Raw genomic sequence first — 54,323 nt, forward strand, 5'->3', positions numbered from 1 at the left:
ATGGCGGAACTGTACGAACCGCGAGCGGATGGTGAAGTAACCGCCGAGACCGACGATCAGCACGATGAGAAGCTTCCCCGAAAGGAAATCGTTGAGTGCTTCGAGCATTGGAAAATGACCTCGATTCTTATTCTTCGCGTGAAAAGACCAGCGGACGGCAGGCGCACCGCTATCGTTGGGGCGCATGGTTGGCCATGACAAGAGTGGTTACAATTTCGCGGGTTGCTCTGAATTGATGCGACTTGATGCTACACTTGCGCCATTCGCGTCACCCTGGATTCAGAACATGAGCGATCATTTCGCTACCAACCTCAAATTGGCCTGCAGCCACTACCGCTCTATCTCCGAAGTTTGCCGCCAGCTGTCGATCAACCGTGCGCAGTTCAACAAGTACCTGAGCGGGCAGAGCCGCCCGACGGCGTTCAACCTCAAGCGCATCGGTGATTTCTTCGGTGTCGAGGACTACGAGCTGAACTTGCCTCCCGAGCAGTTCGCCCGCCTGATCGGCGCCCGGGTATCGGCCGTGGCCGATCAGCCCAGCGACCCGATCAGCGAGCTGTTCCGCCCGTTGCACGAGCACGCCGGCAACCTGTCGCGCTACTGCGGCTATTACTTCGAGTACTCCAACTGCATGTCGGTACCTGGCACGATCCTGGTGTCACTGGTGCACCTGCGCGAGGAGCGCGGCCGCTTCCTGTTCGAACGCCAGGAGCGTCAGGAGCGCTCCACCGCCACCGACCTGCATGCCGAGGTGCGTTGCCGCTACCTGGGCGCGGCGTTCCAGTTGCAGGACCGGATGTTTCTCATCGACTACGAGTCGCTGACCCTGAACGAGATGAGCCAGACCATCCTCATCCCCAGCTTCAAGAGCCGCATCACCCGCTTGAATGGCCTGAAGACCGGTGTTTCCAGCGGCGACCGGCGCAACCCGGCCTGCACACGGGTGGTGTGGGAGTACCTGGGTGAGGAGATCAACCGCATCAACGCCTACCGGCAGGTGAAGCTGTATCAGCCGGACGATCCGCGAATCGATGACGACGTGCGTGAGCGGCTGAGTGTGGGGCCACTCAGTAACGGCTTGTTCGAAATCGAATAGATTGAGCGTCTGTATGGGTATCGCTGCGGGTGACCATCTGATAGGTAAATGGCCAGCCAACAACGCGTCAAAGCTGTCGCAACCACTCCCCAGCCGGATGTCCCTCATTGAGTAACAGCTTCAACGACATCAGGCAGCAAACAGTGATTAGCAATGGCTTGATCAGCCGTGGCCCGAAGTAGATAGCACAACGTGCGCCAAGTTGTGCGCCAACAATGGCGCAAAGTGCCATTGCCAGGGCTAAAGGCCAGATGATTGCGCCGCTAAAGGCAAAGACCGAAAGGGCGCCGAGGTTGCAGGATGCATTGAGCAGTTTGCTGCTGCAGATCGCCTGCATAAGATGCTGCCCCAAGAGTAAGGTGAAGGCGACCATGAAAAATGAACCCGTGCCTGGTCCAAAGATACCGTCGTAGAACCCAATGGCTGGAGCAACTACCAGCGTGAAGCCCAGATACGACATCCTCTGCCTGCGATCCTTGGTACCAAGCTTGGGGCTGAACGCAAAATAGAGGGCTACTGTAATTAGCAAGATGGGGGCAATTGATTCCAGGAGGGCTTTGTCGAGCATGCTGATCGACAATGCACCCGTAACGCCACCCGCGAACGACAAAGCGGCCATCGGCCCGCCCGTTCGCCACTGGATCATTCGCTTGCGGGCGAACGCCCACACTGCTGAAACACTGGCTGAAGACGCCTGAAATTTGTTGGTAGCCATTGCAGCCAACGGATCGACACCTGCAATGAAAAAGGCCGGCAACGTAAGTAATCCTCCGCCTCCTGCTATCGCATCAAAGAAGCCGGCGAGCAATGCGACAGCGGCCAGCGTCAAGAGTATTGAAACTTCAGTCTCCATTTTTCTCTACCCCGCCTTAGCCGCGTACGATCAGTGGATCTTGTTGTAATGTCACCGGCCGTGCATCAGGTGAGTACCCGAATAGACGAACCAGTAGTCTTCGGTTGTCCTTGACGATGTCGCGAGCGTGAAGTGCCTGGCTGTTATTAATCAATATTGCGGAGTCAGGGCTTGGTAGAAAGTCGTAGGGTTGCTCGTTTTCTAGTAAGGCTTGCAATGTTTGATAAGCCTGTCGTGTTGAATGGCTGGCTTCATGGTGCAATGAGTGTCTATAGCTATTATAGCGGAGGGTAAAATCACCTCTAGAATCGAACTGAAGTATTGAACTTGCGTTCATCCCCTGATGCTCATCGTTAACGAAGCAGTCGCTGCGGGTAAAGCAAAATGACTTGGAAGATAACGCCAGCCCCTCAAGGGCGTTGAGTTTTGAAATTGCATTGCGTACGGGTATCACTTGCGTCGGTTCCCGTAATGGATTCCATCTTGCACTCAGGATCAATGCGCTTGGGGCTGGGGAATGCTCACCTTCGCACTGAACCGAGCAGGTATAGGGAGGTTCAGTGTGCGGACCTAGCTGAACGCCTGCATGGGAACTCAGTTCCGCGTGATGGTGGCTAAATTCATTCGGCAGCGATCGTTCTCCACCGCCTTTGAAATTACCAACAATCCGTACTTGCATGCCGCCATTGTCGATATCGAAAGCGAATGAGCGGTAGTCGACAAGGTTCAAAAGAATCTGGTTTCGTGATGCCATATAGAGGATTGCGGGGTCGGTTTTCAGAGTTTCAATGTCTGCCAGGCACTTTGGTACAGGGTCGGCATGGGGGGCTTCCATTGCCGCGAATTCAAGTGCTGCCGCTTTTCCGGAGGCAAATATTTCAAGCGATTCGAGTTGTACATCGTCCAGTGAGCTTTTCAATATTTGTGCCTGGCAGGCAGATAGTGCAGCAGCGCCTGCGGCATCTGGGCCGCCGATGGCGGCAGTTTGTCTGGAGCCGTGATCAAGTATGCTGGCTTGAAGTTTACTGAATGTGAGATGGAGGATCTCGGGTCTGGCTTTAGCGTTTACCCCTGGCATTGTTGTTCTCCTTGTATGTAGGGAAAGGTAAAACTTATTGTTAGGGCGCCGACTATTTAGCCAGATATTTTTTACCGCTGATGTAAGGTCGAGGTCTTGCGAGCTGTGGGGGATGTCCATGGGGCTGGTAGGAATCGTCTTAGGTAGGTAGTGCTGTCAGCCTCAGGGTTGGACTTCCCCGTCTGGAAACCGCAAAATGAACCCTTTCCCTCATCAACCTGTTCGGATCTGCTGACTCTATGCGTATGCGCCTGATGCTGTTGGGTGGTGGCAATGCCCTCGGGCAAGCGCTGATTCGTCTCGGGGCCGAGGAGGACATCGCATTTCTGGCGCCGCGCCCGCCGGAAGACGGCTGGACGCCAGCAAGCCTGACCCAGCTGCTTGACGATCATCGCCCCGATGCGCTGGTCAACCTGGCTTACTACTTCGACTGGTTCCAGGCCGAGTCGGTCAGCGAGCCGCGCCTGGCTCAGCAGGAGCGGGCGGTGGAGCGCTTGGCGGAGCTGTGCCAGCATCACCAGATCACCCTGGTGCAGCCTTCCAGCTACCGGGTGTTCGATGGTTCGCGTGCCACGGCCTATAGCGAAAAAGATGAGCCCGTGCCGTTGGGCCTGCGTGGCCAGGCCTTGTGGCGCATCGAACAGAGCGTGCGTGCGGCCTGCCCGCAGCATGTGCTGCTGCGCTTCGGCTGGTTGCTGGACGAGAGCATCGACGGTGCCCTGGGCCGCTTCCTGACCCGCGCCGAGCAACCGCAGGAGCTGTTGCTGGCCGATGACCGCCGCGGCAACCCGACGCCGGTCGACGATGCCGCGCGGGTGATCCTGTCGGTGCTCAAGCAGCTCGATTGCACCGCGCCGCTGTGGGGCACTTACCACTACGCCGGTAACGAGGCGACCACGCCGCTGGCGCTGGGCCAGGCGATCCTCACCGAGGCCGGGCAGCATCGCCAGCTGGCCGTGCAGGCACCGACCGCGCAGGCGCATGCCGCCCGCCCGGATGCCAGTGAAGAGCCGCAGAACGCGGTGCTGGCCTGCAAGAAAATCCTTCATACCTTCGGCATCAAGCCGCGTGCCTGGCGCGCCGGCCTGCCGCCTCTACTGGACCGTTTCTACCGCCATGGCTGACGCCCCCATCCTGATCACCGGCGGCGCCGGCTTCATTGGCTCCCACCTGTGCGATGCGTTGCTGGCTAAAGGCTACGCGGTGCGTGTGCTGGACGACCTTTCCACTGGCAAGCGCGACAACCTGCAACTGGGCAACCCGCGCCTTGAGCTGGTCGAGGGTGATGTTGCCGATGCCGCATTGGTGCAGCGCGCCGCGGCAGGTTGCAGCGCTGTGGTTCATTTGGCCGCGGTGGCTTCGGTGCAGGCTTCGGTCGAAGACCCGGTAAAGACCCACCAGAGCAATTTCATCGGCACCCTCAATGTCTGTGAGGCCATGCGCCTGCAGGGTGTGCGCCGGGTGCTGTTCGCCTCCAGCGCGGCGGTGTACGGCAATAACGGCGAAGGCCAGTCGATTGCCGAGGAGACGCCCAAGGCACCGCTGACCCCCTATGCGGTGGACAAGCTGGCCAGCGAGCAATACCTGGACTTCTACCGCCGCCAGCATGGGCTGGAGCCGGTGGTGTTCCGCTTCTTCAACATCTTCGGGCCGCGCCAGGACCCTTCGTCCCCGTACTCCGGGGTGATCAGCATTTTCAGTGAGCGGGCCACCCAAGGGTTGCCGATCACGGTGTTCGGCGACGGCGAGCAAACTCGGGATTTCCTGTATGTGGGCGACCTGGTGCAGGTGATGGTGCAGGCGCTCGAGCAGCCGCAGGTGGAAGAGGGCGCGGTGAATATCGGCCTGAACCAAGCGACTTCGCTGAACCAGTTGCTCAAGGCGCTGGAAACCGTGGTCGGCAGCTTGCCGCCTGTCAGTTATGGCGAGGCTCGTTCGGGTGACATTCGCCACTCGCGGGCGGATAACCAGCGTTTGCTGGCACGATTCGATTTTCCGCAGCCGACTTCGATGGTCGAAGGGCTGGCGCACTTGCTCGGCAAGGCCTGACTTAGGCCGCTTTGCGGCCCATCGCCGGCAAGCCGGCTCCCACGCTGATTGATGTACTCCGCACCTTGTGGGAGCTGGCTTGCCGGCGATGGGCTGCGTAGCAGCCCTAATGAGACTAACTGACTGGCATCAGGCCTTGGCCGCCCTGCATCGCAGTGGTCAGAACTTGTAGCCAAGGCCGACCATGTAGACCCACGGGTCGACTTCCACGTTGACCTTGGTCTTGCTGTAGCCCAGCGCGCTCGGGCCGTCGACGGTGGCCTTGGTGTCGATATCGACGTACCAGACCGAAGCGTTGACCAACAGGTTGTCGGTGAGCATGTAGTCCATCCCCAACTGCCCGGCGATACCGACCGAGTCCTGCAGCTTGAGGTTGCTGAAGCCTTGTTGCTTGCGCGCGCTGCTCAGGTCTTCGTCGAAGAACAGGGTGTAGTTGATGCCGATGCCCGCGTACGGCTGGAAGCGCGAGTTCGGTGCCATCGGGTAGTACTGCAGCGACAGGGTCGGTGGCAGTTGCTTGATGTCGGCCAGCTTGCCGTCCAGGCCGCCACCCAGGCCCTTCACGCCCACGGTGTGCTGGAACGGCGTGGCCGCCAGCAGTTCAAGGCCGACGTGGTCGGTGAGCATGTAGGCGAAAGTCAGGCCCAGTTGGGTGTCGCTGTCCAGGGTCGCCTTGGTGCCCGACACCTTGTTGCCGTCGAACTTCAGGTCGCCGCTGCTTTCGTTCGGGGCGGTGGTGATCGCGCCTGCGCGCAGGATCATGTCTCCCGCCTGGTAGGCGTGGGCGGCAGGGGCGGCGAGCGCAAGGGCCACAAGTGAGGCGCCGAGCAAGGACTTGTTCATGGAAGCTCCGAAAGGACGTGAGTAATCAAGTTGTCCAATGGTACGGAGCCGTCTAAACCGAATGTTTGACCCAGCTCAAAGAACTGCGTTCACGAATTAGAAACAGTTCTCACTTCAGCTCATAAACGTATATTTTCTCGGCTTCCATCTGGTAGCCGGCGTCGGCCAGTTCGCTGCTGGAGGCTCTGACGTGCAGCTTTCCTTCAATCCAGTAGGGCTGGTACAGGTCTTCGACGCGTACGCCCATTTCGCTGAAAATATGCACGATCTGGTTGGAGGGCGGTGGCGGTACATGGATACAGGCGCCGTAGTAGGGCACTAACAGGAACTCGGTAGTGCGACCTTCTTCGCTGACTTCCAGTGGCACGATATAGCCGGGAAGTTTGATTTGCTGGCCGTCCAGGTCCTTGACCACCGGCGCATCGGGCGCTTGCTGGCGCGCCGCTGGGGCTGACTCAGCGGACAGGGCGCTGCTCAGTTGCGACATGTCGTGCAGTGGGGCGAGTTGCGGCGGGATGATCGGCGCGCCTTCCGGGATCAGTGCAGGCCAGTCGAGTTCGCGGGGTTCGGCCGCCCAGGTGGGGGCGGCGAGCATCAGCAGGGACAAAAACAGCGCGCGGAACATGGCGTTTTCTCAGAGGTGAATCGACAACCCATCGGCCAGCGACTGCCGGTAAGCGCGCCAGGCCGGCACGCTGCCCATCAGCAGCGCTGCGCCGAGGATGATAGCAAGCAGCGTCCACTCGTGCGTGCTGGGCCAGGCCAGCGGCAGGTACAGGCCGTAGTTGGCCTGAACGTAGCCTTGGGCGAGGGCGATGCCGGCATACAGCAGGCCAAGCCCGGCAACGATACCGGCACTTGCCAGTGCCAGCGCTTCAAGCACCAGCAACCCGGCAATGTGCCAAGGCCGGGCCCCCACCGAGCGCAGAATCGCCATTTCCCGGCGACGTTCGTTGAGGCTGGTGAGAATGGCCGTGAGCATGCCGATCAAACCGGTCAACACGACGAACAGCGAGACCACGAACAACGCCTGTTCGGCCGTACCCATCAGGCTCCACAACTCCTGCAGCGCTACCCCGGGCAAGATCGCCAGCAGCGGCTCGCTGCGGTATTCATTGATCTCGCGCTGCAGGCTGAAGGTGGCGATCTTGCTGTTCAGGCCCAGCATGAACGCGGTGATCGCGGCGGGCTGCAGGTCCATGCTGCGAGCCTGTTCGGCGCTGATGCGCCCGGCACCACGGGCAGGCACGCCGTTATGCCAGTCGATATGGATCGCCTCCATGCCCGCCAGGCTGATGTGCAGCGTGCGGTCGACAGGTGTGCCGGTGCGTTTGAGCACGCCGACCACGGTGAACGGCTTGTCGTCGTGCTTGACCAGGCTGATTGCCGCCACGCCATGGGCAAGCACCAGCTTGTCGCCAAGCCTGTAGTGCAGCGCCTCGGCCACCTCGGCCCCCAGCACCACCTCGAACGGGTCGCTGGCGAACTCACGGCCTTGGCTCAGCTCCAGGTGCTGCCGGCGACCGTACTGGTAATGGCTGAAGTATTCACCGGTGGTGCCCATTACCCGGTAGCCGCGGTGCGAGTCGCCGAGCGAGATGGGAATCGCCCACTTCACCCGTGGGTCCTGGGCGTAATGCTGGTAACTGTCCCAACGGATATTGTTGGTGGCGTTGCCGATGCGGAACACCGAATACAGCAGCAGGTTTACCGAACCCGAGCGGGCGCCGACGATCAGGTCGGTGCCGCTGATGGTGCTGGCGAAACTGGCGCGTGCTTCGGTGCGCACACGTTCCACGGCCAGCAGCAGGCACACCGACAGGGCGATGGCGAAGGCGGTGAGAAACGCCGTGAAACGGCGATTGGCCAGGCTGGCCAGGGCAAGGCGAAGCAGGTACATCAGGCCTCCCGGGGCGTGGCTGCGCGGTTGAGTTCGGCCAGTGACAGATGACGGTCGAACAGCGGTGCCAGGCTCTGGTCATGGCTGACGAACAACAGGCTGGAGCCGGCGGCGCGACATTCATCGAACAGCAGGCGGATGAACGCCTCGCGGGTGTCGGCATCCAGTGCCGAGGTCGGTTCGTCGGCAATGACCAGCTCGGGTTGGCCGATCAATGCTCGGGCAGCGGCCACCCTTTGTTGCTGGCCGATCGACAGGCTGTCGGCGCGGCGGGCAAGCAGTGCCGGGTCGTTCAGGCCCAGATGGGCAAGCAGCTCGCGGGCAGCTTGGTCGACACTGCCGTGGCGTTGGCGGGCGCGGTCGGCCCGGCTGTGCGAAAAGCGGCAGGGCAGTTCGACGTTTTCCCGTACCGAGAGGAACGGCAGCAGGTTGAACTGCTGGAAGATATAACCGGTGTGATCGACCCGAAAGCGGTCGCGGGCGCCCTGGCCAAGGCTGCCGAGATCCTGGCCGAGCAACTGGATACGGCCCTGGGCTGGCACGTTCACCCCGCCCAGCAGGCCCAGCAAGGTGGTCTTGCCACTGCCGCTGGGGCCCTTGAGGAACAGGGCCTCGCCTGCTTCCAGGCGAAACGCGGGGATATCCAGCAATGGCGGCTGCCCTGGCCAGGCGAACACCAGGTCTTGCAGGGCGATCAACGGCAGGCTCATTCAGAACGCGACCACGGCCTTGGCAGGCGAGGTTTCCAGGCCTTTCTGGCCGTTCGGGCCGATCAACTGCACATTGATTTTCTGCGTGGCGGGGAAGGTCTTGAACAGCGGTGTGAGGTCGAGCTGAGAGAGTTTTTCCGGGGTGGAGCATTTGAGCTGATAGTGCGCACTGATGTCGCTGTGCTGGTGGCCATGCTCATGTTCATCACCGTCGTCATCTTTTGCCGTATCACCGAACAGTGGGCTCTCCAGCTCCTGAGCATCTTCCTGGCAGCCAGCAGCCGCTGCCAGGCCAAACAGCTTCAGAGGTTGCTCGAGCTGCTGGCGCACGGCGGCGACCTTGGCTTTGTCGGCATCACTGCTGGCGCTGTGTTCAAAGCCGACCAGGTTCATTGCCGGGCTGTCCAGCTCCAGCTCAAGGGTGTTGCCGTCGAGCACCACATTGAGCTTGGCCACACCGTGCTCATGCGCCCCGAGCGTGCCGTGGGCGTGATCATGGTCATGGTCATGGTCATGGCCTTCGTGGCCATGAGCCACGGCCAGTGGCAGCAGTGCGAAGGGCAGGGCGAGCAGCAGGCGACGCATGGACGACTCCAGAAGCAGACGGGGAATGATTTGGTAATGTTATAACAACTTTTCTCTGTCCCGCCAGCCTGCGTGGTGCAGGTTTCATGTTGTTGTAGCATGAGGGTATTGAACGCGCTTGAAGGAATGCATCGTGAGAATTCGTGGACAGATTGGTGACTGGCCAGTGGACCTGAGCATTGAGCTGGAGCCCGAAGAGTGGGCGCAGTTGGGGCGGCAGCTTGAAATGCCTGTGGCGGCCGAAACGGTATCGCAGGCTATAGCGGCAGCGCCGCGCCAGGATGACGGGCAGTGGACGGCTGCGCGGGAGGTGCTGCGTCAGGCGGGGCAGATGAACGGGCCAGAATTGCTGGACCGGTTGGAAGGGCTGGCGGGTAGTACGGCGGCGGGCAAGCGGCTGCTGGTGCGGTTGCGACACAGCAGTGAGGTGAAGGTGGAAAGTGGCGCGGATGCGCCGGTGTATCACTGGATCGGGTAAAGCTGTAGGCCTGTGTTGCCCCACGAGCGAGGGCATGGCCCTCGCCTGTTGGGCGAATCAGAACATGGCCGAAGACAGCCTGCGGCGGTAAACAGCCACCAGCGGATGGTCGCCACCGAGCAGGTCGAACACTTGCAGCATCGCCTTCTGCGGCAAGCCGTTTTCATAGGCGCGGTTACGCTGGAACAGTTTCAGCAGCCCATCCAGCGCCGCTTCATACTGCTGGCGCGCCAGTTGCTGGATGCACAGCTGGTAAGCCGCTTCATCATCCTGCGGGTTCTGCGCCAGGCGGCTTTTCAGGTCGGCGACTTCCGGCAGGCTGGCGGCCTGGCGAAGGAAGGTCAGCTGCGCTTTGGCACCGGCCAGGGCGGCCTTGTGCTCATCGGTCTTGACCGCGTCCAGCACGATCTGCGCTTCGCCCAGCTCACCGCGCTCGGCCAGGCAGCGGGCATACAGGATCAGGGCCTCGGCATTGCTGTTGTCTTCACCCAGCAGGGCCTGCAGCAACGCCTCAGCCTCGGCGAAACGGCTCTCGGCGAACAAACCTTTGGCTTGCTCCAAGGGCGAGGCGGCCGGTGCGGCAGGCATCTGCACATGAGGCTCGAGCATGGCGCGGATCGCCGACTCCGGCTGCGCGCCGGCAAAGCCGTCGACCGGCTGGCCATCCTTGAACAGCACAACCGTGGGCAGGCTGCGAATGCCGAACTGGGCAACGACTTGCTGCTCAACGTCGCAGTTGATCTTGGCCAGCAGCAGCTCGCCCTGATAACCCTCGGTGATTTTCGCCAGCAGTGGCATCAGCGCCTTGCAGGGCGCGCACCACTCTGCCCAGAAGTCCACGAGGACCGGCTTGTGGAAGGAGTTTTCGATCACCAGTTGCTGGAAGTTGGCATCGGTGGCATCGAAGATAAACGGTGTTTCCTGGCTCATCGTGACTCTCGCAAATCCGTGAATGGCACCACTATAAAGGCTCGCGGCTGGCGTGGTACAGGCTGACCCGGCGGAATTCGTGCGGCTCGGCCAGGTCCGGCAGGGTCAGTGCTTCAAGCACGCCCAACTGCTGGTAAAGCGGGTGGCTGAAATCGCGTACTCGGGAGTCTGCCACCAGCGCCTGGCGACCGCGGCCGAGGAAGGCATCGAGCAGCGGCAGATTGGCGCGGTCGTACAGCACATCGGCAACCAGAATCAGGTCGAAACGGTCTTCTTCGGCGAAGAAGTCATTGCTGTAACTGAGCTCGACCCCGTTCAGCTCGGCATTGGCGCGGCTGGCATCGAGTGCCAGCGGGTCGAGATCGCAGGCCACCACTTCCAATGCCCCGGCGCGCGCTGCAGCAATGCCGGCGATACCGGAGCCGGCGCCAAAGTCCAGCACGCGCTTGCCGGCCACCCATTCAGGGTGCTCGGCCAGGTAGCGGGCCATGGCCAGGCCGCTGGCCCAGCAAAAGCTCCAGTACGGTGGGTCGTCGAGAATGCGCCGGGTTTCTTCGCTGCTGAAGGCGCGGTCCATGTTCTGATCGTCGATCAACCAGAGTTTGAGCGTACACCCCGGCAGTTCACTGACGACCAGCCGCGCTTCGCCGATCAGGCCGCTGAGGGCCTGTTGCAAGGCAAGCGGCGCCACCTAAGGCGCCTTCTTGAAACGCAGCGGGCCAGTGGCCTGAGTCTGGGCCTGGGTGATGCGCACGGGCGGCAGGTGCATGATCAGTTGGCCCGACTGGCTGGCGCGGCCACGCAGTTCGACCCGAGCCCCGGCCGGAAAGACCTCCGGGTTGAAGCGCAGGCGGTAGGGCAGCGCCTGGCCGGTCCCGGTCAGGGTGCTGCTGGCCAGAAGCTGTTGCGGCCGGTCGCGCTCGTCGATGACCAGCAAGGCCAGCTCCACGTCGGCACCGCGGGGGATTTCCAGCAAGGTACCGCTCAGTTCGCGTTGATAGGCGGGCAGCGGGCCCAGCGGTTCGGCCTTTTTCGCCACCTTGGCGGGCGCAGGTGCCGGGGCTGGCTCGGTCTTCGGCCGATCGCTGCCACAGGCGGCGAGCAGGGCGGCGCAGCCCAGCACGACGAGCGCTCGATAATGCATGGGGTAGTCCTTCAGGGGCAGATTTACCCTGGATGTTAACCCCTTTGGCTTGTCTTGCCAGTGGGATGCGCTACCATGGCCCTCCCTTTTTTTGTTGCCTGCCACCATGCACTGTCCCTTTTGCGGTGCCAACGACACCAAGGTCATCGACTCGCGCCTGGTCGCCGAGGGCGAACAAGTGCGCCGCCGTCGCGAATGCGTGGCCTGCGGCGAGCGTTTCACCACCTTCGAAACCGCCGAGCTGGTCTTGCCCCGGCTGATCAAGCAGGACGGCACGCGCCAGCCTTTCGACGAAGAAAAGCTGCGTGCCGGCATGCAGCGCGCGCTGGAGAAGCGCCCGGTCAGCGTCGAACGCCTCGAGGCGGCCCTGGCACATATCAAGAGCCGGCTGCGCGCTACGGGTGAGCGCGAGGTCAAGTCGCTGGTGGTGGGTGAGCTGGTGATGGCCGAGCTGCGCAAGCTCGATGAAGTGGCCTACATCCGTTTCGCTTCGGTGTACCGCCGCTTCCAGGACCTCGATGAATTCCGCGAAGAAATCGACCGCCTGGCCCGCGAGCCGGCTAAAGAGTGAGCATGCCGAGCCAGACCGCGATCCTCGACGCCCATTACATGGCCCGTGCCCTGGAGCTTGCCCGCAAGGGTATCTACACCACTCACCCCAACCCGCGCGTGGGTTGTGTGATCGTCCGTGACGGCGAAGTGGTGGGTGAGGGCTGGCATGTGCGCGCCGGTGAACCACATGCCGAAGTGCATGCCCTGCGCCAGGCCGGTGAGCGTGCCCGCGGCGCCTGTGCCTACGTGACGCTCGAGCCTTGCAGCCACCATGGCCGCACCCCACCGTGCGCCGAAGCGCTGGTACAGGCTGGTGTGGCGCGGGTGGTGGCAGCCATGCAGGACCCCAACCCGCAGGTCGCCGGGCAGGGCCTGCGCCGCCTGGCCGAAGCAGGCATCGAAGTCGCCAGTGGTGTGCTCCATGCCCAGGCCCGCGCCCTGAACCCCGGTTTCCTGAAGCGCATGGAGCACGGCTTGCCGTTCGTGCGGGCCAAGCTGGCCATGAGCCTGGATGGCCGTACCGCCATGGCCAGCGGCGAAAGCCAATGGATCACCGGCCCTGCCGCCCGCTCTGCGGTGCAGCGCCTGCGTGCCCGTGCCAGCGTGGTACTGACCAGCGCCGCCAGCGTATTGGCCGACAACGCACGGATGACCGTGCGCGGTGCCGAGCTGGGCCTGGACCCCGACACCACCGCGCTGGCGCTGAGCCGCCCCCCCTGCGCGTGCTGATCGATGGCCGCCTGCGCCTGCCACTGGACGCGCCGTTCTTCCAGGCTGGCCCGGCCCTGGTGGTAACCGCCATGGGGAGCGACCCGCGGTACGCCCAGGCTGGCCACGAGCTGCTCAGCCTGCCGGGCAGCAATGGCCAGGTCGATCTGCTCGCCTTGATGCAGGCACTTGCAGCGCGTGGCGTCAACGACATCCTGCTGGAAGCTGGCGCAGGCCTGGTCGGCGCTTTTGCCCAATTGGGCCTGATCGACGAGTACCAGCTGTTCGTCGCCGGCACCTTCCTTGGCTCCCAGGCCCGTCCGTTGCTGGACTGGCCGCTGTCGAAGATGAGCGAAGCGCCACGGCTGAAAATCACCGAAATGCGTGCAGTGGGCGATGACTGGCGGGTCACGGCCATCCCTCTGCCGGCGCCCGGCGTATAATGCCGGGCTTGCCCTGCGCAACCCGTTTTTGAGGAAGTCCCCATGTTCACCGGCATCATCGAATCCATCGGCACCATCCGCAGCCTGACCCCCAAGGGCGGTGACGTGCGCGTCTACGTCGAGACCGGCAAGCTCGACCTGGGTGACGTCAAGCTTGGCGACAGCATCGCCGTCAACGGCGTGTGCCTGACCGCCGTCGAACTGCCGGGCGATGGCTTCTGGGCCGACGTCAGCGTCGAGACCCTCAAGCGCACCGCTTTCATCGACCTCAAGAGCGGCAGCAAGGTCAACCTGGAAAAGGCCCTGACCCCGACCACCCGCCTGGGCGGCCACCTGGTCAGCGGCCACGTCGACGGTGTCGGCGAAATCATCTCGCGCAGCGATAGCGCTCGCGCCATCCAGTTCCGCGTGCGTGCACCCAAGGAGCTGGCCAAGTACATTGCCCACAAGGGTTCGATCACCGTCGACGGCACCAGCCTGACGGTCAATGAGGTCAATGGCGCCGAGTTCGAGCTGACCATTGTCCCGCACACCCTGTCCGAAACCATCATGGCCGACTACCGCGCAGGGCGTCGGGTCAACCTTGAGGTCGATTTGCTGGCCCGTTACCTGGAGCGCCTGCTGCTGGGCGACAAGGCTGGCGAACCGAGCAAGGGCAGTGGCATTACCGAAAGCTTCCTGGCCGCCAACGGCTTCTTGAAATCCTGATTGAGAAGGGGGTGCCGCGTGGCGCTCAACAGCATCGAAGAACTGGTCGAAGACATCCGCCAGGGCAAAATGGTCATCCTGATGGATGACGAAGACCGTGAAAACGAAGGCGACATCATCATGGCGGCCGAGTGCTGCCTGCCTGAGCACATCAACTTCATGGCCAAGCACGCCCGTGGCCTGATCTGCATGCCGATGACCCGCGAGCGTTGCGAAATGCTCAAGCTGCCGCTGATGGCGCCGCGCAACGGCTCGGGCTTCGGCACCAAGTTCACCGTGTCGATCGAAGCGGCCGAAGGTGTTACCACCGGCATCTCGGCGGCCGACCGCGCACGCACCGTGCAGGCCGCAGCCGCCAAGGATGCCAAGGCCGAAGACATCGTAAGCCCGGGCCACATCTTCCCGCTGATGGCCCAGCCCGGCGGTACCCTGGCACGCGCCGGCCACACTGAGGCCGCCTGCGACCTGGCGCGCATGGCCGGTTTCGAGCCGAGCGGCGTGATCTGTGAAGTGATGAACGATGACGGCACCATGTCGCGTCGCGCCGAGCTCGAAGTGTTCGCCGCCGAGCATGGCCTGAAAATCGGCACCATCGCCGACCTGATCCACTACCGCATGATCCACGAACGCACCGTGCAGCGCGTTTCCGAGCAGCCGATCGAGAGTGAGCTGGGTGAGTTCAACCTGGTCACCTACCGCGACGCCGTGGAAGGCGATGTGCACATGGCCCTGACCCTGGGCAAGGTCTGCGCCGAAGAACCGACCCTGGTGCGTGTGCACAACATGGACCCGCTGCGCGACCTGCTGCTGGTCAAGCAGCCTGGCCGCTGGAGCCTTCGCGCCGCCATGGCCGCGGTTGCCGAGGCCGGCAGCGGCGTGGTGCTGTTGCTGGGCCACCCGCTGGACGGCGACGTGCTGCTGGCACATATCCGCGAAAGCGCAGGCGATGCACCGACCAAGGCACCGACCACCTACAGCACTGTGGGTGCCGGTTCGCAGATCCTGCGTGACCTTGGCGTGCGCAAGATGCGCCTGATGAGTTCGCCGATGAAATTCAATGCGATATCCGGATTCGATCTGGAAGTTGTAGAATACGTGCCCTCCGAGTGACTTGAGGCGGCGCTTGCGCCCTCACGCTCGAGTCCAAACCCTCCCGAGGCCGCCAGAGCGCGGCCTCGCTCTTGAAGATGAGAACATCGGAATGACCCTGAAGACCATCGAAGGTACCTTCATTGCCCCCAAAGGTCGCTATGCTTTGGTGGTTGGCCGCTTCAACAGCTTCGTCGTAGAAAGCCTGGTGAGCGGTGCCGTTGATGCCCTGGTACGCCACGGTGTCAGCGAAAGCGACATCACCATCATCCGTGCCCCGGGTGCGTTCGAAATCCCGCTGGTGGCTCAGAAAGTCGCCCAGCAAGGTGAATACGACGCGATCGTCGCCCTGGGCGCAGTGATCCGTGGCGGTACCCCGCACTTCGAATACGTGGCGGGCGAATGCACCAAGGGCCTGGCCCAGGTGTCCATGGAGTTCGGTGTGCCGGTGGCCTTCGGTGTCCTGACCGTCGACTCCATCGAGCAAGCCATCGAGCGTTCCGGCACCAAGGCCGGTAACAAAGGTGCTGAAGCTGCCCTGTCCGCTCTGGAAATGGTCAGCCTGCTGGCGCAGTTGGAGGCCAAGTGATTAGCGACGAAAGCGATCGTTTCAACCCGCGCGATCCAAAACCTGCGGATGCCGGCAAGCCATCGAAGAGCGCCAAGCGCCGCGAAGCCCGCAAGCTCGCGACCCAGGCCCTGTACCAATGGCACATGGCTCAGCATTCGCTGAACGAGATCGAAGCGCAGTTCCGGGTCGATAACGATTTTACCGATGTAGATGGCGCCTATTTCCGCGAAATCCTGCATGGGGTTCCGGCCATCAAGAGCGAAATCGACAGCGCGCTGAAACCGTGCATGGACATCGCCCTGGAAGAGCTCGACCCGGTCGAACTGGCCGTATTGCGCCTGTCCACCTGGGAGTTCATCAAGCGTGTCGATGTACCGTATCGCGTTGTGATCAACGAAGGCGTAGAGCTGGCCAAGGTCTTCGGCGCCACTGACGGCCACAAGTTCGTCAACGGCGTGCTGGACAAGCTGGCACCTTCGCTGCGCGAAGCAGAAGTCAAGGCGAACAAGCGCTGATCCTGGCGCTGTCGAGCCATGGGTGAGTTCGAGCTGATCAACCATTACTTCGCCGCCGCGCCCTGTGCGCAGGGCGGTGAGGGCGTGGCGCTGGGCATTGGCGACGACTGCGCCTTGCTCGAGCTTGCCCCGGGCGAGCAGTTGGCGGTGTCTACCGACACCCTGGTTGCCGGGGTGCACTTCCCGACGGTCTGTGACCCGCGCTTGCTGGGGCAGCGCTCACTGGCCGTGGCGGCCAGCGACCTTGCAGCCATGGGCGCCAATGCCATCGGCTTCACCCTTGCCCTCACCCTGCCCGATGTCGGTCCCGACTGGCTCGCCGCCTTCGCCGACGGCCTCAGCCGCATGGCCCAGCGTTGCCGCATGAGCCTGATTGGTGGCGACACCACTCGCGGCCCCTTGAGCATCACCGTCACTGTTTTGGGCAGCGTCCCCGCTGGCCAGGCCCTGCGCCGCAGCGGTGCCCGGCCGGGTGACCTGCTGTGTGTGGGGGGCGTGCTGGGCAAGGCAGCCGGTGCGTTACCGTTGGTGCTGGGCGAGCGGGAAGCGCCTGCCGAGCAGGCCGAGCCCCTGCTGGCCCACTACTGGTCGCCGCTGCCTCAACTCGGCCTGGGCCAGCGCTTGCGCGGGCGGGCGACGGCGGCGCTGGACATTTCCGATGGCCTGCTTGCCGATTGTGGGCACATCGCCAAGGCCTCTGGCGTCGCCCTTGAGGTGAACCTGGCGCAGGTGCCAGTGTCTCCTGCACTAGAGGCCTTTCTCGGCCGCGACGCGGCGGTGCAAGCGGCGCTCACCGGTGGCGACGATTACGTATTGGCGTTCACCCTGCCGCCTGAGGCGCTTTCATCCCTGGCGGACGCCGGCGTACATGTCGTCGGCCGAGTGCTCCAAGGGCAGGGCGTGACCCTGCGTGACCCCCAGGGCCAGGACATCACCCCCGTACAGCGGGGCTATCAACACTTTAGGGAGACACCGTGACCGACCACCCCAACCAGGTGCCTGCGGAGTTCGTTCCGCCATCGGTCTGGCGCAACCCGTGGCACTTCATCGCTTTCGGCTTCGGTTCGGGCACGCTGCCCAAGGCACCCGGCACCTGGGGCTCGATGGTGGCCATTCCGTTCATCCCGCTGTGGCAGATGCTGCCCGATTGGGGTTACTGGCTGCTGCTGGGCATCACCATGCTGTTCGGCTTCTGGCTGTGCGGTAAAGTCGCCAATGACTTGCGCGTGCACGACCATGAAGGCATTGTCTGGGATGAAATGGTCGGCATGTGGATCACCCTCTGGCTTGTGCCGCAAGGGTGGCAGTGGATTCTGGCGGGGTTCCTGATGTTCCGCTTCTTCGACATCCTCAAGCCATGGCCGATTCGCTGGATCGATCGCCATGTGCATGGCGGTGTCGGCATCATGCTCGACGATATCCTGGCCGGCGTGTTCGCCTGGCTGGGCATGCAGGTTCTGGTGTGGGCGGTAGGCTGAGACAGGGAGCGCTTTGATGGCCATTCGGACTGTGCTGCTGGCAATTTTGTTCAGCGTTGCCCATGGGGCGCTGGCGGCCGAAGGCGTACCGAAACAGGTCCATCTGGTCAGTGAAGAGTGGCTGGACTACACCAATGCCGATGGTACCGGCGTGGCCTGGGATGTCTTGCGCAAGGTCTTTGAGCCTGCCGGCGTCAAGGTGGTGGCAAAGAGTGCTCCTTACAGCCGTGCCGTCGGGCTGGTCAAACGCGGCGAGGCCGATGCCTGGGTCGGTTCCTACAAGGATGAGAACGACGACAATCTCTACCCGCGTTGGCACTTCGACATGGACCACATCTATGCGCTGGGGCTTGCCAGCAAACCGGTGCCTACCCTGGAGACCGTTGGTCAGTATCGCTTGGCCTGGGTGCGTGGCTACGATTACGGCAGCTACCTGCCGAACGTAAAGGAGTCGCGCGAGATTCAGCGCCGCGAAGGCATCCTGCCAATGCTTGAGCATGATCGCGTGGACTTCTACATCGATGCGCTGACCGAAGTTGACTACGTGCTTGGCCAAACCTCTCAGCCAGAACGGTTCCGGCGAACCCATGTCGCCGAACTGCCGTTGTACCTGGCCTTTGCCCGCAACGAGCACGGCAAGGCCCTGCGTGAACTGTTCGACAGACGCATGGCTGAACTGGTACGCAGCGGCGAGTTGAAGCCTATCTTCCAGCACTGGAAACAGCCGTATCCCTTTACTGCCGACAGCAAGCCTCAATAGCACCATGGGCTGCCACAGGCTAACCGAACATCGAACTTTTCGATCTTAACCCACGGTATTCAGCCAGCGCACAGGCGCTGACCTGCTGATACAATCGCTTCACGAGAATTTTCCTACTTATCCAGGAGCACAACGTGCCCGTCGTCTTTGTTGCCGCCTCTAAACTCCCGACCCCCTTCGCGACTTTCACCATGCATGGTTTCCTCGACGAAGCCACCGGCCGTGAGCACGTGGTGCTCAGCCTGGGTGACATCGCCGACGGTGAGCCGGTGTTGGGGCGCCTGCACTCCGAGTGCCTGACTGGCGATGCCCTGTTCAGCCAGCGTTGCGACTGCGGCTCGCAACTGGAAGCCGCCCTGCAGGCCATTGCCCGTGAAGGGCGCGGCGTGCTGCTTTACCTGCGTCAGGAAGGCCGTGGCATCGGCCTGCTGAACAAGATCCGCGCCTATGAGTTGCAGGATGGTGGTGCCGACACTGTAGAGGCCAACGAGCGTCTGGGGTTCGCTGCCGACCAGCGTGATTACGCGATCTGCCTGCCGATGCTCGAGCACCTGGGCGTGAAATCGCTGCGCCTGATGACCAACAACCCGCGCAAGGTCAAGGCGCTAACCGACATGAACATCAAGGTTGCCGAGCGCGTGCCGCTGCATACCGGACATAACCCGCACAACCGTTACTACCTGGCGACCAAGGCCGACAAGCTTGGCCACATGCTGGGTAACGAACACCAGGGTGAGGTCCCCCAGGCGTGACCCGCAGCGAGGTGAAGCGGCGCCTGGCGCTGGCCTGGTGGCAATACCTGGCGGTTGGCCTGGTGCCGCTACCGGTGATGGCCTGGGCCTTTGGCGGTGGCGATGCGCTGATCCCGGTGCTGGCGATGCCGCTGTTCATCGCCGGTGCGGCAACCATGTTCCTCAGCCTGCCGCGTTTCGGCGCCTACAAGCGTGCTTTGATCGCCACCTCCAAGTTGCTTGGCACGGCTGAAGAGCCGGCTGCCTGGATCGAGTTGGCCCGGGTGCGGCGCATGGCCATGCTGTTCGCCTGTTTCCCTGCCTGGGTCGCCGCGCTGTCGGTGCTGGTAGGGCTCGAAGCTGTGCCGCAAATCCTCTTGGCGTTATCCACAGTGGTGGTGCTTTACCTCTACCGCATCCCGCGTCAGCTGGGGTGATGCGCCGCCTGCTCTGCCTGCTGGCGCTGCTGGCCTGCACCGTCCAGGCTGGCGAGCCTCTGCGCGTGGTCAGCCTTGCGCCTTCGATGAGCGAAATCATGCTTGAGCTGCAGGCCGATGACCTGCTGGTGGGCGTGCTCGACGGCGGCGAGCGCCCAGCGGCGCTGCGCCACCTGCCTTCGGTAGGGCGCCAGGGGCAACTGGACATGGAACGCCTGCTCAGCCTCAGGCCTGACCTGCTGTTGCTCTGGCCCGGCAGTGTGGCTCCGGCCCAGCGCGATCAGCTTACGCGCCTGGGTATCGCGACCTACAGTGCAGAACCCCACGACCTTGAGCAACTGCTTGAACAGATCGAGGCCATTGCCGTGCGTGTAGGGCGGGCACAGCAGGGGCGGCGTTATGTGGGAGGCCTGCGTGAACGGTTGCGGCAACTGCGTCAGCACTATCGGCGTGAACAGCCGCTACGGGTGTTCTATCAGGTCTGGGACCGGCCGCTGTACACCTTGGGTGGGCGACAGGTGGTGAGTGATGCCTTGGCGGTGTGTGGGGCGCGCAATATCTTTGCCGACCTGAGCCAGCCGGCACCGCAAGTGAATGTGGAATCAGTGCTGATGCGCGATCCGCAGGTGATTCTGGCTGGCGACCAGGGGCAGTTGGCAAGCTGGAAGGCCTGGCCAGATTTGGGCGCTGTGGCCGGTGATCGTCTGCTGGTGGTGCCGGACAAGGGCCTGGAGCGGCCCAGCGGGCAGATGATCGAAGCCACCGCCCGCTTGTGTGCGCTGCTCGAAGCTAAAGCGCCGGCGTCCAGGTGACGCTGAACAGGGCCGTGCGGCCCTCTTCGCGGTAGCCGTAGCTGGCGCCATCGTAGCTGTACAGCGCACGGCTGTAGCCTTTGTCCAGCAGGTTATCCAGCTTTAGTTCCAGCTTCAGCTCGTCGGTCGCTGCCCAGCTGCTGCGCAGGCCCAGCAAGCCATAGCCGCCGAGGCGGTTGCGGTTGGCCTCGTCGTCGTAACTGGCGCTGACGGCCTGCCAGCTGCCTCCTACCGTAAAACGCTCGAATTGACGGTCCAGGTCCAGGCTCAAGGTGCGCCTTGCGCGGCGGGCGAGGGTGTGGCCGCTGTCACGATCACGTGGATCGATCAACGCCAGGCCCAGCTGGCTGCGCCATTGGCCCCACTGTTGCTCCAGTGCCATTTCCACGCCGTTGATACGCGCAGAGGCCACATTACGCGGGATCGAGTCCTGGCCAAAGATAATCGCATCGCGCAGGTCAGTACGGTACAGCGAAGTTTCCAGGCGGCTGTCGCGGCTGAGCTGGCTGCGCCATTGCAGCTCGTAACTTCTGGAATGCTCCGGGTCCAGCTGCGGGTTGCTGTACTGCGGGTAGTACAAGTCGTTGAAGGTCGGCGCACGAAAGCCTTCGCTGTAGGACAGCAGCACATCGTTGTGCGTATTCAGCGGCACGGTCAGGCTACCGCTCCATGTGGTCTGGCCGCCAAACTGCTGGTTCTGGTCGCGGCGCACGCCCAGTTCGGTAGAGACGTGCTCGCCGCGCAAGCGATGCTGGATGAAAGCGGCGCGGTTCCAGCGGCTGTCTTCGCTGAAATCGGTGCTGGCGTGCACGCGGTCTTCGTACCAGTCGCCGCCGATCAACAGGTTCTGCCGCTCGCTCAGGGCCAGGTCGTTCTGCCAAGTGACCTGGTCGCGATAGGTGTTGAACACCGAGCGTTCGTCACTGAGCTTGTCGCGCTTGTCGTCGCGGTTTTCGCTATGGCCCAGCTCCAGGCGTGAATGCCACACGTCATTGAGCTGTGCATCGAAGTAAGTACCCAGGCTGCTGACGCTGAAGTCGGTGTAGGGCTTTTGCCCGAAGCTTTCGAAGGTGACCGGGTCGAAGCCACCGAACGGATTGTCGTACTCGCTGCGCCCTTGGCTGTCGAGCAGGTTCAGGCCGGCTTCGAAACGTTCGCCAAAGGTGTGGCTCAGGCTCAGGTTGAACGACTTGTTGCGGTAGGCATCATGATCGCCGTCGCTGGCGAAGGACGGGCCGGTCGAGTCGATGCCTGCTGTTTCGTCCAGGCTGGCGCCCAGGTTGAAGCGGGTCGCGCCCTCGCCTCCGGACAGGCCCAGGCTGCGTTGCCAGGTCTGGTTGCTGCCTGCCGCCATGCGCAGGCGCGGCTGCAGGCCCGTGCCGTTGCTGCGACGGGTGAAGATCTGAATGACACCGCCGATGGCATCGCTGCCGTAGATCGCCGAGCGTGAGCCGCGCAGCACTTCGACACGCTCGATCTGGTCGACGTCGAGAAACTGCAGGCCGCTGTCGCCCGAGGTGGCGTTGGCGATGCGCACACCGTCGACCAGTACCAGGCTCTGCGCGGCCTTGGTGCCGCGGATGAAGATACCCGACAGGCTACCGCGGCCACCGGTGGGCGCGACTTGCACGCCTGGCGCGCGGGCGAGCAGGTCGGTGACGCTGGTCGGTTGCAGGCGGTCGATGTCGTTGCGGGTGAAAACGGTGTTGGCGGCGCTGGTGGCGGTGCGTGATTCGACCTGGCGGTTGGCGCTGATCAGCACGTCGGTGAGCTTCAGGGCGTCGTCGCGTTCGGCGGCCAGAAGCGGCAGGGGCAGGCAGAGCAGGGTGGCGAAGGTTGAGGTTTTCATGGGCAGTACCAGTTTGCGAGGGCTGCGCCCTCGATCGCGACACAAGGCCGCTCCTACAGGATTCCGCGGTCCTGTGTAGGAGCGGCCTTGTGTCGCGATGGGCCGCAAGGCGGCCCCAGGGATTACAGGCCGAGCCTGGCCATGCGGGCCTTCACCGAAGCTTCGATGCCGGCCGCATCCAGCCCACATTCAGCCAGCATCTGCGCAGGCTTGGCGTGCTCGACATAGATATCCGGCAGGCCCAGGTGCAGCAGCGGCTTGATCACGGCCTGGCTGGCCAAAAACTCACCCACCGCAGCCCCCGCACCGCCCATGATGGCGTTCTCTTCGAGGGTCACCAGCAGCTCATGACTGCCTGCCAGCTCCAGCACCAGTGCCTCGTCCAGCGGCTTGACGAAACGCATGTCGACCACGGTGGCGTTGATTTTCTCGGCAACCTGCAGGGCTTCGGCCAACTGCACGCCAAACACCAGCAAAGCGACCTTTTCGCCCTGACGACGGATGACGCCCTTGCCGATTTCCAGCGGTTCCAGGTCGCCACTGATCGGCGCGTTGGGGCCGGTGCCGCGTGGGTATCGTACCGCTGCCGGGCCGTTGTACAGGTGGCCGGTGCTGAGCATCTTGCGCAGTTCGTTCTCGTCGCTGGGCGTCATCACCAGCATGCCCGGGATGCAGCGCAGGTACGACAGGTCGTAGCTGCCCGCGTGGGTCGGGCCGTCTTCGCCGACCAGGCCTGCCCGGTCAATGGCGAACAGGACGTCGAGGTTCTGTACCGCCACGTCGTGGATCAGCTGGTCGTAGGCGCGCTGCAGGAAGGTCGAGTAGATCGCGACCACCGGCTTGCTGCCTTCGCAGGCCATGCCCGCCGCTAGCGTCACGGCATGCTGCTCGGCGATGGCCACATCGAAGTAGCGCTCGGGGTAACGCTCACTGAAGGCAACCAGGTCGGAGCCTTCCTTCATTGCCGGGGTGATGCCCACCAGGCGGTTGTCGGCAGCGGCCATGTCGCACAGCCACTGGCCGAATACCGCAGAGTACTTCGGCCCGCTGGCCTTCTTCGGCGCGGCCGGCTTGTCGGCAGGCTCGAGTTTGGTGATGGCGTGGTAGCCGATCGGGTCGATCTCGGCCGGCGCGAAGCCTTTGCCCTTCTTGGTCACCACGTGCAGGAACTGCGGGCCTTTGAGGTCACGCATGTTGCGCAGGGTGGCGATCATGGTCGGCAGGTCGTGGCCATCGATCGGACCGATGTAGTTCCAGCCCAGCTCTTCGAACAGGGTGCCGGGTACCAGCATGCCCTTGGCGTATTCCTCGGTGCGGCGGGCAATCTCCCAGGCACCTGGCAGGCGCGACAGCACCTTCTTGCTGCCCTCGCGCATGCTTGCGTAGGTGCGGCTGGAAAGAATCTTGGCCAGGTAATTGGACAGCCCGCCAACGTTGCGCGAGATCGACATGTCGTTGTCGTTGAGAATGACCAGCATGTCGGCGTTGACTTCCTGGGCGTGGTTCAACGCCTCGAACGCCATACCGGCTGTCAGGGCACCGTCACCGATCACTGCAATCGACTTGCGCGCGCTGTTCTGCAGGCGGGCGGCAATGGCCATGCCCAGTGCGGCGCTGATCGAGGTGCTGGAGTGGCCGACGCCAAAGGTGTCGTACTCACTCTCGCTGCGGCGCGGGAAGGCGGCGATCCCGTCCTTCTGGCGCAGGCTCAGCATGCGGTTGCGCCGGCCGGTGAGGATCTTGTGCGGGTAGGCTTGATGGCCGACGTCCCACACCAGCCGGTCGTCCGGGGTGTCGAAGACGTAGTGCAGGGCGATCGTCAGTTCGATCACGCCCAGGCCGGCGCCAAAATGCCCACCGGTCTGACCCACGGTGTAGAGCAGCTCCTGGCGCAGCTCGTCGGCCAGGTGCTCAAGGTCGGCTTCGGCCAGCCGGCGCAGGCCGGCAGGCGTGTCAGCGCGGTCGAGCAACGGCGTGACCGGGCGTTCGCGGGGGATCTCTTGAAACGTCGTGGGCATCAGGCGAGTCGTTATAGATGTTAAGACGCGGCAGTTTACCCCATTGTGGGAAAAGTGCCCATTCGACCAGAGGTTGCAGCCCCCTGTGTGCGGGTTTGGAACCAGTGCTTCTTAATGGCGGCGTTCGACGATGTAGCGCGCCAGCGCCCGCAGAGGTTCTGCGTTTTCACCAAACCCTTCAAGTGCGACCAGCGCCTGGTCGCGCAGTTCGATCGCGTAGGCCTTGGCCGCTTCCAGGCCAAGCAGGGCCGGGTAGGTCGGTTTGTCACGGGCGATGTCGGCACCTTGGCGCTTGCCGAGGGTGGCGGTGTCGCTTTCCACGTCGAGGATGTCGTCCTGCACCTGGAATGCCAGGCCAATGGCCTGTGCATAAGTCTGCAGGGCGTCCAGCTGCGCCTGCTCGGCGCGGCCGCTGGCCAGGGCGCCAAGGCGCACGCTGGCTTCGATCAGCGCGCCGGTCTTGTGCCTGTGCATGAACTCCAGGGCCTGCTGGTCCAGCTTCACGCCGACCGAGCCAAGGTCGATGGCCTGGCCTCCGACCATGCCGGCAGGGCCTGCAGCTTTGGCCAGGGCCTGGACCATGGCCAGGCGGATGGCGTCGGGCTGCGGGCTCAGCCGGGGGTCGAGCAGGGCGCTGAAGGCCAGGCTCTGCAGGCCGTCGCCTGCGAGGATCGCACAGGCTTCATCGAAGGCTTTATGGGTGGTCGGCTGGCCACGGCGCAGGTCGTCATCGTCCATGGCCGGCAGGTCGTCATGCACCAGCGAATAAGCATGGATCAGCTCCACCGCGCAGGCGGCGCCGTTGGCCTGCTCGGCCGGTGCGCCCAGCGCTTGGCAAGCCGCATAGGCGAGCAGCGGGCGCACGCGCTTGCCGCCGTTCATCACGCTGTAGCGCATGGCGGTGTACAGCCGCTCAAGCTCCTTGGTGGGCGCAATGAACAGGGGTTCAAGGGCCGCATCGACGCGCGCCTGGCTGCTGGCCTGGTAGGCGCCGATCATGCCTCTGGCTCCGCATCGAAGGGCTGAGCGGCGAGCTCGCCGTCGCGTTCCAGCAGTATCTGTACTTTTTGCTCGGCCTGGGCCAGGGCGCCCTGGCAATCGCGGGTCAGGGCGATACCTTGCTCGAAGGCGGCCAGCGAGTCTTCCAGCGACAACTCGCCGTTCTCCAGGCGTTCGACCAGGGCTTGCAGGTCGGCGAGGGATTGCTCGAAATCGATGGAGGCTTTTTTGCGGGCCATGGCGACGGGTCTCGGTGGCTGTTCAGAACGGCGCGACACTAGCAGAGCGGGGCGGGGGGAGCAAACTTGAGGGTGGTTTTTCCGGCCCACAGGTACAGCACAATGCCAGAAGGCTGTGCTGAACCTGTTGGAGCCGGCTTGCCGGCGATTGGGCCGCAAAGCGGCCCCGTCGATCAATCAGGCTGGCACAGCTTCCAGCTCCACCATTGCCTCGCGGCAGCGTGCCAGCTCGGCAATGGTCAGCACCGGCAGATTGTACTGGCGGGCATACACCGCCACTTGCTCGCCGCGGGCCATGCTGCCGTCGGGGTTCATCAGCTCGCACAGCACCGCTGCCGGGCGCAGGCCTGCCAGGCGAGCCAGGTCCACCGAGCCTTCGGTATGGCCGCGACGGGTCAGCACCCCACCATCACGCGCCCGCAGCGGGAACACGTGGCCGGGGCTGACGATATGCCGTTGCTGCGCCGTCGAGCGCAGCGCTGCTTCGATGGTGGTGATGCGGTCCTGGGCGCTAACGCCGGTGCTCACTCCTTCTGCCGCTTCGATGGTCACGGTGAAGCCGGTGCCATGGCGCGCCTGGTTGTTCGCCACCATCGGTGCCAGTTGCAGGGCGTCGACGGTGGCTTCGTCCAGGCACAGGCAGACGATGCCGCTGCAATCGCGAATCATCATGGCCATGGTCTGCAACGACAGGTTTTCGGCGGCGGCAACGATGTCCGCTTCGTCCTCGCGGTCGTCATCGTCGAGCAGCAGTACGGGGCGGCCTGCCTGGAAGGCGGCGATGGCAGCGGACACATTGGGGAATTGCTGGTGATGCTTGGGGGACATGAAACGCTCCTCGTGAATGATCGATGAACGTCTCGGGGCGAACAAAATGCGCGCGCAAGGGCGCCCGAATGGCCCTCGCCTGACGCCTTCTTTCATCCGGACTATGACCGTCGGCTCTGGAGTCGCACCAGATCTGCTGACCCCCGGCATGGCCGGGGCGCTCGCGGGCTCATCTTTCGATTTACCGCCGGTGGGGACTTTCACCCCGCCCTGAAGACCGGGCAAGCATACCGCACAGTGCCACCCTGCTGACAAGCCGATGATCTGCGACCTTAGGCTTATCAGGGGTGACAGGCCTGATGGAACGCGTAGGTCTAGCGAGACATATCCTCAATTACTTCTTGCAATGAAGCTGGCAGCATGGGCCCATGCCCCACCCCGTCGAACCGCTCGAAACGCACCTGCAACCCCGGCACCTTGTCCAGGTAAGCCGCCAGCTCGCGCGTCGGCCGCTCTACATCGCCTTGCACCGGTGCGCGCGGGCTCGACGGTTCGTCGCCACCGCGCATGAGCAACAGCGTCGGTCGGTTATTGCCCAAGCGCTGCTGTAGCCCCTGCGCTTGCCGAACGATAGCTCCATCGTGCCACCACAACGACGGGCTGGCCGCCGCATAGTCGCTGAACGCTCCAGGCCGAGTGAACAACGCGTGCAACACCGCCAAGCCGCCATAGGAATGCCCCCACAGCGTCTGCCGCTGCGGGTCGATGGGTGCCACACCGGCTACCATCGGCCGCATGCGCTCGGTAAGCAAGTCCAGGAATGCATCCACGCCACCGCTGGGCAGGTGGGTCAGCGGATCGCGCTGTTCTGCAAGCCCGGCAATTGCCGGTGTGTAGTCGTAGGTACGCCCGGTTCGCTCGATGCGCTGCTCGGTCTGATACCCAACCGCCACCAGCAGTGGTGCCTGGCCCGCTGCGAGTTTGCCCAGTTGCGCACTGTCCAAAGCACCGAGTGCGGCATTGCCGTCGAGCATCCACAACACCGGATAACCTGCGGCGGGCGCCGGGCGGTTTGGCTTGCCGACCCACAAGCGGTAATGGCGCTGGCCATCGGTCGAGTCCAGGTCGAGGTGGCTGAAACGATAGGCCAGGTCCTGGCGCTGCAGCAGTGAAGTGTCCATCTTCTGCTCGCGTTGCGGCTGCGCCAGGGCAAGCGGGGCCGCAAGGGCCAACGCCAATGCCAGGGACAGGGTGATCTTGCTCATCAGGCGCCTCATCGATGCTTTGCAAGGAGCGCAAAGCGGGAGAGCCCAGATGATAATCAGTCCTGATTGAGCGTAAAGCGTATTAACTTTCTAAACATTCCTGGGCAACAGGCAGCAACAGGTGCAGGCAAAGGCCGGGATGACCATTGCTGGCCCACAGCCGGCCGCCTTGCAGTTCGACCGCGCGGCGGGCGATGGCCAGCCCCAGGCCGAAACCTGCGCCGCTGTCGGGCAAGCGCTGGTAGGGCTTGAAGATGCGTTCGAGTTCAGCGTGAGGCACGCCGGGGCCCTGGTCACTCAGGCGCAAATGCCAGTGGTCGCCCTCACGCCAGCCATCGAGGCTGACCCGGCCATCGGCAGGCGAATGGCGGATGGCATTGCGCATGAGGTTTTCCAGCGCCTGGGCCAGGCTGTCCAGATGGGCCTGCACCACGCATTCGATGCCGAGCGAGCAGGGCAGCCGTGCACGGTCCCAGCCGCTCTCGAAGCAGGCGTCCTGGCATAACGCTTCCCACACGGACACCATCAGCACCGGTTCGGTGCGTAACTGCGGCTGCTCGGTGTCCATCCAGGCGAGGTCCAGCGTGTCCTCGAGCAGCTTCTGCATGTCATTGACCTCGTGGCCCAGGCGCTCGCGCAACTGGGCGGGGGGCAAATCACTGTCATGGGCGATGCGCAGCCGCGCCAGGGGCGTGCGCAGTTCGTGAGACAAAGTACGCAGCAGCAGGCGTTGCTGCTCCAGGCTTTGGCGCAGGCGCCCGGCCATGTGTTCGAAGGCCTGCGCCAGTTCGCCCAATTCATCGCGGCGATCCTGCAGGGGCAGGCCAGGGCCGTCCAGGTCGTCCGCGCGCAAAGCATCAGCGCGGTCGCGCAGGCGGTTGAGCGGTACCACCAGGTGCCGGTAGATCGCCAGGCCAAGTAACAGCGCCAGCAGTGTGGGTGCAACGCCGTGAGTGATGAGGTGGGTCCAGGGGGTCAGGCCAGTGGGTAGCAGGCGCTCGGGCAGCTGCAACACCAGCCGGCCCTGTTCTGGATGCTGCGGGAACTCGATGCTGACGTAGGGCAGCTCATCCTGCAGGCGCCGGCTCATCGGCCAGTCGAGTTTGCGCATGAAGGTCAGGCGGCTGGCCTCGTCGACATTCAGCGGCGCGGTGCCGAGGCTTTGCAGGTGCGGCCCGATCAATGCCGCCCAGGTGTTCTCGGCGTGCTGCAGCTTTGTGCGAAAGGCTTCGGCGCCGGCCGCACCGCCTTGCTGCCAGGCCTGTTCAGCCTGCTGCGCATAGCGCGCCAGATAATCCTGGTCGGCCTGGGACAGAAAATAAGTGCTGCGCTCCACCGACAGGCCCCAGGTCCAGATCAGCCAGGTCATCAGCAGGCAGAAGCTGACTTGCAGTGCGGCCAGTTTCCACAGCAGGGGATGGCGGCGCATCACAGGTGTTCCGTGTCGACCAGGATGTACCCTTGGCCACGTACTGCCTGTATCTGCACATGCTGGGCACCGATATCGGCCAGCTTGCGGCGCAGGTTGCACACATGCACGTCCAGCCCACGGTCCAGGCGGGTGTAGGCGCGGTGCAATACGGTCTGGTAGAGGAATGCTTTGCTCAAGGCCTCACCGGGGTGGGCGCTCAAGGTGGCCAGCAAGCGAAACTCAGAGGCAGTGAGGCCGGCAGCCTTGCCGTGGTGAATGACATCCTGATGGTCCTGGTCGAGCATTACCTTGCCGGTTTCGGTTGGTGCCGCCGGCCTGCGGTCAAAGGCCACCCGGCGCATCAGAGCATCGACCCGCGCGTCCAGTTCCGCCAGGCTGAAGGGCTTGGGCAGGTAATCGTCCGCCCCGCGGGTAAAGCCACTGATGCGGTCCTGCTCGGCCCCCAGCGCCGACATCAGTATCACCGGAACTGCCTGCTGGCGGCGCAACTCGTCGAGCAGGCTGAGGCCGTCCAGGCCTGGCAGCATGATGTCCAGCAACACCAGATCGAAGCCATTGTGTTGCACCGCGTTCAACGCCTGAGGGCCGGTGGCGCAGGCGTTGACCACAAAGCCCCGGTTGAGGAAGTGGCGCTGGAGGTCCTCACGCAGGCGTGGGTCATCTTCGACGAGCAGGAGTGAGGTTGGCATTGGCAGTCTTGAATGAGAATTCGTATCAGTTGGCGATCATCCCATTGCAGGCAGGGGAAGGGCAATCGCCCCGTGCCGGGCCTAAGTGTTAAGAAGGTTAATCCTGCTGCACCCCTAGTTTTCGTCCGGTATCGTTCGCAAAAAGCAACGTGTTTCGTTTGCGATTAAATATCATTTGGGCGGAAGGTGTGTCATGAGCGGTTTCAAAGGTGTGGGAAGCCCCCGACGGGTGCGGGGCTGGCTGATGCTGGGGTTGTTGGCGCCGTTTTCTTTGTCGGCACTGGCCGAAACGGTCGCCAGTGAGGTTGCTGCGGACAGCTCGCTCGACCTGCCGGCGCTGACCATTGAAGGCAACCGCCTGTACGACATGCTGCCTTCGGAAGAAACCGGCGGTTACAGCGTCGACGCTGCCACGGTGGGCACCAAGACCCCAGCGTCGCTCAAGGAAATACCGCAGTCGGTCACCGTCTACACCCAGGACTACGTCAAAGACCGCCAGTTCGTGCACCTCGATGACCTGGCCAAGTACACCGCGGGGCTGCGCACCCTGACCAACGACAGCGGGCGGTCATCGATCTATGCCCGTGGTTACGAGTACAGCGAGTTCAACATCGACGGCCTGCCGGCGCCCATGGCCAGTATTTTTGGCACCGTGCCGTCGCTGGCGGCATTCGACCGTGTGGAGATCATGCGCGGCCCGGCGGGGTTGTTCAGCAGCACCAGCGAGCTGGGCGGTATCGTCAACATGGTGCGCAAGCGCCCAACCGCCGATTTCCAGGGCCACGTCGAAGCCAGCTACGGCACCTGGGACACCAACCACGAAGAAATCGACCTGAGTGGGCCGCTGGATGATGCAGGCCGGGTGCGCGGGCGATTCGTTGCATCGCGGGACGACACCAATGGTGAAGTGGACTACAACGCCAATACCAGCAACAGCTACTACGGCGCGCTGGACATCGACCTTGATGACGACACCCAGCTATCGTTCGGCCTGATCCACGAAGTGAAGAACATCACCCCGCACAACGGCTACCCGGCAACGCTGTCTGGTGAGGTCCCGGATTTCAGCCATTCGAAGTTCCTTGGCGCTGACTGGAACTACTTCGACGGCAAGACCACCGACCTGGTTGCCGAGTTGACGCACCGCTTTGACAACGGTGGTTATGGCCGTATCGCCGCCCGTGGCTCGCACCGCGACACCAACTACCTCTATGCCTTCACTGCGACCAATGCCACCACCGGTGCCAACTCCGAGCGCGCCAGCGCCCGAGACTTCACCCAGGATACCTATTCGCTGGATGCCAGCTACAGCCAGCCGTTCGAAACCTTCGGCCAGGTCAGCGAATTCGTGGTGGGTACCGACTACAAGAACTACGACACCGAGTACCTCAACGGCACCACCAACCTGGGGGCCATCAACGTCAACAGCTACTCGCCGACCCAGTTCGCCAAGCCGTCACCGAACTACAGCACCGAAACCGGTATGCAGGAGGAAGAGTACGGCCTGTACTCCAAGGTCACCTTGCGCCCGGTCGAGCGTTTGGCGCTGATTGCTGGTGGCCGCTTCAGCTGGTATCGCGGTGATTTCTACACCACTACCCTGAGCACTGCTTCGACTGTCGATGACAACAAACGCGTGGATGGACGGTTCACACCGTACGGTGGCGTGGTCTACGACCTGACCGAAAACCATGCGCTGTATGCCAGCTATTCGCAGGTATTCAAGCCGCAGTCAGATACCGACAGCAATGGCCGCGTACTCAAACCGCGTGAAGGCGAGCAGTATGAGTTTGGCCTCAAGAGCAGTTACTTTGGCGGCGACCTCAATACGCGTGTCTCGGTATTCCGTTTGACCGACGAGAACCGCGCCAGCACCGAATATGATGAAGATGGCGTAGACACCGGTTTCTCCGTGGCATCGGGCAAGACCCGCGTGAAGGGCGCCGAGGTGGAAGTCAGCGGCAAGCTGACGCCGAACTGGGAGCTGCTGGCGGGCTACACCTGGATGGAAACCGAAACCCTCGACGGTGATGCCGAAACTACCTTCTTCATCATGCCGCGCAACCAGGCGTCGCTGTGGAGCAAGTACACCTTCAGCCAAGGGCCTTTGACCGGGCTGGCCATTGGTGGCGGCGTCTCGGCGATGAGCAACTTCCATTCCGAGAGCGGCGGCGTGCGCATCGACGCACCGGGCTACGCCACGGTGGATGCGATGCTGTCGTACCCGGTCACCTCGAAGCTGACGGCCACCTTCAACGTCAACAACCTGTTCGACCGCGATTACCTGTCGCGGGTGGGGTCGACTTCGACGTTCAACTTCTATGGGCCTTCGCGCAGCATGATGGTTGGTGCACGTTACGATTTCTGACGTATTTCCCAGGAAATATTCAGATTTTTACCGTTGCTTGTAGTCCATTTCTGAAATAGCTTGCTACCGCCTTTTCGGCATTGTGCTGCTTTTCTCTGCGGCCTAGTCTGGGCCCGTCGTTGCCAAATCAGCGACCGGGCCTGCAAGCCCGCACAGAAAACGCATGCTTATCACCGAAAGCCAATGGTTTGCCATTGAGCACGCTTGACGGTGGCTGCGTACGGGAGGTTTTCGAACCTGCCGGTTTTCGTTCTCTGTCCGGTCTTGCAGACCCGTACGTGGCCGCCACCCATCACACTGCAAGTCATGAGTGCGGCTCTAGTGAATCCACAGAGGGCTACGCCATGCTTAAAATTGTCCCCGACCCACCCCATGATAATCGTTCCCTTGAAGACACCCTGATCCAGGCCGCGGACTATGCGCTGTGCGCCACGACTGTGGTGCACCAGGCGCTGCTGCACCCCAAATCCCCGGTATCGATCTTGATGATGACCTCGCTGGATGAAATGGAGGCGCTACGGGTTTTGCTCGAATCGGCGCTGATCCAGGTGCAGATGCCCACAGGCCCTCGGACCTTGCATTAAGGCTTAAATGATCTGCCGCCTGAGCCGGCCCACAGGGCTCAGCAGCGCTGCGGGCATTGTAGGAGCCGGCTTGCCGGCGATGAGGCCAGGCCGGGCAGCGGAAATTTCAAGGAGACCTCGACGCTGACGGCCACCTTCAACGTGAACAACCTGTTCGACCGCGATTACCTGTCGCGGGTGGGGTGGATTTCGACGTTCAACTTCTATGGGCCTTCGCGCAGCATGATGGTTGGTGCACGTTACGATTTCTGACGTATTTCCCAGGAAATATTCAGATTTTTACCGTTGCTTGTAGTCCATTTCTGAAATAGCTTGCTACCGCCTTTTCGGCATTGTGCTGCTTTTCTCTGCGGCCTAGTCTGGCCCCGTCGTTGCCAAATCAGCGACCGGGCCTGCAAGCCCGCAGACGAATCCCAGCGCTATCCGAGGTGCCTAGTGTCGGCAGCTTCGGCCAATGGTGGCTGCGTGCTGGAGATCTTCGGATCTGCCGGTTCTCGTCTGTCCGGTCTTGCAGACCTGCACGTAGCCGCCACCCATCAAATGCAAGTGATGTCGTGGTGGTCCATCAGGACGCAGACGAGATTACATCATGCTTAAAATTGTCCCCGACCCACCCCATGATAATCATTCCCTTGAAGACACCCTGATCCAGGCCGCGGACTATGCGCTGTGCGCCACGACCGTGGTGCACCAGGCACTGCTGCTGCACCCCAAGTCCCCGGTATCGATCTTGATGATGACCTCGCTGGATGAAATGGAGGCGCTACGGGTTTTGCTCGAATCGGCGCTGATCCAGGTGCAGATGCCCACAGGCCCTCGGACCTTGCATTAAGGCTTAAATGATCTGCCGCCTGAGCCGGCCCACAGGGTTCAGCAGCGCTGCGGGCATTGTAGGAGCCGGCTTGCCGGCGATGAGGCCAGGCCGGGCAGCGGAAATTTCAAGGAGATTGAGCAATGACCACTCACACGACCAAGTTCACTGTCGGCAAGACCACCTTCTTCCAGGGTGAAGACCACAGCCACCCACTGTTCCGCATCGAAGCCGGCATTCCATGCCAGGATGCCCGCGAACAAGCGTCGGAGTTGATGGGTTATGTGCGGGAGCTGACCATAATTGGCCTGATGGATGAGAAACCCATGATGATCTGGGCTTCGCATTACCTCAGTGCCATGGCCAAGGCGCTGATGGATGATGCCGAGTTGGGCATGATGCATTAACAGCAGGCATTAAAAAGCCGGCTTGTGGCCGGCTTCTCGGGGACGCTTCCGGCTAATTTATGGTAAGCCGCAACCGCCTTAACTGTGTGGCCATCAAGGGCCTGAAAGAGATGGCGAACGTTCGTGTGAAACGTTGCCGAGCCCTCTGGACTGCGGCTTGCGCCGGTCGGGGCTGAATGTGGCGCGTAGCATACAAGGGCCTGCCCAGGATGCCCAGCAAAAAATGGCACAGGGTGTTTCATTCGGGGCGTTGCTGAGAAAAATGCGACCAGTGGAAAACCCAGCCGAGTATCTTCAAGTGCTGTGCCTGGCGCTGGGCAGGGGTGAAGCGTTCCACGGTGTAGTTGCGCCGGTCATGGCTGTGCAGGCACAGGGTGCCCTTGTGGCCGAGGCTGAGGCTGTTCACCCTGAGTGCGCCATTGTGCAGCAGGGCATAGGTTTCACCGTCCTTGACCCGGGTCTGGCTGACGTCAATGGCCAGTATCGCGTCGCGTGGCACCCACGGCGCCATGTTTTGGCTTGGCATGGCCAGGCAGACGACATTTTCTGTTGCCACGCCTAAGGCCTGCAGCGCTTCAACCGGGAGTTGCAGGTATTTGCCGTCGAGAGTTACCAGCTTGCCGTCGTGCACTTGCTGAAACGGCACTTGCAAGAGCCGGGTGGCCCGGGTCGATAGCGAGGTGGGCGAATTGTCCGAGGCGGGCGGCAGGGTGCAGGTGCGCAGGATCGAGCTGGGGTGTTTGGGGCCTTCGCCACAGCGTAGCCAGCGGCGGTGAACGCAGAACAGGTCGGCCAGTTCGTCCAGGCGAGCCAGGGGAACGCCGCGTTTGAACCAGTTGTTGACGTGCTGGGGCGTCACACCGCGCTGGGCGGCGAAGTCGGAAGGGGTCAGGCCACACTCGTGGAGGAGGGCCTTGAGGCGGTCACCGGAGGTTTTCATGCAGCCGAGTGTAGCGGCGCGGTGCCAGTAGGGATATGAACCGGGTGTTGACGTGACGTGTAAGAAAAATGCCGTGTTGTAGGCTGTTGGATTAGGACAACGTAGGATCTTTTACTGTTTGCGGGACAGCGCGCACAAAAAAGCCCCGCCGAAGCGGGGCTTGGTGCAACCGGTATCAGCCCTTGTAGGCAGCGACCGATTTGGTGATCGCGGCGCGGGCGGCGTCGGCGCCTTCCCAGCCTTCGATCTTGACCCACTTGCCCTTCTCGAGATCTTTGTAGTTCGCGAAGAAGTGCTCGATCTGCTGGATCAGCAGTGCTGGCAGGTCGGTGTATTCCTTCACGTCAACGTACAGCTGCGACAGCTTGTCGTGCGGAACAGCGATGACCTTGGCGTCGCCGCCGCCGTCGTCGGTCATGTTCAGAACGCCGACCGGGCGGGCGCGGATGACCGAACCTGGGGCGACCGGGTAAGGCGTAACCACCAGCACGTCCAGCGGATCACCGTCGTCAGCCAGGGTGTTGGGGATGAAGCCGTAGTTGGCCGGGTAGAACATCGGGGTAGCCATGAAGCGGTCGACGAACAGGGTGTCGCTGTCCTTGTCGATTTCGTACTTGATCGGCGCGTGGTTGGCCGGGATCTCGATGGCGACGTAGATGTCGTTCGGCAGGTCTTTGCCAGCCGGAATCTTGCTGTAGCTCATTGGGCAGTGCCCCCGTGTTTGATCAAAAAAGTGGCGGCGATTATAGGCACATTCGGCCTGGGCATGCCACGCCCGAACTGATGCGCGGGCGCATCAGACGTGGCTTTCGCGGTAGTCAGGGTGTTCGGCCTGCAACCGCGTCAGGCGCGCCAGAGGGTCCTGGCGGTAGAACAGTGACAGTTGCCGGTACACCTGTGGATAAGCCTGCTGCAAGAGGTCGGGCGCGCTGAAGAAGTACTCGCTGGTGACGGCAAAGAATTCTGCCGGGTTTTCGGCCGCATAAGGGTCGATGGCCGTTTGCGTTTCAGGGTCGGCGTCCAGCTGGCGGTTGAGGTCGTCATACGCCTGCTGCATGGCCGTGGCCCAGTCTTCAACCTGCATGTCACTGTGCAGCGGTGGCAGGCCATTGGCATCGCCATTAAGCATGTCGAGCTTGTGTGCCAGCTCGTGGATCACCAGGTTGTAGGCTTCCCAGCCGCCGCTGGCCAGTACTCCGGCCCAGGCCATGATCACCGGGCCTTGCTGCCACGCCTCGCCGCTGTGTTCTCCATCCCAGACATGCTCCACGCCACTGGCGTCGCGATGGCGCTGGGGGCTCTTGAAGTCGTCCGGGTAGAGGATGATCTCGTGAAAGCCCTGGTACCAGTTGAGGTCCCCAAGGTGCAACAGCGGTAGCTGGGCCTGGGCGGCGAGGAACAGGCGTTGCTGATCATTCAGCTCGACGCCGGGCAAGGTTGTCAGGTGTTTGTCGAGCAGGAACAGGATGCAGGCATCACGTAGCCGACGGTCTTCGTCGTCGCTGATGCCATCGAGCATTGGCAGGCGTTCACGGATCGCCTGCCATTGCTGCGGATCGACCGGGTAGCGCGCCAGCGTGCGCTTGCGCCGCCAGGCGCTGAAGGACCACATGGCGTTTGTCAGTGTGCCTTGGCGGTGCGGCCCAGGCGGCCGCGCAGCAGGCCCAGGACCATGGGTACCAGCGACAGGAAGATGATGCCGACCACCATCAGCGAAAGGTGCTGCTTGATGAATGGCACGTTGCCGAAGAAGTAGCCGAGGGTCACCAGGCCACCTACCCACAGCAGCGAGCCTGCAACGCTGAAGGCCAGGAAGCGCGGGTAATGCATGTGGGCGATGCCCGCGACGAACGGCGCGAAGGTGCGCAGGATCGGCAGGAAGCGCGCCAGGGTCACGGTTTTGCCACCATGGCGTTCATAGAATTCATGGGTGCGCTGCAGGTAGTCGCGGCGGAAGATTTTCGAATCGGGTTTGTTGAAAAGCCGTTCACCTGCCGTTCGCCCGATCACGTAATTGGTGCTGTCACCCATGATTGCCGCAGCCATCAGCAGGCCGGCCAGCAGCACCGGGTCCATGCCGCCACCTGCGGCCACGGCGCCGGCGATGAACAGCAGTGAATCACCCGGCAGGAAGGGCATTACCACCAGGCCGGTCTCGCAGAAAATCACGGTGAACAGGATGGCGTAGATCCAGGGGCCGTAATTGGTGACCAGCAGATCAAGGTAGGCATCGAGATGCAGGATGAGGTCCAGCGGGTTGAAATCCATGTACAGCACCTGTGTTCTTGACCCGCAGCTACGGGCGAGCGGACTTGCGGTAGGGTAAATTTTCAGACATGCCAGGAGCAGGCATTATACGGCCAAGTCGCGAGGATGCCCGGAGAGTTTGTAGCGGGGGGTTACTGAGGGTGCAGGTACCGGCCCGATCGCCGGCCAGCCGGCGCCCGGGCCAGTACTGATCAGTCTTGGCTGATCGGCAAGATGTAGCTTTCGAACTCGGTATCCTTGCGAAAACCGATGGATTCATAGGTCCTCTGCGCCACCTCGTTGTTGGCGCTGGTCGAAACCCGCATGCGCACGGCCTGGGTATCCTTGGCCATTTTCTTGGCTTCACGGATCAGGTGGTCAGCCACCAGCATGCGACGTGAGTCTTCGGCCACATAGATGTCATTGAGAATCCATACCCGCTTGAGCGACAGCGACGAGAAGCTCGGGTAGAGCTGGCAGAAGCCCAGCAGTTTGGCGTCGTCATCGTCCGGCAGTGCCAGGTAAATGACCGACTCGTCGCGTTTGAGGCGCGTTTCCAGGAATTTGCGCGAGCTGTCCGGGTATGGCAGTTGCCCATAGAACTCGCGGTATCGGACGAACAGCGGGGTGAGCAGGTCGAGGTGTTCCAGGGTTGCCTTGATAATGCGCATGTGCGGCCCTCAGAGTCCATTTGGGAAACAGCGGAATGCCAGCAGCTTTCAATCGCATGCTGCCCAATGCCGGCCAGAAGCGCAATCCACCGTCCGTGACATGTTCTTTACCCTTCACCGAGTAGGAAATTGCCTTTTTGATTAGAGGTGTTTTCACTGTCGATAGTATGGACCTCCGCTTCGTCCTTAAGATTCACGCCAGATAGCTGTCGGCGACAGGCCTCGCGCATCAGGTATAGCAGGCGATGCGCGGCCATGCCGTAGCTCAGGCCTTCCAGGCGCACGTTGGAGATGCAGTTGCGGTAAGCGTCGGTCAGGCCCACCTTTGGCGCGTAGGTGAAATACAAACCCAAACTGTCGGGTGAACTGAGCCCGGGGCGCTCGCCGATCAGCATTACGGTCATGCGCGCCCCCAGCAGTTGGCCCACTTCGTCGGCCACGGCTACCCGGCCTTGCTCCACCAACACCACCGGTGCGCTGGTCCAGCCATCGGCAGCGGCCTGTTCCTCGAAACGGGCCAGGAACGGCAAGGTATGGCGATGCACGGCCAGGGCCGAGAGGCCGTCGGCCACCACGATGGCAAGGTCGCAGCCGCCAGGGTTGGTCTGGGCGTGCTGGCGCAACTGTTCCACCGAGCGATCGTTCAGGCGCCGGCCCAGGTCCGGGCGTTGCAGGTACTGGTTGCGGTCGCTGGCGGCGCTGTGCAGTACCAGGCTGTCACGCCCGCGTTCCTTCAATTGTTCGCTCAGTGCCGTGTGGTCGAATGCCAGGTGCACGGCATCGCGGGCCTGGGCGTGGGCGAACTGGAAGTCCAGCTGGGCGCTGGTTGGCAGGCTGATGCCGCTGCGGCCAAGGGCGATACGCGCCGGCGTCAGGTTGCGCAGGGCCAGCCAAGGATTTTCGGGGGTGGGTATCTGACGGTCCATGGTCACCTCTATGCCAGCTGTGCCAAGGCCTGGCGGAACGCCGGCGGCAGGTTGTCGCCGAAGCGTACCCGGCCATCGGCCTGGGTGAATATACCGGTGCGCTGCAACCAAGCCTCGAACTCAGGCCCGGGTTTGAGGCCCAGTGTCTGGCGCGCATAAAGCGCGTCATGGAACGAGGTAGTCTGGTAGTTGAGCATGATGTCGTCGGAGCCGGGGATGCCCATGATGAAGTTGATCCCGGCCACACCCAGCAGGGTCAGCAGGGTGTCCATGTCGTCCTGATCGGCCTCGGCGTGGTTGGTGTAGCAGATGTCGCAACCCATCGGCACGCCCAGCAGCTTGCCGCAGAAGTGGTCCTCAAGGCCGGCACGGATGATCTGCTTGCCGTTGTACAGGTACTCGGGGCCGATGAAGCCGACCACGGTGTTGACCAGAAACGGTTTGAAATGGCGGGCAACTGCGTAGGCGCGGGTTTCGCAGGTTTGCTGGTCGACGCCGTGGTGAGCGTTGGCCGACAGGGCGCTGCCCTGGCCGGTTTCGAAATACATGAGGTTCTGCCCGAGCGTGCCGCGCTTGAGCGACAACCCGGCCTCGTAACCTTCCTGAAGCACGTTGAGGTTGATGCCAAAGCCGGCGTTGGCCGCCTCGGTGCCGGCAATCGACTGGAACACCAGGTCCAGCGGCACGCCGCGGTTGATTGCCTCGATCGAGGTGGTGACGTGGGTCAGCACGCAGGCCTGGGTGGGAATGTCGTAGCGCTGGATGATGGCGTCGAGCATTTCCAGCATGGCGCAGATCGAGGCGATGCTGTCGGTGGCCGGGTTGATGCCGATCATGGCGTCGCCATTGCCGTACAGCAGGCCATCGAGAATGCTGGCGGCAATCCCGGCCGGCTCGTCAGTGGGGTGGTTGGGCTGCAAGCGGGTCGACAGGCGCCCGCGCAAGCCCATGGTGCCGCGAAAACGGGTGACTACACGGATCTTCTGCGCCACCAGTACCAGGTCCTGTACGCGCATGACCTTCGATACAGCAGCGGCCATTTCCGGGGTCAGGCCAGGCGCCAGGGCGCGCATGCTGTCCTCGTCGGCTTCGTCACTGAGCAGCCAGTCACGCAGGCCGCCGACGGTGAGGTGGCTGACCGGGGCGAAGGCCTGGGCGTCGTGAGTGTCGATGATCAGGCGGGTAACTTCGTCCTGCTCGTACGGGATGAGCGCTTCGCTGAGGAAGTGGCTGAGCGGAATATTGGCCAGTGCCATCTGCGCCGCCACCCGTTCACCATCGTTGGCGGCAGCAACGCCAGCCAGGTAATCCCCGGAACGTGCGGGGCTGGCTTTGGCCATCACGTCCTTGAGGCTGTCGAAGCGGTAGACCAGGTGGCCTACCGTGTGTACGAAACTTGCCATACAGAATCTCCAGAGTGCCGCGGGCGTGCCCGCGGCAGGTGTCGGCAATCAGTGCAGGGCCTCTTCGGCCTTCTGGATCGCGGCGAATTCCTCTTCCGGTGTACCCGCAACCAAGTGGTGGCGGCTGTAGAACGCAAAGTAGGCAATCAGTACTGCATAGATCACTGCGGCGCCAATCACCACCCGTGGGTCGACCAAAAAGCCTGCGACCACGGCGATGCATGCCAGCACCAGGGCTACGCCCGAGGTGAAGATGCCACCAGGGGTGCGATAGGGGCGTTCCATCTTGGGCCGGCGGATGCGCAGGGTGATGTGCGCGGCCATCATCAGTACATAAGACAGCGTCGCACCGAACACCGCAACCAGGATCAGCAGGTCGCCCTGGCCGGTCAGTGACAGGCCGAAACCGATGATGCCAGGGATGATCAGGGCCAGTACCGGGGCCTTGCTCTTGTTGGTTTCGGACAGCTTGCGCGGCAGGTAGCCGGCGCGGGAAAGGGCGAAGATCTGCCGCGAATAGGCATAGATGATCGAGAAGAAGCTGGCAATCAGACCGGCCAGGCCAACCAGGTTGACGAAGCCGCCCATCCAGGTGGAACCGCCATACGCCTTGGAAAGTGCTTCTACCAGTGGGTTACCGGAGGCTTTGAGCGCTTCGGAGCCCGCACCACCCGGGCCTACCACGAGGATCAGCAGGGCAAACGCCAGCAACACCAGCATTGCGCCAATCAGGCCGCGTGGCAGGTCACGTTTCGGGTTCTTGGTTTCCTCGGCCGCCAGCGGCACGCCTTCTACCGCCAGGAAGAACCAGATCGCGTAGGGTATTGCCGCCCACACGCCAACATAACCGAACGGCAGGAAGCTGCTGGCGCCGACCGCGTCGGTCTGGGCGATGTCGAACAGGTTCGCCGCATCAAAATGGGGCACCATGCCCACAAGGAAGACAGCCAGGGCGATGGCGGCGACGGCGGTGATGATGAACATCAGCTTCAGGGCCTCACCGACCCCGAAGATGTGGATGCCGATAAAGACGATGTAGAACGCCAGGTAGATCATCCAGCCGCCAATGCCGAACAGGGACTGGCAGTAGGCACCGATGAACACCGCGATGGCTGCCGGAGCGATGGCGTACTCGATGAGGATCGCCGTGCCTGTCAGAAAGCCGCCCCACGGCCCGAAGGCGCTGCGAGCAAAGCCATAGCCGCCCCCGGCGGTAGGGATCATCGAGGACAGTTCGGCCAGCGAAAAGCACATGCACAGGTACATGGTGGCCATCAGCAGGGTGGCAAGGAACATGCCGCCCCAGCCACCTTGGGCGAGGCCGAAGTTCCAGCCGGCATAGTCGCCGGAGATCACGTAGGCGACGCCCAGGCCCACCAGCAGGACCCAGCCGGCGGCGCCTTTTTTCAGTTCACGTTGCTGGAAATAGTCCGAACCGACCTTTTCGAAATCGACGGAAGCGCCTGCCGGTGCGCCGGAGGATTGATCGCTTGGCATAGTTTCACCTGTTCTTTTTCTTGGTGGCCGGAAGGGTTCCGGCCGATGGTGATGGGTACTGCAGGAAGCGAGCCATGCAAGCTACAAGCCTGAAGAAAAAGCAGGTCGGCGTTCTATCCGCTTTTTCTTGCAGCTTGCAGCTTGCCGCTGCCGCTTAGAAGAAGCCCAGCGGGTTGATGTCGTAGCTCACCAGCAGGTTCTTGGTCTGCTGATAATGGTCGAGCATCATCTTGTGGGTTTCACGGCCCACGCCGGACTTTTTGTACCCGCCGAACGCGGCGTGCGCCGGGTACAGGTGGTAACAGTTGGTCCATACGCGGCCAGCCTTGATGCCGCGGCCCATGCGGTAGGCGCGGTTGATGTCGCGGGTCCATACACCGGCGCCAAGGCCGAACTCGGTGTCGTTGGCGATGGCCAGTGCCTCGGCTTCGTCCTTGAAGGTGGTGACGCTGACCACCGGGCCGAAGATTTCTTCCTGGAACACGCGCATCTTGTTGTTGCCTTTGAGCAGCGTCGGCTGGATGTAGTAACCGGTCGCCAACGCGCCTTCCAGCTTCTCCACCTTGCCACCGGTCAGCAGTTCGGCGCCTTCATCCTGGGCGATCTGCAGGTACGACAGAATTTTTTCGAACTGCTGTTGCGAAGCCTGGGCGCCGACCATGGTGTCGGTGTCGAGCGGGTCGCCGCGCTTGATCTGCAGCACCTTCTTCATCACCACTTCCATGAACTGCGGGTAGATCGACTCTTGCACCAACGCCCGCGACGGGCAGGTGCATACCTCGCCTTGGTTGAAGAACGCCAGCACCATGCCTTCGGCAGCCTTGTCGATGAAGCTCGGCTCGGCCTGCATGATGTCTTCGAAGTAGACGTTGGGTGATTTGCCGCCCAGTTCGACGGTAGACGGGATGATGTTCTCGGCGGCGCATTTCATGATGTGCGAGCCGACCGGGGTAGAGCCGGTAAAGGCGATCTTGGCGATGCGCTTGCTGGTGGCCAGTGCTTCGCCGGCCTCGCGGCCATAGCCCTGGACTACGTTGAGCACGCCGGGCGGCAGCAGGTCGCCAATCAGCTCTACCAGCACGGTGATGCCCAGCGGGGTCTGCTCGGCCGGTTTGAGCACCACGCAGTTGCCAGCGGCCAGGGCCGGGGCCAGTTTCCAGGCGGCCATCAGGATCGGGAAGTTCCACGGGATGATCTGCCCGACCACGCCCAGTGGCTCATGGATGTGATAGGCCACGGTATTTTCGTTGATCTCGGCGGCACCGCCCTCTTGGGCGCGTATGCAGCCGGCGAAGTAGCGGAAGTGATCGACCGCCAGCGGGATGTCGGCGTTGAGGGTTTCGCGGACCGGCTTGCCGTTGTCCCAGGTTTCGGCGATGGCCAGCACTTCCAGGTTCTGCTCGATGCGGTCGGCGATCTTCAGCAGCACGTTGGAGCGGTCCTGCACCGAGGTGCGGCCCCAGGCATCGGCGGCTGCGTGGGCGGCGTCGAGCGCCTTGTCGATGTCTTCGGCAGTGGAGCGGGGGAATTCAGCGATCAGCTTGCCATTCACCGGGGAGGTGTTGTCGAAATACTGCCCCTTGACCGGAGCTACGAATTCACCACCGATGTAGTTGCCGTAGCGGCTCTTGAAGGAAACCTTCGCGCCTTCGGTACCGGGATGTGCATAACGCATGGTGTGTCTCCTGGTTAATTGTGTTTGTTGAGGAGTTGGAAAGCGTAGAGCAAAGGTTGGGCCAGCGTGGGGAGGGCCATTGGAATCAAGGGTTTGCGCAGTTTCTGGATGAGCCTGCAGAGGGGGTTGTCCCAGAAGTGGCACGGCCTGGGTGACACTTTGTACCGTTTGCGACACGCTTGATTGCGGTGCATTGCAAAGCCCGGGCGGGTGGAGGATGCTGGCAGGACGCTCTATCTGCGGAGAACAAAAACCAATGCAGAGCCACCACCTCAGTCGGCATGCCCAGCAAGTGCATACCGTTGCCCACGGCGAAGCCGGCGGTGCCGGTAGCGACCCGTCGATTGCCCGATCCTGGCTGCGATGCCTGGAGGACTATCATCTTGATCCCGAGGTGCTTGCGGCGCCGGTCGTGCTGGAACACGGCCGCCTGCTCGAAAGCCGTGAGCGCCTGAACCAGGTGCTGAAAATCGCCGACAATGAAATGAACAGCCTGCACCAGCAGCTATCAGGTGCCGGGCACGCGGTACTGCTGACCGATGCGCGCGGTGTCATCCTCAATTGTGTCACCGCACCCAGCGAACGGCGCATTTTCGAGCGTGCAGGGTTGTGGTTGGGCGCTGACTGGAGCGAGGCGCGCGAAGGCACCAACGGCATCGGCACCTGCCTGGTCGAGCGCCAGGCGCTGACCATCCATCAGAACGAACACTTTCGCGGGCGGCACACCGGGCTGACCTGTTCGGCCAGCCCTGTTTTCGACCCGCATGGCGAGCTGCTGGCAGTGCTCGATGTGTCATCGGCGAGGCCGGATGTCTCGCGTCAGAGCCAGTTTCATACCATGGCGCTGGTCAACCTTTCGGCAAAGATGATCGAGAGCTGTTACTTCCTGCGCCACTTCGAGCAGCAATGGTTGCTGCGCTTCCATCTGCAGGCCGAGTCGGTGGGGTTGTTCAGCGAAGGGCTGCTGGCGTTCGACGCCGATGGCCGTGTCTGCGCGGCCAACCAGAGCGCCCTCAACCTGTTGGGCACCGTCCGTGGCGGGGTACTGGGCAAGCCGCTGGAAATGTTTTTTGCCTGTAACCATGATGAGCTCTTCAGCCGCGCCATGCCCAATGGCAGCACGGCCTGGCCGCTGTATACGCGTGATGGTCGCCAGGTATTTGCCAGCTTGCGCGGGCAGGCGAAGGCACCGGTGTGGGCGGTGCCGGCGGGTTTGCCCGAAGCCCGGCCAGAGGCTGCCCCCGGCATTTGTCTGATGGACCCGGCGCTGCAGGGTGATTTCCGGCGTGCGCTGCGGGTGTTCGAGCGTGATGTGCCACTGCTGGTGTCGGGCGAGACCGGTTGTGGCAAGGAAGCCTTCGCCCAGGCAGTGCACCACGCTAGCCAGCGGCGCGGCAAGCCGTTCGTGGCAGTCAACTGCGCCTCGATTCCCGAAAGCCTGATAGAGAGCGAGTTGTTCGGTTACCGCGGCGGCAGTTTTACCGGGGCGCGCAAGGAAGGCATGCGCGGCAAGCTGCTGCAGGCCGATGGCGGCACATTGTTGCTCGACGAGATCGGTGACATGCCGCTGGCGCTGCAGACCCGTCTGCTACGGGTGCTGGAGGAACGTCAGGTGGTGCCGATCGGTGGTGAGCCGCAAGCGGTCGATGTGCGGATCGTCAGTGCTACCCACCGCGACCTGCTTGAGCGGGTGGAGCAGGGCACCTTCCGCGAGGACCTGTATTACCGGCTCAATGGCCTGGAAGTGACGATGCCGGCGGTGCGTGAGCGCAGTGACAAGGCTCAGTTGCTGGATTTCCTGTTGCGACAGGAAGCGCAAGGCCAGGCCATCGAAATCGAGCCAAGCGCCCGCCAGGCGCTGCTGGATTTTGCCTGGCCGGGCAATGTGCGCCAGATGCGCAACGTGCTGCGTACGTTGGTGGCATTGTGTGAGGATTGTCATGTCGCGTTTGCGGATCTGCCCGCAATCGTGCGCAACACTTCCAGCCCTGTAGGAGCGGCCTTGTGTCGCGAAAGGGCCGGTGAGCGGCCCCAGGATTTCGATAACGCTGCCCAGTTTGCGGGGGCCGCTTCGCAGCCCTTTCGCGACACAAGGCCGCTCCTACAGGCGGAGGGCCAGGCCCTGTTATCCGTACTGGAGGCAAACCGCTGGCACCTGACCCGTGTCGCCGAGCACTTGGGTATCAGCCGCAATACCTTGTATCGAAAACTGCGCAAACACGGCATCGCCAGGGGCGTCTGAGCGAAACAGCGAGTGCGATTTCCCGCGCCCTGGGCTACCCTGCCTCGAAGTTTTGCGAGGTCGACCATGCATATTCATATTCTCGGTATTTGCGGCACTTTCATGGGTTCGCTGGCGGTGCTGGCCAAAGAACTCGGCCACCGTGTGACCGGTTCGGACGCCAACGTCTACCCACCGATGAGCACCCAGCTCCAGGCCCAGGGCATCGAGCTGACCCAAGGCTATGACCCGGCCCAGCTGGACCCGGCGCCGGACCTGGTGGTGATCGGCAACGCCATGTCGCGGGGCAACCCGGCGGTGGAGCATGTGCTCAACAAAGGCCTGCCTTATGTCTCCGGCCCCCAGTGGCTGGCCGACCATGTGCTGCAGGGGCGTTGGGTGCTGGCCGTGGCCGGTACCCACGGCAAGACCACCACCAGCAGCATGCTGGCCTGGGTCCTGGAGCATGCCGGCATGAGCCCCGGCTTCCTGATCGGTGGCGTGCCGCAGAACTTCTCGGTGTCGGCACGCTTGGGCGATACGCCGTTCTTCGTGGTGGAGGCCGACGAATACGACAGCGCGTTCTTCGACAAACGTTCGAAGTTCGTGCACTACCGTCCGCGCACTGCGATTCTCAATAACCTTGAGTTCGACCACGCGGACATCTTCCCGGATCTGGCCTCCATCGAGCGGCAGTTCCATCACTTGGTGCGCACCATTCCGAGCGAAGGCCTGGTGATCCATCCGACCACCGAACAGGCGCTGGAGCGGGTAATCGGCATGGGTTGCTGGACGCCAGTGCAGACCACCGGCGAGGGTGGCCAATGGCAGGCGCGCTTGCTCAGTGCCGACGGCTCGCGCTTCGAAGTGCTGTTCGAGGGGCAAGCGCAAGGCGTTGTGGACTGGGCCCTGACCGGCCAGCACAACGTTGCCAACGCGCTGGCAACATTGGCCGCTGCCCGTCACGTGGGGGTGGTGCCTGCCATGGGCATTGCAGGCCTGAGCGCGTTCAAGAGCGTCAAGCGGCGCATGGAAAAGGTCGCAGAAGTTCAAGGCGTGACCATCTATGACGACTTCGCTCACCATCCGACGGCTATCGCCACCACCCTCGACGGCCTGCGCAAGCGGGTGGGCGAGGCACCGGTGATCGCCATCATCGAGCCTCGTTCCAACTCCATGAAGCTGGGCGCGCACCGTGACGGCCTGCCGGAAAGCGTCAACGATGCCGACCAGGTAGTCTGGTATGCGCCAGCCAACCTGGGCTGGGACCTGGCGGCGACTGCGGCGCAGTGCAAGGTGCCGAGCGTGGTCGCCGACAGCCTCGAAGCGATCATCGAGCGGGTCAAGGGCCAGGCGCGGCCGGGCACACACGTGGTGATCATGAGCAACGGCGGCTTTGGCGGCCTGCATGGCAAATTGGCCGAGGCCCTGAAGTGAGCGGGCCGGAACGCATCACCCTGGCCATGACCGGCGCCTCCGGCGCGCAGTATGGCTTGCGTCTGCTCGATTGCCTGGTGCGCGAAGACCGTGAGGTGCATTTTCTCATCTCCAAGGCCGCGCAATTGGTGATGTCCACCGAGACCGACGTGCTGCTGCCGCCCAAGCCTCAGGCCATGCAGGCCTTTCTGACCGAGTACACCGGTGCTGCCGATGGGCAGATCCGCGTGTATGGCAAGGAGGACTGGATGTCGCCGGTGGCCTCGGGCTCCGGCGCACCGGCGGCCATGGTGGTGGTGCCGTGCTCCACCGGCACCTTGTCGGCCATCGCCACCGGGGCCTGCAACAACCTGATCGAACGTGCCGCCGACGTGACCCTCAAGGAGCGTCGCCAGCTGATCCTGGTGCCGCGCGAGGCGCCATTCTCGACCATCCATCTGGAGAACATGCTCAAGCTCTCGCAGATGGGCGCGGTTATCTTGCCGGCGGCCCCAGGCTTCTATCACCAGCCGCAGACCATCGATGACCTGGTCGACTTCGTCGTGGCGCGTGTTCTCAACCTGCTGAACATCCCGCAGGACATGTTGCCGCGTTGGGGGGAGCATCATCTTGGGGCGGATGATTGAAGCGCACTTTACCTGCAATGCTGGCCGTCCTGCTGCTTGACGGCTGTGCCACGGTGCGCACGCTTGATGCCAACAAACCGGGCGCGCCGGTGGTGTATGCCGGCACCCGGCTGGACTTGTACGTGATCAATGGCGGGTGCTGCCCCAAGGATCATTTCGGGGCTCAGGCGCCGGCGTATCCGCGGCTGGACCTGCCTGGGAGCATGCTGCTCGATACCCTGCTGCTGCCATTATCGTTGCTGACGGCTGCCGGGATCGGCTTCCAGGCCACTGGCGGTCTGTAACGGCCCTGTCGCCGGCTTGCCGGCGACAGGGCCGTTCAGGCGGGCGCTATTTCTTGCCTAATCTACGCAGCTCATCCGACTCGACAACCCGAATCCCGTCCTCTTCCTCCAGCGCCAGGCGCCATAGCGCCCGCGCCAATGTGCAGGCTTCGATGCCCCGATACTTGCCCGGCATCAACCGTGCAAACGGGGAAGCCAGCCGTTCGCCCAAGCGCGGCGCAATGCGCTCACCCAGCAGCAGCGAAGGCCTGACAATCGTCAGTTGCGGCCAATCCTGCGCCTTGAGCGCCTCTTCCATTTCGCCCTTGACCCGGTTGTAGAAGATCGACGACTTGGGATCGGCGCCGATGGCGCTGACCACCAGCAGGTGGCGCGCACCCATCTCCCGTGCACGCTTGCTGAAGGCCACCACCATGTCCAGGTCGACGGCGCGGAACGCCTGCTCGGAGCCGGCCTGCTTCAAGGTAGTGCCCAGGCAGCAGTAAGCGATGTCCACGCGCCCGGCCAGTTGCGGTAGGAACACCGCAGGGTCACCGACCGGGTTTTCCAGGTGTGGGTGTTCGGCCAGGGGGCGGCGGGTGGGTGCCAGAACGCGGCTGATGGTGGGCTCGTTGAGCAGGCGGTCAAGCAGGTGTTCACCCGTCAGGCCCGTGGCTCCGGCAAGCAGGACATGCTGAGGCGTCAAGTACATGATGTCTCTCCTGTGTTACACACAAGTCTAGTGCGGGGCTGGCCTTTTTTCCTGCCCCTGCGAAGTCGCTTGTGCGGCATTGCGTAAGGCTTTTTCAGCTTGCTGCTGGCGCAAGCGTTGCCAATGTGCCAGTACGGTTGATGGTGCCCAGATCTGTGGCTCGGAGGCTTCGAAACCTTCCCTCTTCTCACGTTCGGCAACACTGCTGCGCGCCAGTTCGAACGCTTGTTCGAGGTCGTCGGTCTGGTTCAGCGCCTGGGCAAACAGAGCCTCGCCGAAATAGGTGAAATCGGCCTCTTCCGAGCAGCCGAATGACACCCTGTCCGCCCGTGCGGCAGTCATGATGATTGTCCGCTCATCTTTGAGCGGGGCGATGTAACCCCCTGAATAGCAGGCGGAGATGACGATCACCTTGTCGCGCTCTTTGAGCGGCGCCAAGGCGCTGGCCAGTTCGTCGGCGGACAGGTCGGCAAGCTGCAGGCGTGGTTGGTCGAATACCAACTGGTGGTCCTGGCTGCCATGGCTGGTCAGGTAGATGAACACCAAGTCCTGCGGGCCGGTGCGCTCAGCCAGTGTGCGGGCGGCGCGGGTAAGGTTCTCGCGGGTTGCCATGGGCCGTGTGGACATCTGGTCGCGGTGGTTGACCAGCGTGATCTGGCCGTGGGCACCGAAGCGCACCTTCAAAAGATTGCTGACGTAGTCGGCCTCGCGCAGAAATACACTCTGCTGGCCGTCACCGGCGACCACCAGGCTATACAGCTCAATGGGCGGCGCGGAGCGCGGTACGCGCGCCAGCGCCTCATCCAGTAGCTTGCCCTGATTGAGCAGGGCCAGTTCCAGCGGGTCGGGGAGCAGTTTGCCGTTGTGGTCGCGAACGCGCACACCATTGACCCAGTAACCGCTTTGCACCTTGCCGCTGGCCAGGGTCAGTTTACCCTGGCCCTGGTAGGCGTCGTTTTCGAAGCCGCCGACGTAGCGGCTGCCATCGGGCAATTGCAGGCTGCCCTGGCCGGCCAGGCGCCAGTCGACGAAGCTGCCCTTGTAGTGGCTGCCATCGCTGCCCAGCATTTCCCCCTCGCCAAGCAGCGAGCCGTCCTTGAACTCGCCGATCCAGACATCGCCTTCGGCGTTTTCATAGCGGCCACGACCTTCCAGGCGGTTGTCCTTGAACTCGCCGATATATTGCTCGCCATCGACGCTGTCGTAGGTGCCGCTGCCCTGCAACAGACCGTCGACGAAGCGGCCACTGAACTGATTGCCGCTGGCATCGCTGCGTACGCCGGCACCATTGGGCTTGCCGCTGGCAAACAAGCCCTGGTAACGGCTGCCGTCCGCCAGTTCGAGCTCACCCGCGCCATGGTACTGATCGTCCTTGAACTGGCCGCGGTAGGTCTGGTCCGCCTGCTTGAGCGTACCTTCGCCGTCGCGACGGCCGTGGCTGAAGGTGCCTGCATAGTGGCTGCCGGGGGTGGTCAGGTCGCCCACGCCCTGAAACAGGCCGGCGGCGAACTGGCCGCGATAGACCTCGCCATTGCTGCCATGCCACTCGCCCTGGCCATGCCATTGGCCATCCTTGAAGCCGCCGGCGTACCAGCTGCCGTTGGGATAGTCGATGCGCCCTTCGCCTTGCAGCAAGCCGTCAACCACCTGGCCCCTGTAGCGACCGCCGTCGGGCAGGCGCGCATCCGGTGGCAACAGCGATTCGCCATCGCCACAGGCAGCGAGCATCAGGGTCAGGGTGAGAGGCAACAGAGCACGCATGGCCGAATCCGGGCAAAAGTTATGCCGAGTATGCCGCACAATGGGGCGGATGAGACAGCCATGGCAGGGGCCGCGTGGCGACCCCCAAAAAAAGATCAGACGAAGCAGAGCGAAAGCGGCTCGGCGATATAGGCCGGCTTCTCTTCGCCTTCGATCTCCAGTGTCGCGGTAGCCTTGAGCAACCACTGCCCAGGTTTCTTCTCGGTCACCTCACCCAGATCCACCTTCAGGCGCACCTTGCTGCCGACTTTCACCGGCTGAATGAAACGCACACTGTCGAGCCCGTAATTGACCACCATCTTCAGGCCTTCAGGCAGCACCAGTATGTCTTCCATCAGCTTTGGAATCAGCGACAAGGTCAGGAAGCCATGGGCAATGGTGCAGCCAAAGGGTGTCTTGGCCGCTTTGTCAGGGTCGACATGGATGAATTGAAAATCGCCCGTGGCCTCAGCGAACAGGTTGATGCGTTGCTGGTCGATCTTCAGCCAGTCGGAACGTCCCAGTTCCTTTCCAACGTACTGCGAAAGCTCGGTAACCGGTACATAGGGCATCGCGACTCTCCAGGTTGTCATTTGGTACGAGTGTGCAAGATCAGCACGGCGAACAATTACAGTCAAGTTGCCAGCATCAGGGCGAATATCCGCCCATAGCCTTGCGCGTGCTTATAATGGCCGGCATGGCCGAAAGGAGATCCTTATGCTGTTGCGTGGTTTGACCTGGCTGGTGCTGTTCCAGCTGCTGGGTACGGCGCTCAATCATCTGTTGGTGCCGATACTGCCCGGGCCGATCATCGGCCTTTTGCTTTTGTTGTCGTTCCTCATGGCCCGCGGTGAGGTCGGCAAGCCGTTGAACGAGGCGGCGAGCAGTCTGTTGCGTTACCTGCCGCTACTGTTGGTGCCGCCAGCAGTGGGTGTGATGGTGTATGCCAAGGATATCGCTGCAGACTTTTGGGCCATCGCCGGCGCGCTTCTGATCTCCTGCCTGGCCACCTTGGTCTTTGTCGGTGTATTGATGCAGAAACTCATGCATCGCCAGGGCAAGCGCGGGGAGCAGCCATGATCCTCGATTGGCAGGGCGCGCTCGATGCGGTTGTCCACCATCCGCTGTTTGGCATTGGTATTACGCTGGGTGCCTATCAGGTGGTGCTGGCAGCTTACGAGAAAACCCGCTGGATCTTCCTGCAGCCGGTACTGGTGTCGATGGTCATGGTGATCGGTGTGTTGCTGGTCTGTGGTATCGACTACCGTGAGTACCGCAAGAGCACCGAGATCATGAACATCCTGCTGGGGCCGGCCACGGTGGCCTTGGCCGTGCCGCTCTACCTCAACCTGCGGCGTATCCGGCAGCTGTTCTGGCCGACATTTACTACGCTGGTAATCGGAGGCCTGTTCGCCACGCTCTGCTGCCTGTTGCTGGGCTGGTGGTTCGGCGCCGAACACATGATCCTGATGACCATGGCGCCGAAGTCGGTGACCTCACCGATTGCCATGCTTGTGGCCGAGCAAATTGGTGGTGTGGCGGCCCTGGCGGCGGTCTTCGTGTTGATCACCGGGGTGATCGGGGCCATTTTCGGCCCTGCGCTGTTGAGCCGTTTTGGTGTGCATAGCCCCGAGGCGCGCGGCATGTCCCTGGGCGTGACCGCGCATGCCGTGGGTACCTCGGTGGCCTTGCAGGAAAGTGACGAGTGCGGCGCGTTTGCCGCACTGGCAATGAGCCTGATGGGGGTGGCCACGGCGGTGTTCCTGCCGTTGGCGGTCAGCCTGGTGGCTTGAGGAGTTGTGATGACGCTACCGCTGTTTCCCCTCAATACTGTGTTGTTTCCCGGTTGCCTGCTGGATTTGCAGATATTCGAAGCCCGCTACCTGGACATGATTGGCCGCTTCATGAAGCAGGGCACAGGCTTTGGTGTGGTGTGCATCGTCGAAGGCGAGCAGGTCGGCAAGGCGCCGCCTGTGGTTGCATCGATCGGGTGCGAGGCGCTGATCCGTGATTTTGTCCAGCAGGACAACGGCTTGCTGGGTATCCGTGTGGAAGGTGTGCGGCGCTTCGAGCTGGGTCAGACCGAGGTGCAGAAAGACCAATTGCTGCTGGGCGAGGTGCATTGGCTGGAGGAGCAGGCGGACAGCCCGCTGACCGATCAGGACGATGACCTGCTGGCCCTGCTGGTGGCGTTGGGTGAGCACCCGATGGTCGAGGCGCTGGACATGCCCCGTGACGTCGCGGGGCGCCAGGCACTGGCCAACCAGCTGGCTTATCTGCTGCCGTTCATGGAAGAGGACAAGCTGGACTTGCTGGCGATCGACTCGCCGTCGCAGCGGCTGGCAGAAATCCAGAGGCTGCTGGAGCGGATTCAGGGTGAGTTGTTTGCCTGATAGAGGGTGGTTGCCTTTATGGCCCTATCGCCGGCAAGCCTGCTTGCCGGCGATAGGGCTGTACAGCCAGCGTCAATATTGGTAACGCTCCAGGGCCAGCGGCAAGGCATACAGGGCAAAGAAAGCCAGCAACGCGATACATGCCGGTAATACCAGCCACCATACCCGTTGTGGCAATGCATTGAGCGGCTGGCGATATTGCACCAGCGTCAGGCTGAGCGCGCAGACGCAGCAGGCCAGCAAGGCTCCGGCCAGGATGTCGGTCGGCCAATGCGCTCCCAGGTAAACGCGCGACAGGGCAATCGCCAACGCCGGAATGCACCCCAGCATCACCCAAGTCAGGCGCATGCGTGGCGGCTGGCCACGCCCGGCCAGCACCGCCATCACCAGGAAGAACGCAAACGAGGCCGAGCTATGCCCGCTGGGCATGCTGTAACTGGTCAAGGGGTCGGTCAGCACCTCCGGTCGCGCCCGGGCGAACAGCCATTTCAGCGAGCCATTGGCAATTGCCGTACCCATCAAGGCGCCACCGGCGAACAGTGCATGCCGCCATTGTCGGGCGAGCAGCAGCAGGCCGGTGAGCAGCCCGCCCAGGAACAGTTGGGTGCGGAAATCGCCCAGGCGGGTTACCAGTACCATGGTGCCGTCCAAGGCTTGGCTGCGATGCTCCTGCACCAGGGTCATCACGCCCTGGTCGAACTCGTGAAAATACGGCCATCCCAGAAACACCCCGGCCAATGCCAGAAAGCTCAAGCCGGCGATCAGCCGCGTCCCGTGGCGCTGGTCGCGTACGCTGCTGTTCAGGCTCAGCCCGATCAGCACCGCCAGGGCGCCGGCGATGATGCCTGCATCCAGCCAGAACCCTTCCGGCAAGGGCAGGCGCATGGCCGCCCCGGTAGCCCAGCCCGGCAACAGGTAGGCGACCGACCAGCCGGCACCGGCCAGCACGCTGACCGCAATGAAACGCGGCAACGGCATGTCGAACATGCCCGCGACCATCGGCAGCATCGGCCGCAGCGGGCCTATGAAACGGCCAACCAGCAAGCTGGCGATGCCGTAGCGCTGAAAGTAGGTTTCAGCGCTGCCGATCCATTCCGGATGGTGGCGCAACAGGGGTAGGCGGCGGATGTTCTGGTGGAAGTACTTGCCTATCGTGTAAGACAGGGCGTCACCGAGCAGGCCGCCGAGGAACCCCAGCAGCAATGTTTCGCCCAGGCTGAAGGTGCCGCTGCCTGCCAATACCGCGACGGCAAACAGCAGTACCGTACCAGGTACGATGATGCCGGCGATGGCCAGGCATTCGATGCAGGCCACCAGAAAAATTGCCACGCCAAGCCACTGCGGGTTGGCGCTGAGCCAGCCGGTCAGGCTGTCGAGCCATTGGCCCATGTTTCAGCTTCCTTGTTTGAGAATGAAAAAGTCTTGCCCTTCGACTTGCCCCCGGCGCAGCGGGTTCCGGGTGCAGAAGCGGGCGTATTCGGCGTCGATGAAACGGTACGGCAGGTGCTCATCGCGGCCATGGGGGATACCCAGGCGTGCGGCCTGGACCACTTTGGGCACGGTGATGGCACAATCCTCGACGTACAGGCGTTCAGGGTCGAAGCGCTGGCCATCCCACTGCGCTACCTTCAAGCCCAAGGCCCGGCAGAGCAGGGTCTGGCCGGCGCACAGGC

The 54,323-nt window shown here is 62.7% G+C and carries 59 protein-coding genes, 1 pseudogene and 1 riboswitch (2 of these 61 only partly in view); of the genes and pseudogenes, 27 read left to right on the forward strand and 33 right to left on the reverse strand.

The window, feature by feature from the left end:
* A protein-coding gene (locus tag ACMGF5_RS11560) for an alanine/glycine:cation symporter family protein (RefSeq protein ID WP_115273460.1) crosses the window boundary here: on the reverse strand, positions 1-108 show its start. 1,335 nt of this gene lie to the left of the window's left edge; only the first 108 of its 1,443 coding nucleotides appear in the window; the start codon lies at positions 106-108; the stop codon falls past the left edge of the window.
* Positions 109-286: 178 nt separating this feature from the next.
* On the opposite strand from ACMGF5_RS11560, the gene ACMGF5_RS11565 reads away from it, so the two are divergent.
* Positions 287-1,096: a helix-turn-helix domain-containing protein gene (locus ACMGF5_RS11565; protein WP_012312493.1), complete on the forward strand. Its 810-nt coding sequence runs from the start codon at positions 287-289 to the stop codon at positions 1,094-1,096.
* A 67-nt stretch (positions 1,097-1,163) separates the two neighbouring features.
* Here ACMGF5_RS11565 and ACMGF5_RS11570 read toward each other — a convergent pair whose 3' ends face one another.
* Complete coding sequence (locus tag ACMGF5_RS11570) at positions 1,164-1,949, reverse strand: TSUP family transporter (RefSeq protein WP_115273461.1); 786 nt, start codon at positions 1,947-1,949, stop codon at positions 1,164-1,166.
* Positions 1,950-1,965: 16 nt separating this feature from the next.
* Entirely contained in the window at positions 1,966-3,027 is a 1,062-nt protein-coding gene (locus ACMGF5_RS11575) for a hypothetical protein (protein WP_119688184.1), read from the reverse strand.
* Between the two features lie 239 nt (positions 3,028-3,266).
* Here ACMGF5_RS11575 and ACMGF5_RS11580 point away from each other — a divergent pair, with 239 nt between their 5' ends.
* Together ACMGF5_RS11580 and ACMGF5_RS11585 are read left to right on the forward strand one after the other, a co-directional pair.
* Entirely contained in the window at positions 3,267-4,151 is an 885-nt protein-coding gene (locus ACMGF5_RS11580) for a sugar nucleotide-binding protein (protein ID WP_046785086.1), read from the forward strand.
* On the forward strand, positions 4,144-5,076 hold the full coding sequence (locus ACMGF5_RS11585) for an NAD-dependent epimerase/dehydratase family protein (RefSeq protein ID WP_046785087.1): 933 nt from the start codon (positions 4,144-4,146) through the stop codon (positions 5,074-5,076). The genes ACMGF5_RS11580 and ACMGF5_RS11585 overlap by 8 nt, the downstream gene beginning before the upstream one ends.
* Before the next feature lie 159 nt (positions 5,077-5,235).
* On the opposite strand, the gene ACMGF5_RS11590 is transcribed toward ACMGF5_RS11585, so the two are convergent.
* The 5 genes from ACMGF5_RS11590 to ACMGF5_RS11610 form a co-directional block, all read right to left on the reverse strand.
* Complete coding sequence (locus ACMGF5_RS11590) at positions 5,236-5,919, reverse strand: OmpW/AlkL family protein (protein WP_012312498.1); 684 nt, start codon at positions 5,917-5,919, stop codon at positions 5,236-5,238.
* A 109-nt stretch (positions 5,920-6,028) separates the two neighbouring features.
* Positions 6,029-6,544: a DUF3299 domain-containing protein gene (locus ACMGF5_RS11595; protein ID WP_046785088.1), complete on the reverse strand. Its 516-nt coding sequence runs from the start codon at positions 6,542-6,544 to the stop codon at positions 6,029-6,031.
* Between the two features lie 9 nt (positions 6,545-6,553).
* Positions 6,554-7,819: an ABC transporter permease gene (locus ACMGF5_RS11600; protein WP_414157796.1), complete on the reverse strand. Its 1,266-nt coding sequence runs from the start codon at positions 7,817-7,819 to the stop codon at positions 6,554-6,556.
* Entirely contained in the window at positions 7,819-8,529 is a 711-nt protein-coding gene (locus ACMGF5_RS11605) for an ABC transporter ATP-binding protein (RefSeq protein WP_046785090.1), read from the reverse strand. The genes ACMGF5_RS11600 and ACMGF5_RS11605 overlap by 1 nt, the downstream gene beginning before the upstream one ends.
* Positions 8,530-9,114 carry a DUF2796 domain-containing protein gene (locus ACMGF5_RS11610; RefSeq protein WP_414157797.1) on the reverse strand — a complete coding sequence of 195 codons (585 nt, stop codon included), beginning with the start codon at positions 9,112-9,114 and terminating at the stop codon, positions 8,530-8,532.
* A gap of 133 nt (positions 9,115-9,247) precedes the next feature.
* Here ACMGF5_RS11610 and ACMGF5_RS11615 point away from each other — a divergent pair, with 133 nt between their 5' ends.
* Complete coding sequence (locus tag ACMGF5_RS11615; protein ID WP_115273465.1) at positions 9,248-9,592, forward strand: hypothetical protein; 345 nt, start codon at positions 9,248-9,250, stop codon at positions 9,590-9,592.
* 57 nt (positions 9,593-9,649) lie between these two features.
* Here the strand turns inward: ACMGF5_RS11615 and trxA are convergent, their stop codons facing one another.
* The 3 genes from trxA to ACMGF5_RS11630 are packed head-to-tail and all read right to left on the reverse strand — an operon-like array spanning position 9,650 to position 11,666.
* A complete protein-coding gene (gene trxA / locus ACMGF5_RS11620) occupies positions 9,650-10,522 on the reverse strand; it encodes a thioredoxin (RefSeq protein WP_251962058.1) in 873 nt (290 codons plus the stop codon).
* 31 nt (positions 10,523-10,553) lie between these two features.
* Positions 10,554-11,213 carry a class I SAM-dependent methyltransferase gene (locus tag ACMGF5_RS11625; RefSeq protein WP_196997397.1) on the reverse strand — a complete coding sequence of 220 codons (660 nt, stop codon included), beginning with the start codon at positions 11,211-11,213 and terminating at the stop codon, positions 10,554-10,556.
* Positions 11,214-11,666, reverse strand: coding sequence for a YbaY family lipoprotein (locus ACMGF5_RS11630; protein WP_012312506.1), 453 nt, complete (start codon positions 11,664-11,666; stop codon positions 11,214-11,216).
* A 106-nt stretch (positions 11,667-11,772) separates the two neighbouring features.
* Between ACMGF5_RS11630 and nrdR the strand changes: the two genes are divergently transcribed.
* The 12 genes and pseudogenes from nrdR to ACMGF5_RS11690 all read left to right on the forward strand — a co-directional run bounded on the left by nrdR (position 11,773) and on the right by ACMGF5_RS11690 (position 20,470).
* Positions 11,773-12,237 carry a transcriptional regulator NrdR gene (gene nrdR / locus ACMGF5_RS11635; protein ID WP_008092351.1) on the forward strand — a complete coding sequence of 155 codons (465 nt, stop codon included), beginning with the start codon at positions 11,773-11,775 and terminating at the stop codon, positions 12,235-12,237.
* Between the two features lie 2 nt (positions 12,238-12,239).
* Positions 12,240-13,369: pseudogene (gene ribD, locus ACMGF5_RS11640) on the forward strand (bifunctional diaminohydroxyphosphoribosylaminopyrimidine deaminase/5-amino-6-(5-phosphoribosylamino)uracil reductase RibD).
* Positions 13,370-13,411: 42 nt separating this feature from the next.
* Positions 13,412-14,077: a riboflavin synthase gene (locus tag ACMGF5_RS11645; protein ID WP_046785096.1), complete on the forward strand. Its 666-nt coding sequence runs from the start codon at positions 13,412-13,414 to the stop codon at positions 14,075-14,077.
* Between the two features lie 18 nt (positions 14,078-14,095).
* A complete protein-coding gene (gene ribBA, locus ACMGF5_RS11650) occupies positions 14,096-15,187 on the forward strand; it encodes a bifunctional 3,4-dihydroxy-2-butanone-4-phosphate synthase/GTP cyclohydrolase II (protein ID WP_046785097.1) in 1,092 nt (363 codons plus the stop codon).
* A gap of 91 nt (positions 15,188-15,278) precedes the next feature.
* The gene (ribE, locus tag ACMGF5_RS11655) at positions 15,279-15,755 is read left to right on the forward strand and encodes a 6,7-dimethyl-8-ribityllumazine synthase (protein ID WP_043210219.1); all 477 of its coding nucleotides are present in this window, start codon (positions 15,279-15,281) and stop codon (positions 15,753-15,755) included.
* Entirely contained in the window at positions 15,752-16,252 is a 501-nt protein-coding gene (gene nusB, locus ACMGF5_RS11660; protein WP_012312511.1) for a transcription antitermination factor NusB, read from the forward strand. Before ribE ends, nusB begins: the two co-directional genes overlap by 4 nt.
* Positions 16,253-16,270: 18 nt before the next feature.
* Positions 16,271-17,230, forward strand: coding sequence for a thiamine-phosphate kinase (gene thiL / locus ACMGF5_RS11665; RefSeq protein ID WP_115273468.1), 960 nt, complete (start codon positions 16,271-16,273; stop codon positions 17,228-17,230).
* Entirely contained in the window at positions 17,227-17,730 is a 504-nt protein-coding gene (locus ACMGF5_RS11670; protein WP_046785099.1) for a phosphatidylglycerophosphatase A, read from the forward strand. The genes thiL and ACMGF5_RS11670 overlap by 4 nt, the downstream gene beginning before the upstream one ends.
* Before the next feature lie 16 nt (positions 17,731-17,746).
* Positions 17,747-18,490: a substrate-binding periplasmic protein gene (locus ACMGF5_RS11675; RefSeq protein ID WP_119688194.1), complete on the forward strand. Its 744-nt coding sequence runs from the start codon at positions 17,747-17,749 to the stop codon at positions 18,488-18,490.
* 134 nt (positions 18,491-18,624) lie between these two features.
* The gene (gene ribA, locus ACMGF5_RS11680) at positions 18,625-19,242 is read left to right on the forward strand and encodes a GTP cyclohydrolase II (RefSeq protein ID WP_012312515.1); all 618 of its coding nucleotides are present in this window, start codon (positions 18,625-18,627) and stop codon (positions 19,240-19,242) included.
* Positions 19,239-19,658: a hypothetical protein gene (locus tag ACMGF5_RS11685; protein ID WP_046785101.1), complete on the forward strand. Its 420-nt coding sequence runs from the start codon at positions 19,239-19,241 to the stop codon at positions 19,656-19,658. Before ribA ends, ACMGF5_RS11685 begins: the two co-directional genes overlap by 4 nt.
* Positions 19,658-20,470: a cobalamin-binding protein gene (locus ACMGF5_RS11690; protein ID WP_115273471.1), complete on the forward strand. Its 813-nt coding sequence runs from the start codon at positions 19,658-19,660 to the stop codon at positions 20,468-20,470. The genes ACMGF5_RS11685 and ACMGF5_RS11690 overlap by 1 nt, the downstream gene beginning before the upstream one ends.
* On the opposite strand, the gene ACMGF5_RS11695 is transcribed toward ACMGF5_RS11690, so the two are convergent.
* The 8 genes from ACMGF5_RS11695 to ACMGF5_RS11730 form a co-directional block, all read right to left on the reverse strand.
* Positions 20,448-22,319 carry a TonB-dependent receptor domain-containing protein gene (locus ACMGF5_RS11695; protein ID WP_414157798.1) on the reverse strand — a complete coding sequence of 624 codons (1,872 nt, stop codon included), beginning with the start codon at positions 22,317-22,319 and terminating at the stop codon, positions 20,448-20,450. The genes ACMGF5_RS11690 and ACMGF5_RS11695 overlap by 23 nt on opposite strands.
* A 122-nt stretch (positions 22,320-22,441) precedes the next feature.
* The gene (dxs, locus tag ACMGF5_RS11700) at positions 22,442-24,337 is read right to left on the reverse strand and encodes a 1-deoxy-D-xylulose-5-phosphate synthase (protein ID WP_119688196.1); all 1,896 of its coding nucleotides are present in this window, start codon (positions 24,335-24,337) and stop codon (positions 22,442-22,444) included.
* Positions 24,338-24,448: 111 nt separating this feature from the next.
* Complete coding sequence (gene ispA / locus ACMGF5_RS11705) at positions 24,449-25,336, reverse strand: (2E,6E)-farnesyl diphosphate synthase (protein ID WP_115273474.1); 888 nt, start codon at positions 25,334-25,336, stop codon at positions 24,449-24,451.
* Positions 25,333-25,575: an exodeoxyribonuclease VII small subunit gene (locus ACMGF5_RS11710; RefSeq protein ID WP_008092375.1), complete on the reverse strand. Its 243-nt coding sequence runs from the start codon at positions 25,573-25,575 to the stop codon at positions 25,333-25,335. Before ACMGF5_RS11710 ends, ispA begins: the two co-directional genes overlap by 4 nt.
* A gap of 177 nt (positions 25,576-25,752) precedes the next feature.
* A complete protein-coding gene (gene ribB / locus ACMGF5_RS11715) occupies positions 25,753-26,403 on the reverse strand; it encodes a 3,4-dihydroxy-2-butanone-4-phosphate synthase (RefSeq protein ID WP_115273475.1) in 651 nt (216 codons plus the stop codon).
* A gap of 80 nt (positions 26,404-26,483) precedes the next feature.
* A riboswitch (FMN riboswitch) is annotated at positions 26,484-26,625 on the reverse strand.
* A 92-nt stretch (positions 26,626-26,717) separates the two neighbouring features.
* Positions 26,718-27,608 carry an alpha/beta hydrolase gene (locus ACMGF5_RS11720; RefSeq protein ID WP_414157799.1) on the reverse strand — a complete coding sequence of 297 codons (891 nt, stop codon included), beginning with the start codon at positions 27,606-27,608 and terminating at the stop codon, positions 26,718-26,720.
* An 82-nt stretch (positions 27,609-27,690) separates the two neighbouring features.
* The gene (locus ACMGF5_RS11725) at positions 27,691-29,037 is read right to left on the reverse strand and encodes a histidine kinase sensor domain-containing protein (RefSeq protein WP_414157800.1); all 1,347 of its coding nucleotides are present in this window, start codon (positions 29,035-29,037) and stop codon (positions 27,691-27,693) included.
* Positions 29,037-29,729, reverse strand: a complete 693-nt coding sequence (locus tag ACMGF5_RS11730; RefSeq protein ID WP_115273479.1) for a response regulator transcription factor — start codon at positions 29,727-29,729, stop codon at positions 29,037-29,039. The genes ACMGF5_RS11725 and ACMGF5_RS11730 overlap by 1 nt, the downstream gene beginning before the upstream one ends.
* Before the next feature lie 193 nt (positions 29,730-29,922).
* On the opposite strand from ACMGF5_RS11730, the gene ACMGF5_RS11735 reads away from it, so the two are divergent.
* From ACMGF5_RS11735 to ACMGF5_RS11750, 4 genes are all read left to right on the forward strand, one after another.
* A complete protein-coding gene (locus ACMGF5_RS11735; RefSeq protein WP_414157801.1) occupies positions 29,923-32,097 on the forward strand; it encodes a TonB-dependent siderophore receptor in 2,175 nt (724 codons plus the stop codon).
* Positions 32,098-32,441: 344 nt separating this feature from the next.
* A complete protein-coding gene (locus tag ACMGF5_RS11740) occupies positions 32,442-32,681 on the forward strand; it encodes a hypothetical protein (RefSeq protein WP_115273481.1) in 240 nt (79 codons plus the stop codon).
* Positions 32,682-33,270: 589 nt separating this feature from the next.
* On the forward strand, positions 33,271-33,513 hold the full coding sequence (locus tag ACMGF5_RS11745) for a hypothetical protein (protein WP_251962053.1): 243 nt from the start codon (positions 33,271-33,273) through the stop codon (positions 33,511-33,513).
* Between the two features lie 122 nt (positions 33,514-33,635).
* Positions 33,636-33,899, forward strand: coding sequence for a DUF3077 domain-containing protein (locus ACMGF5_RS11750; RefSeq protein WP_046785111.1), 264 nt, complete (start codon positions 33,636-33,638; stop codon positions 33,897-33,899).
* A 238-nt stretch (positions 33,900-34,137) separates the two neighbouring features.
* On the opposite strand, the gene ACMGF5_RS11755 is transcribed toward ACMGF5_RS11750, so the two are convergent.
* The 9 genes from ACMGF5_RS11755 to ACMGF5_RS11795 form a co-directional block, all read right to left on the reverse strand.
* A complete protein-coding gene (locus ACMGF5_RS11755; RefSeq protein ID WP_414157802.1) occupies positions 34,138-34,839 on the reverse strand; it encodes a LexA family transcriptional regulator in 702 nt (233 codons plus the stop codon).
* Between the two features lie 175 nt (positions 34,840-35,014).
* On the reverse strand, positions 35,015-35,542 hold the full coding sequence (gene ppa, locus ACMGF5_RS11760; protein ID WP_003255365.1) for an inorganic diphosphatase: 528 nt from the start codon (positions 35,540-35,542) through the stop codon (positions 35,015-35,017).
* Positions 35,543-35,635: 93 nt separating this feature from the next.
* Positions 35,636-36,451, reverse strand: a complete 816-nt coding sequence (locus ACMGF5_RS11765; protein ID WP_281870167.1) for a zinc-dependent peptidase — start codon at positions 36,449-36,451, stop codon at positions 35,636-35,638.
* Positions 36,452-36,459: 8 nt separating this feature from the next.
* Complete coding sequence (locus ACMGF5_RS11770; RefSeq protein ID WP_012312530.1) at positions 36,460-37,107, reverse strand: DedA family protein; 648 nt, start codon at positions 37,105-37,107, stop codon at positions 36,460-36,462.
* A 191-nt stretch (positions 37,108-37,298) separates the two neighbouring features.
* Positions 37,299-37,757 carry a GNAT family N-acetyltransferase gene (locus tag ACMGF5_RS11775; RefSeq protein ID WP_012312531.1) on the reverse strand — a complete coding sequence of 153 codons (459 nt, stop codon included), beginning with the start codon at positions 37,755-37,757 and terminating at the stop codon, positions 37,299-37,301.
* 107 nt (positions 37,758-37,864) lie between these two features.
* Positions 37,865-38,683, reverse strand: a complete 819-nt coding sequence (gene eutC / locus ACMGF5_RS11780) for an ethanolamine ammonia-lyase subunit EutC (protein ID WP_115273486.1) — start codon at positions 38,681-38,683, stop codon at positions 37,865-37,867.
* Positions 38,684-38,691: 8 nt separating this feature from the next.
* Positions 38,692-40,086: an ethanolamine ammonia-lyase subunit EutB gene (locus tag ACMGF5_RS11785; RefSeq protein ID WP_174140984.1), complete on the reverse strand. Its 1,395-nt coding sequence runs from the start codon at positions 40,084-40,086 to the stop codon at positions 38,692-38,694.
* A 48-nt stretch (positions 40,087-40,134) separates the two neighbouring features.
* On the reverse strand, positions 40,135-41,583 hold the full coding sequence (eat, locus tag ACMGF5_RS11790) for an ethanolamine permease (RefSeq protein ID WP_039604782.1): 1,449 nt from the start codon (positions 41,581-41,583) through the stop codon (positions 40,135-40,137).
* A 154-nt stretch (positions 41,584-41,737) separates the two neighbouring features.
* Positions 41,738-43,258: an aldehyde dehydrogenase family protein gene (locus tag ACMGF5_RS11795; RefSeq protein WP_046785116.1), complete on the reverse strand. Its 1,521-nt coding sequence runs from the start codon at positions 43,256-43,258 to the stop codon at positions 41,738-41,740.
* 256 nt (positions 43,259-43,514) lie between these two features.
* On the opposite strand from ACMGF5_RS11795, the gene ACMGF5_RS11800 reads away from it, so the two are divergent.
* The 4 genes from ACMGF5_RS11800 (at position 43,515) to ACMGF5_RS11815 (ending at position 47,826) form a co-directional block, all read left to right on the forward strand.
* Entirely contained in the window at positions 43,515-45,500 is a 1,986-nt protein-coding gene (locus tag ACMGF5_RS11800; RefSeq protein ID WP_414157803.1) for a sigma-54-dependent Fis family transcriptional regulator, read from the forward strand.
* Positions 45,501-45,566: 66 nt separating this feature from the next.
* Complete coding sequence (gene mpl / locus ACMGF5_RS11805) at positions 45,567-46,916, forward strand: UDP-N-acetylmuramate:L-alanyl-gamma-D-glutamyl-meso-diaminopimelate ligase (RefSeq protein WP_046785118.1); 1,350 nt, start codon at positions 45,567-45,569, stop codon at positions 46,914-46,916.
* Positions 46,913-47,542 (forward strand): flavin prenyltransferase UbiX, encoded by a 630-nt coding sequence (gene ubiX / locus ACMGF5_RS11810; protein WP_012312538.1) that lies wholly within the window; start codon positions 46,913-46,915, stop codon positions 47,540-47,542. Before mpl ends, ubiX begins: the two co-directional genes overlap by 4 nt.
* 17 nt (positions 47,543-47,559) lie before the next feature.
* Positions 47,560-47,826 carry a YceK/YidQ family lipoprotein gene (locus ACMGF5_RS11815; RefSeq protein WP_404602079.1) on the forward strand — a complete coding sequence of 89 codons (267 nt, stop codon included), beginning with the start codon at positions 47,560-47,562 and terminating at the stop codon, positions 47,824-47,826.
* Between the two features lie 46 nt (positions 47,827-47,872).
* Here ACMGF5_RS11815 and ACMGF5_RS11820 read toward each other — a convergent pair whose 3' ends face one another.
* The 3 genes from ACMGF5_RS11820 to ACMGF5_RS11830 form a co-directional block, all read right to left on the reverse strand.
* Positions 47,873-48,517 (reverse strand): oxidoreductase, encoded by a 645-nt coding sequence (locus ACMGF5_RS11820; protein WP_012312540.1) that lies wholly within the window; start codon positions 48,515-48,517, stop codon positions 47,873-47,875.
* A gap of 27 nt (positions 48,518-48,544) precedes the next feature.
* Complete coding sequence (locus ACMGF5_RS11825) at positions 48,545-50,278, reverse strand: C13 family peptidase (protein ID WP_115273489.1); 1,734 nt, start codon at positions 50,276-50,278, stop codon at positions 48,545-48,547.
* Between the two features lie 95 nt (positions 50,279-50,373).
* The gene (locus ACMGF5_RS11830) at positions 50,374-50,829 is read right to left on the reverse strand and encodes a MaoC family dehydratase (protein ID WP_046785122.1); all 456 of its coding nucleotides are present in this window, start codon (positions 50,827-50,829) and stop codon (positions 50,374-50,376) included.
* Positions 50,830-50,974: 145 nt separating this feature from the next.
* Here ACMGF5_RS11830 and ACMGF5_RS11835 point away from each other — a divergent pair, with 145 nt between their 5' ends.
* The 3 genes from ACMGF5_RS11835 to ACMGF5_RS11845 are packed head-to-tail and all read left to right on the forward strand — an operon-like array spanning position 50,975 to position 52,650.
* Positions 50,975-51,337 (forward strand): CidA/LrgA family protein, encoded by a 363-nt coding sequence (locus ACMGF5_RS11835; protein ID WP_046785123.1) that lies wholly within the window; start codon positions 50,975-50,977, stop codon positions 51,335-51,337.
* Positions 51,334-52,050 carry an LrgB family protein gene (locus ACMGF5_RS11840; RefSeq protein ID WP_046785124.1) on the forward strand — a complete coding sequence of 239 codons (717 nt, stop codon included), beginning with the start codon at positions 51,334-51,336 and terminating at the stop codon, positions 52,048-52,050. Before ACMGF5_RS11835 ends, ACMGF5_RS11840 begins: the two co-directional genes overlap by 4 nt.
* A gap of 9 nt (positions 52,051-52,059) precedes the next feature.
* Positions 52,060-52,650, forward strand: a complete 591-nt coding sequence (locus ACMGF5_RS11845) for an LON peptidase substrate-binding domain-containing protein (protein WP_414157804.1) — start codon at positions 52,060-52,062, stop codon at positions 52,648-52,650.
* 72 nt (positions 52,651-52,722) lie between these two features.
* Here ACMGF5_RS11845 and ACMGF5_RS11850 read toward each other — a convergent pair whose 3' ends face one another.
* Together ACMGF5_RS11850 and ACMGF5_RS11855 are read right to left on the reverse strand one after the other, a co-directional pair.
* Positions 52,723-54,039, reverse strand: a complete 1,317-nt coding sequence (locus tag ACMGF5_RS11850) for a bifunctional DedA family/phosphatase PAP2 family protein (protein WP_115273491.1) — start codon at positions 54,037-54,039, stop codon at positions 52,723-52,725.
* 3 nt (positions 54,040-54,042) lie between these two features.
* Positions 54,043-54,323, reverse strand: partial view of a DNA-3-methyladenine glycosylase gene (locus tag ACMGF5_RS11855; RefSeq protein WP_046785127.1) — the final stretch only. It continues 412 nt past the right edge of the window; only the last 281 of its 693 coding nucleotides appear in the window; its start codon lies off the right edge, out of view; its stop codon occupies positions 54,043-54,045.

Origin of the sequence: Pseudomonas sp. BNK-15 (assembly GCF_047456105.1) — a bacterium.
Lineage (GTDB): Bacteria > Pseudomonadota > Gammaproteobacteria > Pseudomonadales > Pseudomonadaceae > Aquipseudomonas > Aquipseudomonas putida_E.

Coding starts and splice junctions, on each gene's coding strand:
- ACMGF5_RS11740 (WP_115273481.1), top strand. CDS start 32,442: ATGCTTAAAATTGTCCCCGACCCACCCCATGATAATCGTTCCCTTGAA.
- ACMGF5_RS11730 (WP_115273479.1), bottom strand. CDS start 29,729: ATGCCAACCTCACTCCTGCTCGTCGAAGATGACCCACGCCTGCGTGAG.
- ACMGF5_RS11630 (WP_012312506.1), bottom strand. CDS start 11,666: ATGCATTATCGAGCGCTCGTCGTGCTGGGCTGCGCCGCCCTGCTCGCC.
- ACMGF5_RS11580 (WP_046785086.1), top strand. CDS start 3,267: ATGCGTATGCGCCTGATGCTGTTGGGTGGTGGCAATGCCCTCGGGCAA.
- ACMGF5_RS11750 (WP_046785111.1), top strand. CDS start 33,636: ATGACCACTCACACGACCAAGTTCACTGTCGGCAAGACCACCTTCTTC.
- eutC (WP_115273486.1), bottom strand. CDS start 38,683: ATGGACCGTCAGATACCCACCCCCGAAAATCCTTGGCTGGCCCTGCGC.
- ACMGF5_RS11610 (WP_414157797.1), bottom strand. CDS start 9,114: ATGCGTCGCCTGCTGCTCGCCCTGCCCTTCGCACTGCTGCCACTGGCC.
- ACMGF5_RS11745 (WP_251962053.1), top strand. CDS start 33,271: ATGCTTAAAATTGTCCCCGACCCACCCCATGATAATCATTCCCTTGAA.
- ACMGF5_RS11565 (WP_012312493.1), top strand. CDS start 287: ATGAGCGATCATTTCGCTACCAACCTCAAATTGGCCTGCAGCCACTAC.
- ACMGF5_RS11755 (WP_414157802.1), bottom strand. CDS start 34,839: ATGAAAACCTCCGGTGACCGCCTCAAGGCCCTCCTCCACGAGTGTGGC.
- ACMGF5_RS11795 (WP_046785116.1), bottom strand. CDS start 43,258: ATGCGTTATGCACATCCCGGTACCGAAGGCGCGAAGGTTTCCTTCAAG.
- ACMGF5_RS11845 (WP_414157804.1), top strand. CDS start 52,060: ATGACGCTACCGCTGTTTCCCCTCAATACTGTGTTGTTTCCCGGTTGC.
- eat (WP_039604782.1), bottom strand. CDS start 41,583: ATGCCAAGCGATCAATCCTCCGGCGCACCGGCAGGCGCTTCCGTCGAT.
- ACMGF5_RS11585 (WP_046785087.1), top strand. CDS start 4,144: ATGGCTGACGCCCCCATCCTGATCACCGGCGGCGCCGGCTTCATTGGC.
- ACMGF5_RS11605 (WP_046785090.1), bottom strand. CDS start 8,529: ATGAGCCTGCCGTTGATCGCCCTGCAAGACCTGGTGTTCGCCTGGCCA.
- ribB (WP_115273475.1), bottom strand. CDS start 26,403: ATGTCCCCCAAGCATCACCAGCAATTCCCCAATGTGTCCGCTGCCATC.
- ACMGF5_RS11720 (WP_414157799.1), bottom strand. CDS start 27,608: ATGAGCAAGATCACCCTGTCCCTGGCATTGGCGTTGGCCCTTGCGGCC.
- ACMGF5_RS11850 (WP_115273491.1), bottom strand. CDS start 54,039: ATGGGCCAATGGCTCGACAGCCTGACCGGCTGGCTCAGCGCCAACCCG.
- trxA (WP_251962058.1), bottom strand. CDS start 10,522: ATGAGCCAGGAAACACCGTTTATCTTCGATGCCACCGATGCCAACTTC.
- ispA (WP_115273474.1), bottom strand. CDS start 25,336: ATGATCGGCGCCTACCAGGCCAGCAGCCAGGCGCGCGTCGATGCGGCC.
- ACMGF5_RS11785 (WP_174140984.1), bottom strand. CDS start 40,086: ATGGCAAGTTTCGTACACACGGTAGGCCACCTGGTCTACCGCTTCGAC.
- ribE (WP_043210219.1), top strand. CDS start 15,279: ATGACCCTGAAGACCATCGAAGGTACCTTCATTGCCCCCAAAGGTCGC.
- ACMGF5_RS11835 (WP_046785123.1), top strand. CDS start 50,975: ATGCTGTTGCGTGGTTTGACCTGGCTGGTGCTGTTCCAGCTGCTGGGT.
- ACMGF5_RS11710 (WP_008092375.1), bottom strand. CDS start 25,575: ATGGCCCGCAAAAAAGCCTCCATCGATTTCGAGCAATCCCTCGCCGAC.
- ACMGF5_RS11690 (WP_115273471.1), top strand. CDS start 19,658: ATGCGCCGCCTGCTCTGCCTGCTGGCGCTGCTGGCCTGCACCGTCCAG.
- ACMGF5_RS11600 (WP_414157796.1), bottom strand. CDS start 7,819: ATGTACCTGCTTCGCCTTGCCCTGGCCAGCCTGGCCAATCGCCGTTTC.
- ACMGF5_RS11675 (WP_119688194.1), top strand. CDS start 17,747: ATGGCCATTCGGACTGTGCTGCTGGCAATTTTGTTCAGCGTTGCCCAT.
- ACMGF5_RS11725 (WP_414157800.1), bottom strand. CDS start 29,037: ATGCGCCGCCATCCCCTGCTGTGGAAACTGGCCGCACTGCAAGTCAGC.
- ACMGF5_RS11570 (WP_115273461.1), bottom strand. CDS start 1,949: ATGGAGACTGAAGTTTCAATACTCTTGACGCTGGCCGCTGTCGCATTG.
- ACMGF5_RS11830 (WP_046785122.1), bottom strand. CDS start 50,829: ATGCCCTATGTACCGGTTACCGAGCTTTCGCAGTACGTTGGAAAGGAA.
- ACMGF5_RS11825 (WP_115273489.1), bottom strand. CDS start 50,278: ATGCGTGCTCTGTTGCCTCTCACCCTGACCCTGATGCTCGCTGCCTGT.
- nrdR (WP_008092351.1), top strand. CDS start 11,773: ATGCACTGTCCCTTTTGCGGTGCCAACGACACCAAGGTCATCGACTCG.
- mpl (WP_046785118.1), top strand. CDS start 45,567: ATGCATATTCATATTCTCGGTATTTGCGGCACTTTCATGGGTTCGCTG.
- ACMGF5_RS11840 (WP_046785124.1), top strand. CDS start 51,334: ATGATCCTCGATTGGCAGGGCGCGCTCGATGCGGTTGTCCACCATCCG.
- ACMGF5_RS11820 (WP_012312540.1), bottom strand. CDS start 48,517: ATGTACTTGACGCCTCAGCATGTCCTGCTTGCCGGAGCCACGGGCCTG.
- ACMGF5_RS11595 (WP_046785088.1), bottom strand. CDS start 6,544: ATGTTCCGCGCGCTGTTTTTGTCCCTGCTGATGCTCGCCGCCCCCACC.
- thiL (WP_115273468.1), top strand. CDS start 16,271: ATGGGTGAGTTCGAGCTGATCAACCATTACTTCGCCGCCGCGCCCTGT.
- ACMGF5_RS11765 (WP_281870167.1), bottom strand. CDS start 36,451: ATGTGGTCCTTCAGCGCCTGGCGGCGCAAGCGCACGCTGGCGCGCTAC.
- ACMGF5_RS11815 (WP_404602079.1), top strand. CDS start 47,560: ATGCTGGCCGTCCTGCTGCTTGACGGCTGTGCCACGGTGCGCACGCTT.
- ACMGF5_RS11590 (WP_012312498.1), bottom strand. CDS start 5,919: ATGAACAAGTCCTTGCTCGGCGCCTCACTTGTGGCCCTTGCGCTCGCC.
- ACMGF5_RS11800 (WP_414157803.1), top strand. CDS start 43,515: ATGCAGAGCCACCACCTCAGTCGGCATGCCCAGCAAGTGCATACCGTT.
- ACMGF5_RS11695 (WP_414157798.1), bottom strand. CDS start 22,319: ATGAAAACCTCAACCTTCGCCACCCTGCTCTGCCTGCCCCTGCCGCTT.
- ACMGF5_RS11645 (WP_046785096.1), top strand. CDS start 13,412: ATGTTCACCGGCATCATCGAATCCATCGGCACCATCCGCAGCCTGACC.
- dxs (WP_119688196.1), bottom strand. CDS start 24,337: ATGCCCACGACGTTTCAAGAGATCCCCCGCGAACGCCCGGTCACGCCG.
- ppa (WP_003255365.1), bottom strand. CDS start 35,542: ATGAGCTACAGCAAGATTCCGGCTGGCAAAGACCTGCCGAACGACATC.
- ACMGF5_RS11775 (WP_012312531.1), bottom strand. CDS start 37,757: ATGCGCATTATCAAGGCAACCCTGGAACACCTCGACCTGCTCACCCCG.
- ACMGF5_RS11735 (WP_414157801.1), top strand. CDS start 29,923: ATGAGCGGTTTCAAAGGTGTGGGAAGCCCCCGACGGGTGCGGGGCTGG.
- ACMGF5_RS11575 (WP_119688184.1), bottom strand. CDS start 3,027: ATGCCAGGGGTAAACGCTAAAGCCAGACCCGAGATCCTCCATCTCACA.
- ACMGF5_RS11770 (WP_012312530.1), bottom strand. CDS start 37,107: ATGGATTTCAACCCGCTGGACCTCATCCTGCATCTCGATGCCTACCTT.